Genomic DNA, 43101 nt, shown 5'->3' with positions numbered 1-43101 from the left:
ATAATCCATAAAAAAGGTGACGATAATCGTCACCTTTTTTATATTTAATTACCTTTAATCTAAAATAAACAGTAATTGTTCAGTATTATCTTGAACAAATTCAATGGTACTATTTATTTTATTATTAATTTCATCAAGTTGATGCTGTTCAAGAGAATATGGAAGATAAACAATAAGTTGCTTTATACCTTCTTGTTTAGCTAAATATAACAGTCGAGTTAAATTCTGTGTATCACTCGCATTGCTTGATAACACCTTTAATGCTTTTTCTTCTAATCGCTCAATACAAGATAAACGGTTTCTTGTTGTTTTTACCGTTATTTCAAGTGACGGGACTAAATACTTCAGAGCATCTATAAGTGACAAACGTTGCTGGCATGATTTAGACAGAAATTTTGTATAATCAAAAACAACAGCATTTTCTGCAACGTTATCAATTACTGTTTCCATAGCTATCCTTAGTCAGAAACATGATATTTATTCTATATACTACTTGCATTCGTTCGTTGAGCTAACGAATGCAAGTACTATACTTCTATATTAATTTTAATTGTACATGTTCCAATTAAAATATGTGATAGAAATCACGATCCAACTATAGATAGTTAATCAAAAAACACCAATAAAACAATAATTTAACACAAGACAAACAATTAATACCCTTTAACAAAGATATAATCTATAAAATCACTGATTGCTCGTAAAAAATAGTTAATGGGAATAATATATCTTAACTTCAGCTATCATACATTAAGCTGGCTTCTCTCCTTTCGCTAAGCGCTCATTAATTGTCTCAATAACGATAAATACATCCGCAACTGTATCAATCATATAATCAGGTTTAGAGCCACGAAATGCCGTTGTTGCTGTCTCACGCACTTTTATTTAGGTATTTAAATCTGCATGTTGATACTGATTGAATGTCATGCCAGCTTCATTACCTGACGTCAATACTGCAACAGTTCACACTCCTACATTTTTCCTTCAATAATTCCAGGAATAGAATCATCCGTCACAACAACATAATCAGGTCTAAAACCAGTTACGTGCCACCGCAGGCAGCCCGGCAATGTTTGTTGAACGGCTCAACTATGATCAATACGATAATATAATTGATTGTGATCTGCTATATTGGCGTCATGATGCTATTCGCATTGAGTCGCTATCCACGTTATCAACAGAAACTTCATTTTTGAACACATTGTCAGCATACTAAGCTGCCTATTTCACACGACTAAAATAATTAAACGGTATTTTATTCGTCAAATTTGCAATCAATTGTTCCAAATTAACGCTATTTAAGATATTGAATCAAATTAACCTCAAAAACGACTGGTAACTTACTGCTTACAAGTCTAAAATTGCCCCGTTTGGGGAGTAGTCACAATTGTTCGCCTGTCGTCATCTCGAAGCCACAAGCTTCCGGCAGCCGTGAATGGATTTGCTAATAGTCATCGTTGTCACCCATAGACAACACTACTAGCACCATTTTGACGAGACCAATGCCATTATCGTTTACATAAAAATGTAATCGAACCGACGTAATTTAATTACGTGGGTTTTTTTAATGCGCGGAAGGTTTTGTTTAGGCTCGCCTATGGCATACCTTTCGTATTTTATTCTGCGTAATAACTTTTTGTTATGAAACTTGTTTTTTATTTGTGATTTTATAAATATTCAAAATAAACAATAATCTTAATAACAATAAATTATCGCGTTAGATATTTATATAAAGAGAGAACTCTATGAGTATTTTTAGTTATGAAGGATTTGCTGTATTAACAGTATTAATGCTTGCACTCGATTTGTACCAAACACGCGGTGGTAAAATATCGATCAAAACAGCTGCACTTTGGAGTGTTTTTTGGGTCTGTTTAGCCTTTATTTTTATGGGCTTTATTTACCTATATTGGCCACAAATGGCACCTGAAAGCACATATACTAATAAACAAGCAGCAACATCGTTTATTACTGGTTACTTATTAGAAAAATCTCTCAGTGTTGATAACTTATTCGTGTTCGCACTTATTTTTGGTCAATTTGCCGTACCAGAAAGATTACGTCCACGTATTTTAATGCTAGGTATTGTAGGTGCGCTTATCTTACGTGCCGGCATGATTGGGGTTGGTGCGAAGCTCTTAGCTGACTACCACTGGATCCTTTATATCTTTGCTGTTTTCTTACTTTACACAGGCTTTAAGCTTTGGCGTGAAGGTGAAGAAGAACAAGAGGATTTCTCAAATTCAGCCCCTGTTCGTCTCGTTAAACGCTTCTTTAGAGTTGCAGACGATTACCATGACCATAAAATGTTTGTCAAAGATGGCAAAGGCTGGCTTGCAACACCATTATTAGTCGTTGTAGCAGTTATCGCCTTAACCGACGTAATGTTTGCACTTGACTCAATTCCAGCTATTTTCGCCGTTACTCAAGAAGCATTCTTAGTCTTTACAGCTAACGTATTTGCTCTACTTGGCTTACGTTCACTGTATTTCGTATTAGAAGGTATGCTAACCCGCTTCTGCTACTTACGTGTTGCTTTAGCCTTTATTCTAAGCTTCATTGGTATCAAAATGCTGCTTGTTGGCTCACCTTATGCGATTCCAACAGTGATTTCATTAGGTGTAATTATTCTTTCTATCACTATCGCTATCAGCGCTTCGTTATGGAAAACACGTAAAACAGAAACAACACAACAATAAACTAACGTCACCACACATTCACTAAAAAACGCCACTGTTAAAGCAGTGGCATTTTTATAGGCATTAACAGGCTCTTAAACCGTTATATTAGCCAATGTGCTGATTAATTATATCTAACAACTGTTGTGGCTGTTGCACGATGTATGTTGGCGTGTTCTGTGAAAGCTTATCATGATCACTAGCCTTACCAGTATCAACCCATACACTCGCAATGCCCGCGCCATTAGCTCCTGCAATATCTGCTGCCAATGAATCCCCCATATGAATAGCTTCATTAGGCTGACAACCCACTAACTCTAATGCTTTTTGAAAAATACTTAGTGCAGGTTTTTCTTCAGGTTCTTCTCCGCCCACAATAATATAATCAACATGATCTGCCATTGCTGTCGCAGCCAGTTTAGGACGCTGTGAAAAGACTGGACCATTGGTGATCACCACCAGCTTATACTGCTGACGTAAACAAGCTAACATCGCTTTTACGTGGGGAAAAAAATCAAATCCAGCCATACGGCCATCATCAAATGAGGCTTGAATAGTAACGGCCTGATCAAAAGTAATGGTCAGTTGTTGTTGAGCAAATAAAGTTTGGACTAACGTTTGTCTAAACAGGAGTTCATTATCTAATAATGCCACTAACTGTGGGAATTCATCATTGAGCTGTTTATAAACCCCTGCAATATAGCGTTGACAAAAAATATCTGCATTTAAGGTTGGAAACTGTGATTGGACATAATGTTTTAAAGTGGCCAACGCTTGTTTGTCAGCAACCGACGTTGCACATAAGGTTTCATCCATATCTAAAAAAATAGCTTTTAACATTACTTCCTCGTTGTGTCATACAATGACACTCTAACTGTATTGATTCCAAACAATAATTAAATTCTACCTTGCGCCACGATATTTAGCACACAAAAAAGCCAGCAATCTATGTGCTGGCTTTTATAAATATTATGCAGTCGGTAATTTTTTAACGCTTAACAAAATCTTTCATGGTAACGAATTTTGTTTTAATTGGCGTTGCTTGTGGTGAGTCATAACCATAAATATCATTACGCATTTGCAAGTGACCATTTTGATCAACCCACGCGGTTAAATAAACAAAATCAACATCAATTCGTTTTGAAAGACTGACAACTTTATTCTTTTGAGTATCAAGCATTGATTTAAAAGAATCAATATTATTGCGTTTTTGATAGTCAATCACATAATTAGCTAAATCATCAGCACGCTCAACACGCACACAACCAGAACTTAAATCACGTTTATTACGGTTAAACAAACCACGAGATGGTGTGTCATGTAAGAAAATAGCGTAATCATTTGGCATCAAGAATTTAACACGTCCTAATGAGTTATGTGGGCCTGGACCTTGCTGAAATTCATGCGGGAATGTTTTTGGATTCACTGTTTCCCAATCAATACTACTTGGTGGTACAACAGTACGATCTCGCCAGCTATTTAAAATCTGCATGTTATGAGCTTTCAGGTAATCACGAGAAAGTTTCACTTTTGGAATCACATCATGCTGCTTAATCGTAACAGGGACATTCCAATATGGATTAACAACCATTGTTGTTATCGCTGATGAGAATAGGTTTGTTGGACGCGTATCACGGCCGACAATTACCTTAGACTCAAACATTTTTTGACCGTTATCGTAAAGCTCTAGCTTATAGTTAGGAATATTTACCCAGATATGAGCACGAGTATCATTATGACGATTTAATGCTGACATACGTAAAGTGTTTAACGCTAATAAACGCGCAATATCACTGTATGGCATCGCTAATTGCTTAATTGTCGCAGAACCAACAATACCATCAGGCGTTAGCCCATGACGTTTTTGAAATAATTTAATACTTGCTAACAATGCACCAGCATTTTTCACTGTTGGTTGTACAGATAATGCATCATGATCCGCTTGGCTTAGATCACCTAAATGATAAAGCACCTGCACCACATCATGGCCATTAGGCAACACATCACCAGGACGATACACTGTTGACTTAAAGCTTGTACGGGTTAAATGATGAGGTGCCAATTGTTGGTACTTCTCAATCATTTTCATGGTTGATTCAAATGGAATATAAGTAGGACGATATGTTGTAAGCTTCGCGATTGTCATTGGGTATGCATCTTCATCGCTGCCATACTGAACCATTACTTGGCTCATATTTAGAGGCTCAGATAAAAATAACACATTACGGTTATGAGCAATATAATTTAAAAACGCGCGATAAACATAATAAGTATCAGTTGCTAAAAGGTCATAACCACGCAGATTACCTTGTTGCTCAAGTTTGTTCAGTTCACTTAAACGCTGGCTAATGCCTGGTAGCATTTTACTATCTGCGACCATTTGCAGCTGTGCCGTCAATTCTTTACGTAATGCAACAGTATTCCACAATGGGTAAAACTTATTTTGTGCATAAGCTTGTTCTATTTGTGGTGCAAAACATACGTTACTCGCGGTGTTACCACACAACATTTTAGTGCTAACTAAGTGTTGATTATTCAATGATGACCAATCAACACTGCCTGCTGTTAACGGTGCTTTTCGCGTACCTGCTGGAATCTGAGGTAGCACAGTATTTGGGCCGACAATTTGCGCTGTATTTGATGCAACTGCAACATTATGTGGAATAGCAGGGCTCGCTTCAGCAGCAAAAACACTACCGGGAACCATCAGCGATAAAACTAAAAGCTTGCTAACACGCTTAGCAACAACACGTTGAGGATTTAACATCGTCAAAGCGATCCTTACCTATATAATAGAACAAAATACACTATACCTAGCATTACAGCCTATCTTATTTGATATGCAATGACGGTAATTCATAAAAACTAACTATCTATATTTAGACAAATTTAGACAAATGATACAATTCAAAAAGTGGAACTTTAAAATTTAATTATGTCACATCACAATTATTTATCTTTAAAAGTAACAAAAAACACCTTCAATGCATTGATATTATTACAATTGAATGATATTTAAAACCTAAAAAAACATTCTTTTATTAAAAATAAAATCGATGTGAAAAAGAAGAAATATCTCACCATTGCGCTTTTAATTGCTCATTGATTATGCTTATTTAGCATTCCTAGCTACAACAACCACTTTACAATGATGAAAATAGTAATAGTGAATAATGCTATTTTGTTGTTACTAAATTACAAACTTAAGGCCTGTTTATTTAATATAATCTTGAAGATTGATTTACTTTGCGACTATTGTACACCGCATTTTTTTATATCACATAACTTTTAGCTGCATTAAACAATGGATTTCCATTTTGGAAAAATACCGTTCTGTATTTTTCACTTCTGGAAAAATATATTCTCCGTTAGATTAGCCGCACAAAACCTATGGATATAAGAAGAACATAGCAATGACACTACAAACAAAAATTAAAAATATCATTACTGATCCAACATTAAGTGCAAAGCAAAAAACATTGTTCCTGTCGTTGGAAGCAGAAGCTATTGTCGACTATATGCCAATTTCCACTGACGTTTCAGCAGCAAAAGATGCTGGTATTATTTGTGATATGTTTGAAGGTAATGCACCTTTTAAACCTCGTTATGTTCTTCCTGATTACGCTAAATTTTTACAACAAGGTTCTGAATACTTAGAGCTAGAGGCTGCAACTGATTTAGATGAAGCAATTAACCTACTGACGATCATTTATCATCACGTACCGTCAGTCACAAATATTCCAGTTTACCTTGGTCAACTTGACCAAATCTTACTGCCTTTTGTTACTAATATAAGTGACGATGTACTATACCGTAAGCTGAAAAATTTCTGGATCATGCTTGACCGCACCCTACCAGATGCCTTCATGCACGTTAATATTGGTCCAACAGATAACATCGTCTGTCGTATGATTTTAACCATTGATGCAGAACTTAAACAAGTTGCACCCAATTTGACATTTATGTATGACCCACAAATCACACCAGAAAGCTTATTACAACAAGCGTGTGACAATATTTGTGAGTGTAGCAAGCCACACATTGCTAACTATCCAATGTTTGCAGACGCATTTGGTGCGCCTGGTTTTGGTATCGTAAGTTGCTATAACTCATTACCTGTTGCTGGTGGTGCCAACACCTTAGTGCGTATGAACTTAAAAGAAGTCGCACTACGTAGTAATAGTGTTGAAGAGTTCCTAACCACCACCCTGCCACATTACAGTGGACTGATGTTTGAACTGATTGAAGCACGTTCAGCCTTCTTGCATGAAGAATCAAACTTCTTTAATGGTTTCTTGACCACAGAAGGCTTAATCAATGAAGACCGTTTTGCACCTATGTTTGGTATTTTCGGTATGGCTGAAGCCGTAAACATTCTGATGGAAAAATCAGGATCAACAGCTAAGTATGGTCACAACGAAGCAGCAAATGCTATCGCACTGAAAATCAGTGAAACATTAAATGAAATCGTCACCACAACACCAGTAAAATACGGTTTAAATGGCCGCGCTCTATTGCACTCACAAGGTGGTATTAGTTGTGACCACGAAGTCACGCCGGGTATTCGTATTCCTTATGGTACCGAACCTGATCCAGTGGTTCACATTAAAGCACTGGCTGCGCACCATCAATACTATACCTCAGGTATCAGTGAGATTTTGACTATCGAAGAAACGATTAAAAACAATCCACTGGCATTAATGCAACTATGCAAAGGCGCACTGGCTCTAGGATTCCGTGAATTTACTGCAAACGTTGCCAGCAATGATCTTGTTCGTATAACAGGTTACATGGTTAAGTTGTCTGATATTTCAAAATTCAAAGAGCAAGGATCACGTACGAACACCACCTGGTTGGGTACAGAAGCATCTGAAAATACACGTATTTTAGAGCGTCAACCTCGTGTTGTTAGTCGTGAAATGTCACCCGTTTATTCAGCTAAATAAAAAGATATCCATAGTATGATTTCTGCCACAGTCAGCAAAATATTGAACTACTCATGTGTTGATGGCCCAGGCAATCGTATGGTGCTGTTTTTGCAGGGGTGTAACTACCGCTGCAAAAACTGTCATAATCCACAAACAATTGATATCTGTAATCAATGTGGTGATTGCGTACCAAGTTGTCCAACGCAATCACTACAGCTTACAACCCAAAACAATAAACCGTTTGTGGCATGGAATATGTCGAATTGCACTGAGTGTGATGGTTGTTTAAGCGCATGTAATAAGCAATCGACCCCGAAAACACAACAATTAACAGTAGCGGATACTCTGGCTTTAATCAGAGATAATTTATTCTTTATTAATGGCATAACCGTAACGGGTGGTGAAGCGACGCTACAATTACCGTACATTATCGCATTATTTAAAGCCATAAAGTCCGATACTACTTTGCAGCATCTGAGCTGTATGATCGACAGTAATGGCAGTTTAAGCATTACTGGCTGGCAAATGGTCTTACCCTATCTTGATGGCGCAATGATTGATTTAAAGGCGTGGAATAACAGCACCCATCGCTGGTTAACTGGTCGTGATAATGATCGTGTTTTAGCCACTATTAATTGGTTAAGTCAGCATCAAAAACTATACGAAGTCCGTTTATTACAGATCCCCGAGATCACCGATTATGAACAATATATCGATGATGTTGCAGCTTATTTAATAGCGTTAGATAGCAGTGTACGTATTAAGCTCAATGCATTTCAGCATCATGGAGTTACTGGTGAGTCTCTCAACTGGACAACATGTAAAAAAGAGAACATCGAGGCATTAGCTGCATTACTGACTGAACGTAATGTTACTAATTTAATCTTACCTAGCGTGTATGTATAGCAGCATTAAAAACTATCGTCAGTAGTGATCACCAAATCAGTACTGACTTTTTTCGTTCAACATTGTCGCTATAATGTTTCTTTATTAACCTGACCGATTGTGTACCCTACAGTGATAATTTGTTTATACAACCATCGCAACGCAGGATCATTCATGCTGGGTTGATACCACACTAAACTGTAACCAACTTGCCCATAATTAAACGGCAATTCTTTCATGGTTAGTGATTGTGCTTGCGCTGCTACTTCGGCCCATTTCCTTGAGCAAGTAAACAATAACTCAGTATTTTTACACAGTGTTGCTGCAACACCAAAGTCAGCAACATTCACCATTACTTTGCGTTTACGGTGCTGTTGTGCAAGCTGCATTTCAAAAAATGGCACACTGAGATCATTATCGACAATACCAATATGCTCATAGTGTAAGTAGTCTTCAATCGTCAGTGATTGCGTTGCGAGTGGATGCTGATGTGACATTAAACACACCATTTCATCTGTAAATAAATTTTCCCACACTAAGTTATTATCAATATTCGGTGGTTGACTAAGATCATGTGGCAAAATAATAAAATCCAACACCCCTTTCGCTAACCCGCCAACACCAATATTATCTTTAGACCAAATATCTAAACGAATATTCGGCGCAAGTTTCAATACATGTTCACACAAAGGTGCAGCAATCAATTCAAAGGTACTTTCTCGCATCGACAGTGAAAAACTACCAGCATAATTAGCGACATCAAACTCTTCTTGAGTCATGATCTGATTCATATCGCTGATCATCTGATGTACTGTCGGCCCTAATCGACGCGCCAATGGTGTCGACACTAAACGATTACCATGACGATAAAACAGCTCATCATTTAGTGTATCTCGAAGCTGACTCAAGGTTTTACTGACCGATGATGGACTAACACAAAGCCGTTGCGCACAGTCTGTCACACTCAGAGTATCTAACATCACATGCAAGGTAATAAGGTGCTTCATGCTAATGCGAGAAAGCCTAATTAAATCCATCTATTGTCTCTTGAATATAAATAAAAAATGCCAGCCAATAATTTATTGGCAGGCATCTATAGAACATCAACTATGGTAGTGATTAACGCTTAACGAATACCATTAAAGAACTCAGCACGAGTCGCTGGATTACGTTTAAAAATACCACCTAATGCTGTTGTTGTGGTCACACTGGTTGCATCCATTACGCCACGAGATTTAACGCAGTAATGGGTTGCATCAATAGTAACGGCAACATCTTCACTTTCAAGTAGTGTTTGCAATGCCACTAATACTTGCTGAGTTAAACGTTCCTGCACCTGTGGGCGCTGAGAAAAGAAACGTACAATACGATTAATTTTAGATAAACCAATAATTTTTCCACGTGGAATATAGGCAATCGTTGCTTTACCATCAATCGTTACTAAATGGTGTTCACAGGTACTGGTTAAGGTTATGTCTTTTACTCGTACCATTTCATCACAGTTCATTTTATTTTCAATCACTGTGATTTTAGGAAAATTGGTGTAATCCAAACCTGAAAAAATTTCATCGACATACATCTTTGCAATACGGTGTGGTGTTTCAACCAAACTATCATCGGTAAGATCTAATGCTAATAGCGATAACACCTCACGCATATGGTATTCAATTTTTTCTTTCTTTTCTTCGCGACTGATTACATCAGCTGTCATCGGGGTTTCTAGACCACGGGCGGCTAAGGCGTCACGTACTTGTATTGCAGATACACTTAATGCTGTCATCTCTTCCTCCAGCTGACCTAGGTAGAATAAAAAAGACATACCCTTCTGACCTTGCCAGCGCTAAAATCCTTAGCAGAATACCCCCAAATGAGAATAATTTCACCACCAAATTTCTTATGGTTACGTACTTCAAGTGTATTTTAGTATATTCAATCTCTTACCGAGGTAACCAATAAAGGGTAAACTATCTATTAACTAGCGTTCTGAACAATACTTAGTAAAAATCTGTAGCAAGATAACTTCAACTGAGAATTTTTCAGATCTGCTCACATCATTATCATTACTAAATAAATGGATTCGATTATGGGATGCTGCGACGTACCAGGTTTAATGACCGTTGAAACTGCGTTAAATAACATTATGACTCAGGTTTCACCATTAACAACAATCACCACGGTAGCATTAGCTGATGCAATGGGTATGGTGCTTGCTGAAGATATTCTTTCTCCTATTAATGTGCCGCCATTTGCTAATTCGGCAATGGATGGTTACGCTCTTCGTGCTGCTGATCTTGAACTTACCAATACCTTAACTATGGTTGGTAAATCATTTGCTGGTATTCCTTTTACGGGGACATGTGAAGCTGGGCAATGTGTTCGCATTATGACTGGTGCTGAAATTCCAGTCGGCGCTGATGTTGTTATCATGCAAGAAGAAACTCAAGTTGAAGGCAATAACATTCAGTTCAACATCAAGCCTAAAGCCAATGATAACATTCGCCCTATTGGCGACGATGTTCATTGCGGTGAAACTGTATTAGTTAAAGGTACTCGTTTAACAGCCCGTGAAATGCCATTACTTGCATCATTAGGTATTGCGACTTTTGCAGTGTACCGCCGTCCTAAAGTCGCCTTTTTCTCAACTGGCGATGAATTACGCCCTGTCGGTGAAACACTTGCAGCTGGTCAAATTTACGATAGCAACCGTTATGGTATCAAAGCATTATTAGAAAAATTTGGCTGTGATGTGTTAGATCTCGGTATTATTCCAGATTGCCCAGAAAAACTTCGCCAAGCATTCCTTACCGCATCAACAGATGCTGATGTTGTGATCACATCTGGCGGCGTAAGTGTCGGTGAGGCTGACTACACCAAAGACATTTTAGATCAAGAAGGTCAAATCGGTTTTTGGAAAATAGCCATGAAACCGGGTAAACCATTTGCCTTTGGTACGATCAATAATGCATGGTTCTGTGGTCTTCCTGGTAACCCAGTCTCTGCAATGCTAACCCTGTACCAATTAGTTCAACCGATGTTAGCTAAACTAGCAGGTCATAGCCAATACCAACCACCAGTGCGTTTACAAGCCAAAGCAACCTCAATGTTTAAGAAACGCCCTGGCCGTACTGACTTCCAACGTGGTATCTATAGCATTAACTGTGATGGCCAATTTGAAGTTGCAACAACAGGCAATCAAGGCTCTGGTGCATTCAGCTCAATGCACCACGCTAACTGCTTTGTGGTATTAGAACAAGATCGTGGCCGTGTTGAAGCTGGTGAATTAGTAACCATTGAAATGTTTAACCACACCATGTACTAATTTTTAGCGGTGCATTAACTTACTATCTATTAAATAGCGGTTAATGCATCACCAGCTAGATGCAATCTCAAATACGAATGCTCAAATAACGAATGCTCAAATAAATAGGTAATAACGGTAATTTCACTTATGACAATAGAACAACATGCCAATGCTGAATTATCAGATCAAGAAATGCTGCGCTATAATCGTCAAATTATTCTGCGCCAATTTGATTTCGAAGGCCAAGAAGCATTAAAAGCCTCATCGATGTTAATTTTAGGTGCTGGTGGTTTAGGCTGTGCTTCATCACAATACCTTGCCGCCGCCGGCGTGGGAAAAATCACACTTATTGATGATGATAAGGTTGAAGTTTCTAACTTACAACGTCAGATATTACATACTGATGCGACTGTTGGCATGCTCAAGGTTGAATCAGCTAAACAAGCATTAACGGCTATAAACCCCTATTTAACTGTTGAAACCATCGCTAAACGCTTAACCGATGACGAGTTATTACCACTGATTAAACAACATAGTTTGGTGTTGGATTGTTGTGATAACGTTGATACACGTAACCAACTTAACCGATTATGCTTTGCCACTAAAACCCCGCTTATTTCTGGGGCCGCTATTCGTATGGAAGGTCAAATAAGTGTTTATAGCTATCGCGATAGTGAACCTTGCTACCAATGTTTAAGCGCCCTCTTTGGACAACAGACATTAACCTGTGTTGAAGCTGGTATTATGTCGCCTGTTGTCGGTATTGTAGGTGCAGTACAAGCAATGGAAGCGATTAAAGTGGCAACCAATGTCGGTACTCCATTAACAGGTAAGATCTTAATGTTAGATGCAATGAGCATGAACTGGCGTGAAATGAAATTGATGCAGCAACCAAACTGTTCGGTGTGTAGTAAATAGCGTAGCGAATTAATTATTATGAAACGTATTACTCTGTTTACTCAAAAAAACTGTGGTCATTGTAAAGATGCTCAACAGTACATGAAAACCAAAAAATATCCTTTTCGTTTAGTCGATGTAGCAACACCACAAGGTAGAAAAGAATTAAGTCGCACCGGCGCCCGTTCTGTTCCTGTTATAAAAATTGGAGATAGCGTACTAATGGGTTGGAATATGGCTAAATTCGAACAACTACTCCACCAAAAAGAGTAATAACCCACAGTAAATATTCATAAAAAACCGACATCTTTAACTATTTCTAGTGGTATGTCGGTTTTTTATTGTCTTCACTAATAGCAATCAATGCCAGTGATGATTAATCGTTGTCGTTAAGACGGATTCCGTCTTTCTCGATCACAATTAAGCCTTTCTTATACAGACCACCAATGGTCTTTTTAAACGTAGCTTTACTCGTACGGAAAACACGGAAGATCTCATCAGGGCTTGATTTATCACTTACCGGAATAAAACCACCTTTGATTTCTAGCGATGTCAGGATCTTATCCGCCAAATCATCAACTTTACCTAAACCTACTTTTTGTAGTGATAGGTTAATTTTGCCATCTGGACGAATTTCTTGAACGTAGGCTTTTAGTTGTTTACCAATAAACAACTTACCAAATGCTTCTGTTTTAAAGAATAAGCCCCAATGTTCACCATTGATCACCGCTTTATAACCAAGCTCGGTAGTTTCTGCGATGATAACTTGTACTTCTTGACCTACTTTGTAGTTTGCAGGTGTTTTATCAAGGAAACGGTTAAACTTAGTTGAGCCAACAATACGACCAGATGCGCGATCCGTGTAAACACGAACCATCACTTCTTCGCCTTCTTCTAAGCGACGACGTTGCTCACTAAATGGAATAAGAAGATCTTTACGTAAACCCCAGTCAGCAAATGCACCAATCGTAGTGGCACCAACAATACGCAATTTAGCAAAACCACCCACTTCAACTAATGGTTCATCAGTGGTTGCAATCACTTCATCTTCAGAATCGAAGTAAATGAAAACTTTAAGCTTGTCGCCGAGCTTAGTACCTGCAGGCACAGTGTTCTTTGGTAACAAGATATTACCGAAGTCATCACCGCCATTAAGAAACACGCCAAAATCTACCAGCTTGATAACTTCTAGTGTGTTGTATTGTCCAATTTTAATCATGTATCAGGTACTCTCTATATAGGCAACAACACGCTTATAGTGCAGTTGGTTCAATATCTTTATCAATCAATTTTTTAGCGGTAATTATTAATATCTACCGCTGACTAGGCAATGCGCTATAATGCACGGGTTGCGCTTATGATGTCGATATTATACGTGATGTTGTTAGCCTTCGCCCAACCTATCTGCAATTATTTGATGTTTTTTCATCCTATTAGCATTAATAAGTTGTGATTTATAAATAATGGACAAAAACTTATTCTCGTATAACCTCAAGAGAAACCACTTTATGCCATTTAGCATTATCCGTTGGAGGGAAAATAAAAAGTGATTACTGTCGATAAAAAAGATGGGCATAAACTTAAAATATCTCATGTAATTCATGAAACAACTAATCGACAGCTTGATATGTACATTTTTATCCCTGGTGAACTTGGGTTAAATGCCAATATCATCTCTGAAGAAGAGTTTTATCATAATGCCATTCATGGCAAACGTACTTATTTCAGTGATATAAACCATCTGCCTTTAGTACATAGTCGCCTTGCAAGCCGAGGTAAACTCTCTATCGAGCAGTACCGTTTAAGTTTAAGTCTCTATGCCTATCAATATGCGTTAGCCTTGGAAAAAACAACGCAGCAATTGTTAGGAGATAGCAGTGAATCTAAACAAGAAGAAATAGAAGAAGCAGCACAGTTAGCTGTTCGTATTCTAAAAAGGTTACGCCGTAACATACCAACCGATAAAAAGTTACTTAAGTATTATGAAAATATTGATAACTATTTATCATGGTTTACAGAGCAACGTTTTCTGCAACTTATCGCTCACTTACCCCGTGGCGCAGAGTACAATGAAATCAAACCTCTACTATTAGAAATTTGCCAAAAAGAAGCCCAGCACCGTATAGATAATAATTATAACTCAGCAAGAGCGATGCAAGATCCAACGCGTATGTCAAATAAGATGCGCTTATTGCGGCGTCTGATTGAATACCCTGTAACGATGAAAGAGAAAACCGTGGAGTTGGGTAAAAATACTCGCAAAATTGTTACTGGTGCAGCGGCGGGTATTGTGATGATCTTTGTTACCTTAATGCTTATTAAAGCACGCGGTATGTTAGGTGATATCACTGCCTCTTTTATTTTGGTTTTATCGGTTATTTATGCCGCTCGTGAAGTGTTTAAAGACGACTTAAAAACCATGCTATGGCGCTGGATGCGTAAAGGAAAAGCACGCTGGCGCAAACAATTTTTTGATGCAAATACGGGTCATGTTATTGGACGTCAACTGGAGTGGTTAGAGTTTGTTAATTACGATAGCTTAGTCGATGTTATTCGTAAAACACGTAAGCATAATGTTTCTCACCGTGAAGAAACCATTTTGCATTATAAAAGCACTACCAGAATGTCACCAACCAAGTTCTTAAGTGGTTATGAACAAACACGTGAATCAATCATTCTTGATCTTAGATCGGTCGCGACCTTGATGGAAAAAGGTTCACAACGGTTATACCAACTTAATGATGGCCAAGTAACCAAAGAATCGGTTGAAAAACGACATCTAATTAACTTGATCACTCAAGAAACAGATGAAGATAAAACAGTTCGTATTCAGCGCTGGAAAATTATAATGAGTCGTTCAAAAATCGTTGATATTGAACCAATTATTACGCCAGAACCGAAAAAATCAAAGCATAAAAAAGCCATTACTGTTGATAATTCATAGTTAATTATTTACGTAAATATTACCCATATAACAATGCCCTCATTACAAGGGCATTGTTATTTTAAACAAATGGTTTAATCGCGTAACCGCTAGTTAGAACGCACACATAAAGGCAACTCTGCACCTTTCTTGGTTAAACCAAATTGCCATACGTTTAAATCGCGGCAACGAAAGGCACCGGCGCATGACAATAAGTAATAACGCCACATACGATAGAATTTTTCACCGTATTTCTCTGAAATTTGTGGCCAGTTTTGTTCAAATTTATCATTCCATGCCATTAATGTTTTATCATAATCTGGGCCGATATTTTGCACATCTTCGATATTGAAATAATCTTCTGCCGCAGATCCAATCTGTGTCATTGATGGCACGACACCATTAGGGAAGATATATTTATTAATCCACGCATCTGTCTCTGTTTTAGAATCTGGACTACCAATAGTATGTAATAAGAAGATACCATCATCAGCGAGATAACTATAAGCAGATTTAAAATATTGTTCATAGTTCTCGGGACCAACATGCTCCATCATACCGATAGACACTACACGATCATAAGGCTGTTCTGGCTCATGCAAACGGTAATCTTTTAGAATAAATTTCACTGGCAGATTAAGATCATCAGCACGTTGCTGACCAAGAGCAGACTGTTCTTTTGATAACGTTAGGCCATCACAAATTACGCCATAATTTTCTGCGGCATAAATCATAAAGCTACCCCAACCACAACCGATATCAAGTAGACGCATACCAGGTTTTAGTCCCATTTTACGACAAACTAAATCAAGTTTTGCATCTTGAGCACTATCAAGATCTGTTGCATTTTTCCAGTAGCCACAAGTATATGTCATACGTTTATCAAGCATTGATTCAAATAAATCATTACCTAAATCATAATGGAAAGGTACATCTTTCGTTACTCGATCAATACTTTGACGATTAAAAAGGTGTTTTACTTTTGATGCACCAATTTTTAAACCAACAGCTAATTTAGCGGATAAATCAAGTTTTTCATCAATACGAGCATGTAATACACGATTGATCATTTCATCAACCGCATCACAACTCCACCAGCCATCCATGTAGCTTTCACCAAAGCCTAATGAACCGTCTTTTAATACTCGATTATATAAACGCTCATCATGAACTTGAATATCCCAAGGTCGTGAGCCATTAATAGTTACGTCAGCATGTGATAATAGATTTTGGAAAAAAACTTCATTTGTCATCGTTATCATTCCTTATATGACCAATTTGTATGACAAATTGCCCCTAAATAAAGAAAACGACAATGTTAATTGTTGAAAAATAAGATTTAACAAATTATTGCATGCATATTTTAAATCTAAAGTTACAGAAAAAAGATATTTAAATATAAATTAGAAACTAATCAGATTAAATAACACCCGAAAATTTAATCTCTATTAATATTTAGTTATAAATCATCAACAATGAATAGTTTATGAATAAGCGACATTTTATTTATCCGCATTAATTCACATTTTCTCCTAACTCACTATTTGTCAGTCGCTAAAAATCATTGGTAGCCAATAACCCTACTTTTCATCCCTTGTTTATTTACCGTAACTCGATAAGCTTAAAAAGCCCTCTTTCTTTAGCTATAGGTATCTCCATGAAAACACTTTCGACGCTGATGTTTGCTAATAGCTATAGCGAGCTTGCCACATCACTCAGTATGTCAGTTATACCGCAACCTTTAGATCAACCTTATTTGGTACATTTTAATCCACTGGTCGCTGAAAAACTTGAGCTCGATCCCGCTGTTGCACTCGATACACGTTTTATCGAGATATTCAGTGGCAACAAAATATTAGCTAACATGTCTCCACTGGCGATGAAATATAGTGGTCATCAATTTGGACAATATAATCCAGACCTTGGAGACGGCAGAGGGCTATTACTAGGAGAAGTTATTACCAGTACCGGTAAAAAATGGGACTTACACTTAAAAGGCTCAGGAAAAACGCCTTATTCTAGAATGGGTGATGGCCGTGCTGTATTGCGATCCTCTATTCGTGAATACCTTGCAAGCGCAGCCATGGCAGGACTTAGCATACCAACAACCCACGCATTAGCAATCATTGGTAGTCAAACATCAGTGATACGAGAAAACGTTGAAACCGCAGCAACGCTTGTTCGTGTAGCTGAAAGTCATCTTCGTTTTGGCCATTTTGAGTATCTTTTTTACACTGGGCAACATCAAGAATTACAACAACTCGCTGACTATGTTATTGAGCACCATTTTCCAGAGTTGGCCTCAGCCCCATCTCCTTATGCCTCACTGTTTAAGCAAATATGTCAACGTACAGCTGCCATGATAGCTGCTTGGCAAGCGGTAGGATTTGCACATGGCGTTATGAATACTGATAACATGTCAATTTTAGGGCTAACATTTGATTATGGCCCGTTTGGATTTATTGATGATTATGAACCGAGTTATATTTGTAATCATTCAGATTACTCAGGCCGTTATGCCTTTGACCAACAACCTGCAATTGGGTTGTGGAACTTATCTGCTTTTGGCTACGCTTTGACACCATTACTCAATAAAACTGAGATTGATGATGGCTTAGAACATTACCAACACCAATTACAGCAGCAATATAGTCATAACATGCGTCAAAAATTAGGGTTAACCATTGCAGATGAGTCTGATACTCAATTATTTTCTGAACTGTTGCAGTTATTAAAACAATATAAGGTTGATTACACGTTGTTCTTTAGAACATTATCCCAAGTTCGCATTGATGAACTTCCACACGGTGAACATCACTTTAACGCACTGTTCCAATGCACTTTAGCTCTAAAAACATGGTTAGCTTGCTATCAACAACGGTTACAACTTGAGCCAGATACTCGCCAACGTCTAACGACAATGCGACAGCATAACCCGAAATATATTCTCCGTAATTATCTTGCCCAGCAAGCCATTGAAGAAGCTGAACAAGGAAATTATCAACTTATTGAGCAATTAATGACTGTTCTAGCGCACCCTTTTGATGAACATGAAGATGTAGAAAAGCTAGCACAACTACCACCGCATTGGGGTAAACATCTTGAAATCAGCTGCTCATCATGAATTTTCGTTTTAGATATATACAAAAAAACCTCACTTATAATAAGTGAGGTTTTATCTTTGACATTAACTCTTAAGTACTTATGTACTCTTATAAATAATAATATTTTATGGCTTTCATATTGCTGTCTAATTCATAGACTAGCGGTACTCCAGTAGGAATCTCCACCTGAGTTATCTCATCATCAGCAATATCACTGAGATGTTTCATTAAGGCGCGTAAACTATTACCATGTGCCGCGATAAGAATATCTGCACCACTATTGATTTTAGGTACAATAACATCGTTCCAAAATGGAATTACACGCTCATAAGTATCTTTTAATGACTCACCAATAGGTAGCTCATCAACGGTTAAATCAGCGTAACGTGGATCATTACCTGGGTAATAGAGGCTTGTTTTATCAACAGCTGGTGGCGGTGTGTCGTAGCTTCTACGCCAAATGAACACTTGCTCATCACCAAACTTTTCTGCTGTTTCTGCTTTATTTAAGCCTTGTAAGTTACCATAATGGCGTTCATTTAACTGCCAGCAATGATCAACTGGTAACCAGAGTAAATCAAGTTCTTCAAGTACGATAGATAAAGTATTAATGGCACGATTCAACATTGATGTATAACAAAAATTAAATTTGAAATTATTTTCTTTTAATTTTTGACCTGCTGACTGTGCTTCTGATTTACCTTGTTCAGTTAATGGTACATTGGCCCAACCAGTAAAACGGTTCTCTTTATTCCACTGGCTTTGACCATGACGAATTAAAACAATGCGAGTTGTTTTCATAGCAACCTCTATATTCTTATTAGTATTAATAACGGTGCTAATTATTTTCATGGAAATATATAAACCCACTCATAATAAACTTATTAATAAGCATTTAAATTTAATAATCCATTAAGCTTTAAAACTCAATAATAAAAATAAAATGGTTATTTATTAGTTTTAATCATGTATATACTTCAATAAAAATATCGTTGTCATTGGCATATTTATCAAACACCGAAACCTTATTGGTAATTATTCTCATCTATGGCAATTAAGATATCACCCACTCATTTCGATGGCAACAGCGACTGAAAAAATAAAATAAGACACAAAATACACAAATACAGACAAAACAACACTTGAAATTTAAGCATGTCTTTGAAAGTTATTTTTAACCAATTGATTTTAAATAGTTTTAATATTTTAAGACGTAATCAAACCAACTTATCGTAAAGAAATATTTACAGCTATTATTGCAATAGCTAAAATCAATCAATGATACGTCTTAGCATGTTGGTGCTAAGACGTTAATAGGATTAAGCGATACGTTCTAGGCCTTTGGCGAGATCATTTAGTAAATCATCACTGTCCTCTAAACCAATATGAACTCTTACTAATGTACCGTTAAAATCAACCTTACCAGCCGGACGAATACGGTTAAGTTCTTCAGGTTGGTTAGTTAAAATCAGCGACTCATATCCTCCCCATGAATACGCCATACTAAAATGGGTAAAATTATCAAGGAAATTGGCAATCTGTTGACTATCAAGACGCTTTTTAAGCACGAATGAAAACAGTCCACAACTACCACTAAAGTCACGCATAAAAAACTCATGCCCTTTGCAACTAGGTAAAGCAGGATGATTGACACGTTCAACTTGTGGATGCTGCGCTAACCATTCAGCAATTTTGATACTACTTTCATGATGTTGTTTTAAGCGTACCCCCATCGTCCGTAGACCACGGGCTGCAACGTAGGCTGTATCCGCATCAACCATTTGTCCCATTAAATAAGACCGCTCTCGCAACTGCTCCCAACAACGGCTATTGGCAACAGCAGTACCTAACATTGCATCTGAATGACCAACGATATATTTAGTCCCCGCTTGAACCGAAATATCAACACCATGATCTAAAGCTTTAAATAACACCCCCGCAGCCCATGTATTATCAACAATGATCACGATTTCAGGATTTATCGCTCGAACAGCTTTTACAATGGCAGGTATATCTTGCACTTCCATAGTGATTGAACTAGGAGATTCTAAAAACACGACTTTAGTATTGGGTTGAATTTTATCCGCAATATCAGCACCAACTGATGGATCATAATACGTCGTATCGACATTAAGCCCTTTTAACACTACATTGCAAAAATCTTGAGTTGGTTCATAGGCAGCCCCCGTCATTAGAAGGTGATCACCTGCAGCCACAAACGCTAAAATAGTATTAGCAACTGCTGCTGCACCACAAGGATAGAGATAACATCCAGCCCCACCCTCGATTTCAACCATCGCTTGTTGAAGTGAAAAATGGGTTAAAGTACCACGACGACCATAAAACAATTCACCATTAGCACGATTAGCTGTGGCTTGTTTTTTATCTGCAACTGAATCGAACACTAATGACGATGCACGTTGAATAACACTATTTACAGCCCCTTGACCAAATTTCTTTGATCGTCCAGCAGTAACCAATTGAGTATTAATATTCTGGCTAGACATATCACTCCCTTAATATTTCACTGTATGTTATTGAATATTCATTGTATAGCACGAATAGAGGCATCAAACTAGCACCCAAAAGTTATTGGTTATTCCTCATCGTCGATCACAAGCCGTTGCTTATACTGTATATTATCTATACTTCCTATAAGAGTGATCACCCAATGAAAAAGATATGCATTACAATTTTGACGTTATTGCTATTTTCTAGCAATGCCTTTGCTGACACTAATATTTGGCTAAATAGTAACCATAAAAATATCACTCCCAATGCAGTAATAAAAAACAACCAAATATGGTTAGCTAATAATCGCACTCAAACACCTAATTTCATAATCTTGCATCAAATGGATCAAACGAAAATCACCCAAGCATTAACCAACAACCAGGCTGTTATTGTGATTAAAAACAATACTATATGGATCAACGAAATAAGCGACCAGCCACCTTTTGCAATATTAAAAAACAATAATCAGATTTGGCTACAAGATAATCATGGTACTGTCGCCAATGCGATTATTAAATCAAATGGTACTTTATGGTTATCAACCAACACTTCTTCTATTGCTGATGCTTATATAGGTGGTAATAACCAACGTCAGGATGGATTCATTATTGCTGCATTAATTTTATCTCAGCAATTAGGCTAGTGTAATTTACAAATATTCCTTAAAATAGAAAATCGCACCAAGTCATCACTCAAAGAGTACAGCAATGATTAATAATGAATTAAGTGTTATCGATAGCCTTGAAGAACTAGAAGCTTTTCTACTTTCCGTTGAAAATGGTGGCCTTGGGCTACAAAGTGTAGAAGGTGTTGGCATGGCAACGAACAATGCTGATGGTCGTCATTTTGTTGCCGTTTTTAACGATAAGCAGCAACTGATTTATGGACGCTGGGTTACCAATGATGTGTTTGAAAACGGCAAAGAATTAGTCAGTAAAGGTCCACGCCACACACATTAATTAACGCGTTTATATACCTTTTTTACTAAAACGCCGATAATCAAGATTGGCGTTTTTTTATGTTATAACAAACCAATAGACAAGGTTTGCTATCTTATTTGTTGATGTACTACTATCAATCAATAATATACAAGATTCACAATCTATAAATAAAGTTATCAGTTCTAATATTCACCGATTATTTTTATCAATACGGCAAGATAACGCTAATAACATCACTTATATAAATATTAAGGACATTATCATGCCAATATATTATCGCTCATTTCCTCTGGTTATCATTTTAAGTTCATTAATAATAACTACTAATGCTAATGCTAATGCTAATGCTACGTCAGAAAAGTGCAGTCAATTAAGTACAGCAGTAGATAAAGCTATCTGTACTTCATCTGAATTAACCAAGCTCAACCATCAACTTGAACAACAATATCAACAAATAAAAAAAGCCCATAGTGCAGTTGATCAGGTAGTTATCTCAAATACCCAACAGCAATGGCGCCAACAAATTGAAAAACAATGTACAAGACAAGAATACATGGAAGGCTGTATTCGTCTTAACTTAAAACGTCAGCTTTACGAACTAAAACATGAGTCTGCGGCACTAACAACCGTCAGTAAAAAGTGGCGCCGATTAGATAGTTCTCTACGACAGTATGCTAATACCATCAAAAGCAACCATAAGCAGTGTCCAAATATTTCTCGCACACCGCCTAAAAATATAAAGCAATTAATTCCAAGCCAATATCTTTATGTGAAATCTTTAGTCAATCCACAATGTGACACTGTGATTCGTACCTTTGCAGGATGCGGTACATTGAAAAATAACCGCTGCAATAGCTGGCAGTTAAAACTGGTGGCTTCTGATGCTAATAATCAACATCCTTATGTAGTCGGTACGTTAGCAACAACCCATAGAACAGGCAATAGCGGTGCGATTTTTGTACCTTATAAGTTTAGTCCTAATGGCAAAAACATCATCTTAAAAGCTATGATGGGTCCACCAGGTGCTGGCGGGGGCAATATTAACTACGGCTATGATGTTATTATTCATAATAGTCAACAACAACTTTCAACGTCAACCCAGCATTACCTTGCGCCAGCTAATGCTCATTTTTATGCTAATAATACTCGAGTGGCTTATTTAGAAAATTCTCCATTACTGCCTAATTACCCACAACCTGGTGGTGGTTCAAATAACGGCAAATTAGTGATTAAGAACATCAATACCGATGAAGTCTTAATGACCAAAGAGTATACAGATACAAGCTATGCCATTAAAAAAATAAACCTAGCAGACCACACGATGACAATAGCAACAACTGTACATCGATTTGGTGGTAAATGCCCAAGGAAGGAGGACTCGCTTGGTTGCAGCTCTCGTACAACCACAGAACAAAAAATCACCCTTCCCTAATTTAGTGGTGTAGGTTTTAATAAGAGACAACAGTATTAGCCCTCATTAGTTATATAAAGTAATCTTGAGGGCTAGACTTATTGCTTATCTATATCGACTTTTTGTGCTTTATCTTGTAGTGATTTTACTCGGTAAGTGCCATATGACCATAACCAATTGTTGTAGCGGTTATAAAACTAAAATAAATTGCAGCAAAATTAGATACTAACTCACTAACCCCACCCGTTGCTTTATATAACACAGCAAAGCCTAAACACACTTCAATATAATTAATAACAAGCATTAAATAAGATCGTTTCCTAGATATCGGTGGACTATAAATATCAGAAAGAAATATCACATCCAGTAAATATAGTAATGTTTCAAGTAGAAGATAACTAATAAGGATAATTGCAAAGGTTGAATCTTCCAAGTTACATCTACATATTATTATTGGTGTGATTAATTTAAATAAACGTTCAATACCAAAGGTATTCTCTTTCTCCTCATTCCAAACGGCTTTTAGGTATAGAAAAGATGTAAGACATAACATGCAAACTTAATGAAGCATGCATATTATGTCCTACATCAATATTTTTGTTGTATATCTCAACCATATATTTTAAATCATGATATTTATGAACGCGATGCTTGATAAATAGGTTCAATAGTTTTTTCTAATGCTGCATCAAAATCAGCTTGTGCTTGATCAGCAAATAGATCATCCGTTAATACACGAGAGAAGCTTGCAATAATACCATTATTTGCTGCGAGTTTTTCACACGCCTGCATGAGCGGAAAACCACCTGACAGTGCAACAACTTTAACCATGTTTTTATGAACGATTAAGCCACTGTATAAATTTGCTTGTTCCGGCAATGTGAGTTTAAGCATAACAAGCTGATCATCGTTAAGTTGATCAAGTTGTGCTGATAGTTCACGATTTAGAATCTCTTCTGCTTGCGCTTTTTCAGGACTATCAATGCTAACTTCAGGCTCAATAATAGGTACTAGACCACCAGCTATAATTGTTTTAGCAACTTCAATTTGTTGCGCGACAACCGCTTTAATACCTGCTTCATTTGCATCCCAAATTACAGAGCGCATCTTGGTGCCAAATACATCTTTACTTTTTGCTTTTGCGACAAGTGCTTCAAGATAAACAATTGGTTCCATAAGTTGAACACCATTCGCCTTATCTTCAAGACCTTGGTCTACTTTAAGGAAAGGTAATACCCCTTTATCTTCCCAAAGGTAAAGTGAAGACGGTTTTCCTTCAATTTCACGATCTAGTGTGTTTTCAAATAAGATTGCACCAATAACTTTCTCGCCACTAAACGCAGGGCTAGTAATAATACGAGAACGCATCGCATGTACTAAATCAAACATTTGCTCATCATTACTATAGGCACTTTCTTCAATACCATAAGTTTTTAAAGCTTTGGGAGTACTACCACCACTTTGATCTAGTGCAGCAATAAAACCTTCTTGAGTGCGCATTTTTTCTAGTTGCTGTGTGTTGAATGTAGTCATAAGTTATCCCTCTGCGATTTTAGTTAATCCTGCATACTCGTTTAAACCAAAGTAGTACTAATTAATAAAAAAATTAAAGTTTTCAATATTTAGCCTAGTTTTTGATTTCATTCCCTTGACTTGCTATCTACTATATCGACAATTTTATTAACTTAATATAGCTCTTTTGACAATTAATAATTAAAAACAGCCATACAGAGCTTAATAAAATAATATTTTCAATCAGAAAAAAATAACGCATTGTTTATACGAAAAAAACCGTATACCTTATAAGATATACGGTTTTTAAATATATAGATTGAAACAACAGTTAAAAATAACTTTGCTAACTTATCTGTTTATGCTTGTAGAGCAGCATATTGGTCAAGGTCAGCAACAGTAACAGCGGTAATAAACTCACCATCTAGGTAAAAATTCACAGCATCACCTGCTTTCTCTCCACGCAGTAATGTTGTAGTGCCATTACGGTGAGATACTTTCATTTCTAACGTGTTGTCATCAAGCTGCTTAAATGCTGCCGCTTCAATATCACTATTCTGTACACTTGCTAATGGTACTGTCGTTAAAGAGCGATCCAACATATTGTTGATCTTCAAATATGTGTTTAACTTCATGTCTGCAACTGCTGGTGACTTACCAGTAATTGGGTTTTTCCCTGTCCAGAACTCAATTGAATTGAAGATAAATAAATCCGCAGTTGCAGCAATGCCATATATAGGGCTCAATAACACATACAATCCTGCACGGCCATAGCGGTTATCGACAGCTGACAAATTAGCTTTAGTCACAACTTTAGAAACCCCCATTTGACCAATACAGCCTGTTAGTGAAGTGGTTAATAACGCAATTGCTACAGCTTTAAGTGCAAATTTTTTCATTTAAAATTAACTCCGAACATATGATCTGACTAGACCAAAAACGTGCGGATTATAATTTTTTTCATTTTCATTACGAGCAAATAAGTAATAACAAATGTTTCATTTGAAACAGTACAGTCACACATAGTGAAATAAATAATAACTATGCCTTCTTATAGACTAAAAATCATACTTATAATCTAAAGAAAACGCATACGAACACCATAAAAAACCACATTATACGACTAATCATTCAATTTTTAATTTTAAATAAAAAGCTTTTATTCTTCATAACCACCCAAATAACATACCAAAATGGAATTGCTTTATGCTTTTTACTCATGTCGTATTTTTAATACAAATGCATCTGTTTTTGATTATTTTATTTAAAAAAAACATAACCCTATTGTAGAATACTCAAACGATCTTCCTAGCCATAATCTTTATATGAATATAAAAATACTTAGACTTCGGTATTCATTACAACTATCACAGAACGATATGGCTCTGATTTTAGGAATATCTAGAAGTACATTAGTGAGAATTGAACGAGGTAAGATTTCTCCCAAAGCAGATATTATAAAAAAATTATCTTTATTGTCAGGTAAAGAAATTAGTTATTTTTATAATTCTGAGGATAATTTTATAAAAAGAATAAAAGAAATCATTAACGACAATAACCTTAGCATCGATGATGATATTTTATTACTATTAATAAACAAAATCGAACTTGATATCATTGGCGATAATTTATGAAAAAAACACATTATAGAAAAACATTAATATCTATAAAAGTAATGCGCGATTTTATAAAACAAAAAATATTAAACAACGATTTATCAGATATCAACCTACTCCTTGATATATATGATTCAAAAATCACAGAACTCTCGGTAATAATTAATTTAAAAACTGGAGGTGACATTTAAAATTTATGCATAACAACATAAAAAAAGCCCGTTCTGAGTTAAATATATCACAATTAGAAATGTCTCATTTATTGAATGTATCAAGACAGTCCTATATTGATATTGAAAATGGAACAAGAATTCCACGCGCTGACTTGTTATTAAATATTTCACTCATTACCAATAAAGAAATTTCTTTTTTCTATAACGAACATAACTCAAGTAAGTTAGACCATATAGCTTTTTTATTAAGGAATAAAACAGTTCAAGAAAAAAACAATTACCTCGAAATATTAGAATCTCTAATACAAAAAAACAAAAACAATCATTTATCTTAATGGTATATTATGAACAGCATTGAAATTACAAAAAAACAAATAACCGATGCCATTTTTACAGGAAAAATACAACCATTTATTCAGCCTATAGTAAATAAAAACAAAGTGTTAGTCGGATATGAAGTCCTAGCTCGATGGATCGTATCTGAACATGAAATTCGGTTACCTTTAACGTTCATACCGATAGTCAAAGATGACCAACAACTTTCTGAATGCTTAACAAATGCTCTCTTGTTACAGCTAATCAGTCATTTTAAATTCCATAATAATATTGGGCTATTTATCTCTATAAACATATATAGCCATAGTTTAACTACACCAATCATTAATTTACTAATAACATTAAATCAATCGATTAACGTGGTTATTGAAATACTAGAAAATGATGACATCATCAACATTGAACATTTTAGAACAACCTTAGATTTTTTAAAAATTGAAGGGATAAAACTGGCTATAGATGACTTTGGATGTGGTAACAATGTCAATAAACGACTGTTTGACTATCCTTTTGATTATGTGAAAATTGATAGATTTTTTGTTAAAGATATTGATATTGATGTATCTAAGTTCAAATCACTGCAGGTAATAGTAGCACTAATACACCATTTCGATTTACCTATTATTGCAGAAGGTCTAGAAACCGAAACTATTTTTAAATTATTAACTGGCCTAAATATAGAAATGTATCAAGGGTACTTATTTTCAAAACCTATTCCTTTAGATGCTAAGTTATCTTTATCTCGCGACACTGCTCTAAACCATTGCGTATAAAGCAACCAAATATCCACCAATAATTAACATTTAACCAACAATGGTGCTTAGATATAAAACTTGATATCAAAGCACCCAAAACGCCACAAAAAAATAGCACTCATTAAATCATACCAAAAGAGTATGCCTTTCGGCTTTTTTTGGTACCTTTTATCGCCGTATCAGCGGTACGCCTTTAAAATTATGCATAAAGTATAAATAAAATAATTAATTGCCATAATGATAAATAATACATTTCATTTGCATTCTACATCTTGCATTTGATAACTAACAAAGCACTATTGTTTCATACAGCAAATTAAAGAGTCTTAAGTAATTCTTAAGTTACATCACAGATAATCTGAGTATTGATTGATTAATTAAAGAATAACAATGCGCAAAATTTTTCACTTAAAGATGACCAGTTTTATTGTATGGATGTCGCTCTATTTCACTCTTTGCTTTAATTTCCCGACCATAGCAAAGATCTTTTCGTTAAGTAATACGGTATCAAACCCGTTTTTTCCCTATACAGCACCTATTGTCTTAATTGCTGCTTTTATAATCATTTTCAGTTGTTTGTGTTGGCCATATATTTTTAAAGCCATCATGATCTTTTTAGTCATCACATCATCCATGGCATTATTTGCTGAAGTGAATTACCACACTTTATTTGATAATGCGGTTATTGAAAGTATCTTCCAAACACGCTCTGATGAAGCATTATCGTATGTTAATTTACATTCTATAACATATATTATCGTCTTTGGTTTAATACCAAGCATTTGGATTGCTTGCATTAAAATCACTAAGCGTGAAACATTTATTAAAGAAATTATCGCGCGCATTATACTTATCGGCATCGCTACAACTGCACTACTTATCATCGCGTTAACGAACTACAAAAGTTATGCCGCAGTTGGTCGTAATAACCACTATTTAAACCGTATGATCATTCCTGGCCATGTATACGCCGGTGGTAAATACTTATATAAGGAATTTATTTACAAACCGCTGCCATACAAAAAACAAGGCTTAGATGCCAAACTATTACCAACCAAAAACCACAAGCCGACATTATTTGTCATGGTTCTTGGTGAAACCGCACGTACTTATGATTATGCCTATAATGGTTATAAACGCGACACTAACCCTTACACTAAAAATGAAGGGATCATTTCATTTAGAAATGTACAATCATGTGGTACTTACACCGCATTATCCGTACCGTGTATGTTCTCTAACCTAACCCGTGCTCACTACAATCAAGATCGTGCTTATACTCAAGATAACGCCATTGATATTATTCACCGCGCTGGTGCTGAAGTGTTATGGATCGATAATGATGGCGGTTCAAAAGGTGTTGCAGCCAGAATGCCTTATGTTGCAACTGATACATCAAAACATAATCAATATTGTGACGGTACCAGTTGTTATGATGGCGTAATGCTAAGTAAAGCTGCAGCCTTTATAAACAAAGATGATAAAAATAAATTACTTGTTTTACATCTTATTGGCAGCCATGGTCCAACATATTTCCAACGTTATCCAAAACAATTCGACCGTTTTAAGCCTTCTTGTAACCGTAGCGATATTGAAAATTGCACCGACCAAGAAATTAAAAATGTCTATGATAATACTATTCTCTACACTGACTATGTCGATGAGCAAGTAATTAAGTTATTGAAGAAAAATGAGAAAAAATACAATGTTGCGATGTTATACATGTCTGATCATGGTGAATCGCTAGGTGAAAATGGCTTTTATCTTCATGGTGCGCCTTACCCTATAGCACCGAAAGAACAAAAACATGTGCCGTGGTTATTATGGATTCCAGTTCAATATGCGCAGCAAAAAGGTATTAATCTTAGCTGTTTAAAAGCGAAAGAAAACATTGGCCATTTATCACAAGATAATTTATTCCATAGTTTATTAGGCCTTTATGGTGTGCAGTCTAAGATTATCAACCCTGCACTTGATATTAGCGCGAGCTGTAGAGTAAAAGCATAAACAATTAAGGTAACACTATGATTTAATGTATACTTATACATTCTGTATGAGTATACATTTTTGCGTTGAGTTTATAATGAAACTATTGATTATTGAAGATTCCTCACCGTTGCGCCGTAGTTTAGTTGTTGGATTCAATAACTTAGGGTTCACAACTGATGAAGCAAGTAATGGTACTGACGGACTCAGCTTAGCACTTAATAACCCCTACGATATTATCATTCTAGATCTCATGTTGCCGGGTATCGACGGTATGGAAATACTTAAACTATTAAGGAAATCAGCACTACAAACACGGGTTATTATCCTTTCTGCTAACAGCCAACACCAAGACCGTATAAACGGGTTGCTGCAAGGCGCAGACGATTACCTTACTAAACCATTTTCTTTTGATGAACTACACGCTAGAGTTATTGCTATTTCTCGACGCGGTATTATTAATAATTTTAGCAACACCATAACGATTAATGGCTTTACTTTAGATTCAAACACCATGAGTTTGCATTATGAAGCGATCAATATTAATCTGACACCTAATGAATTTAAAATTATTGAGTACCTCTTTAACCATCCAAATCAAGTGATGAGTACAGCAATGATCAGCGATAATATTGCCAATAATTTTGATTATATTTCTAAAAATACTATTGAAGCGCATATTTCCACTATACGAAAAAAAATTAAATCTCATTCAATTACAGCGACTTTTCCACTTAAAAATAAACGTGGTTTTGGCTACTATATTGAGAATTAATAATGATTAAAACACGTTCGATAAAAAGAAACTTAATCAATGCAATTTCCGCAATCTTTGGATTATTTATCATTATTGTGTATACATTTATTGATACAAGCATTGATGATTGGGCTCAACAACAGTTCAAAACTGGACTCAAAGAGCAAATGGAGCAGATAAAAATCCTGATCAATGATCATTCATCTCCCATTGTTGATAACAAAAATAGCCATTATTTTTACCAAATATGGAAAAACAATCAAACGATCAAACGGTCATTAAATCTTCGTCCCTATCCTGAACTAGACCTGCACCACACTAAAATTGCAACTAATTCAAATCAGCTAGTTCAAGTAACTATGCCAAATAATACACCAGGGCAAGCGCTTTTATCATCATATGTTCATCGCAACAAAGATGGTTCAAGCGACTATATGTATATCACCGTCGCAACCTCAACCAAAAGCCTTACTCGTATAACAGGACTATTAGATATTTTGCTAATTGGCAGCTTTTTATTATCAATGATCATTATTCGAATTGTGACGAAAAAAATTGTTAACCAAGGATTGCAGCCTTTAGACTCATTAAACCAACAAATTAAAACCTTCAATAATAATAATGACGATTCAAATAAGCATTTTATTTTTGATGGCGAAAAAAATTACTCTGAAATTGACTTAATAATTAATGAATTAAATAATTTTTTAATCATTAATCGTAATAGCATTGAAAATGAAAAACGCATCACATCAGATATTGCACACGAAATAAAAACGCCTATCGCCGAACTAATTACACTCACAGAAGTCCACCAGCGTTTTCCTGATGATAAACGTTTAGCTGAAACATTTACTGATGATATTTTACATATTTCAAATAGAATGCGAATAATCGTAGAGAACTTATTATTACTTCAACGGACATCATCAGCAATTGAACTATATAAACAACCATTAGATCTGAAGGTACTATGTGATGCTATTGAACAAGAATTAACCTTTAAATACCCTGATATCAGCACCAGAATAACCCAAAATATTCCACTTGATACCACTATAATTGCTGATACATTTAGCTTAAAAACAATTCTAACCAATTTGGTTGATAATGCGCTGTTTTATAGTTTACCCACTACCAATATCCAAATAAACGTTGTCGATAAAACGTCAAACTTCATTATTGAAGTCATTAACACCACGACTGTTCACTATTCAGAAACTGAACTCGAAAAATTAGTTCAACCGCTTTATCAGCATGATCGTTCAAGATCAAACGATAGTCGCTATGGCTTAGGACTATCGATTGTTAATAATATTTGTAAAGTCAATCAGTACCAATTAACGATTTCACAAACAATAAATAGCGATTTTAGCGTAATGATATATATTCCTAAATAACAAATCATCATATTATTATGGGATTTTTTGATCTATCTCTACCATACTTTGAATCCCCGCAGTCATTATTTCCATAAATAATCGCAGTCTTTTTGAGTAATAATTTGAGTAGGGATATACCAAATAAATCGGTAATGGATCAGCTTGCCATCCTTCAGCAATATGTACAAGTTGACCTGTTAGTAAGTAAGGTTCAACTAACCATGAAGAGACGGTACTTATCCCTACGCCATCCTTGACACATTCAACAGCAGAATAAAGATTATCTGTCGATAGAATAGGATCTAATTCTAATATAGAAGTTGTACTACAAACAGTATTCTTTAACGTTAGCTCATGATTATAAAAACTACTGATCGCAATCCATGGCCATTGCTGTAATTCAGTAATATTATTCATTTTCCCGTATTTTTCGATCAGTGAAGGAGCTGCAACCACAATACGAGGAACATGCGCGATGAGTTTTGCAACTACATTTGGAGTGGTAACAGCACCGACATGAATTGCGCAATCAATATTATCAGCAAGAAAATCAGGCAAAGTATCATTTAATAGCCAATCAACACGCATTTCTGGGTATGTTGTAAGGTATTTAATTAGTGGCTTAACTAACTGTTTCTGACCAAAAGCATGAGGTACTCTTACTCTCAATCGCCCCTTAATTGTAGCAGTCTCATTAACTACCGAGTCTTCTAATATTGACCACTGCGCTAATAATTGTTTAGCTTGTTGATAACAATTGTCCCCTTCATCGGTTAATTTTAATTGATGCGTTGTACGCAACATTAACTTGCAATTAAGAATTTGTTCCAATGATTTCAAGCGTCGACTGATCGTCGGTTGAGTCGTACTCAATTGTTTAGCAGCAGTACTTAAACTTCCAGCTTCAACAATTCTTACCCATGTTTTAAGTAATAATATTCGGTCGAGGTTTTTTAGAGTCTGTATGTTCATACGTTGAGTGTATAACAGTATTACGATTATGCCATCTATAAAATTAGTATTCGTTCAGGCATATTCTCGTCAATACTTTTTCCGTAAACGGACACACGATGACTCTCATAGCTCAACCGCTGACTAAGCAGCAAACATTACCTCTTAAACAACTCTTTGGCTTATCTGTAGGTGCTGGATTTAGTGTCTCTGCCATTTATTATAACCAACCTATTATCGGTTTATTATCAAATGCCTTTCAAATAAAAATCAGCGAAGCAGGACTCATTGCGATGCTCACTCAAATCGGTTACGCATTAGGAATATTTTTTCTCGTGCCGTTAGGAGATATGGTTAATCGTAAAAAGCTGATCATTTCTAAATTAGTTCTTCTTTGTGCTGCCCTGTGGCTCTGTAGCTTTTCTTCTACTTTTCCAATCTTATTAATTACGAGTTTGTGTGTCGGCATTTTAGCTACATCGGCACAAGATATTGTCCTTGCTAGTACCGTAATATCACCGCCAAATCAAAGAGGAAAATCAGTCGGTATTGTAATGACCGGATTATTATCAGGAATACTCTTATCACGTGTGTTTAGCGGTATTATTGGTCAATTTTGGGGTTGGGCGATAATATTCCAACTTGCCGCTTCAATTATCATGGCATTGATTATCTATTTTTGGTTTTCATTACCTACAATGCCATCCCAAAACACACTTACTTATAAACAAATAATGGCCTCGTTAAAGCCACTATGGCAACAGTTTCCACAGTTAAGACAATCTGTTATTGCTCAATGTTTCGTATCAATTGCCTTTAGTGCCTTTTGGACAACTCTAGCACTGTTTTTGTCTCATAATTATGGATTAGGTAGCGCGACGGCTGGAACTTTTGGATTAGCTGGTGCAGCAGGTGCTATCTCGGCACCGTTAATTGGTGGATTGTCAGATCGCATTGGTGCACATAAAATACTATTAGTCAGTATTAGTATCGTCATTTTATCATTTATCGCGATGCTATTTATTCCATTCTTCGCTATACACCTGCAAATAGGATGGCTGGTTTTATGTGTGATACTTTTTGACTTTGGTATCAACGCAACATTAGTGTCACATCAAACGATTGTTTATAGTTTACAACCTGAAGCAAGAGGACGCCTTAATTCAATCTTATTCACGTTTATGTTTATTGGCATGGCAATAGGATCTGCTGCGGGGAGCTATCTTTATCAACATGTAGGCTGGAATGGCGTTTTAATGCTTACTATCGTCGCGCCGATGATCGCATTAATAATAAGAATGAAACCAGTAACAACAACAGATTTAGCTTAACGGTATTAATATTTTGATATTCGTATAAAGAATGCGATTATGCACGTAATTTATAGCGTCATCTTTAAGCGAACGATCAAATGCAAACTAAAGTACATAATGTGATGGCATGGCGTCAGGATATTTTTGCTGGATTATCCGTCGCTGCCATTGCCTTACCTGCTCAAATGGCAACAGCACATTTAGCAGGATTTCCCGTTATTTACGGTTTATACGTTTTTGTTGTATCCAGTATTGGTTTTTTCCTTTTTGGCAGCAATCGTTATTTATCATGTGGTGCCGATTCTACTATCGCACCTATTTTTGCCGTGAGTCTTGCAGGTTATGCTGCATTATTCAGTGCACAATATATGGCACTTGCTGCTTTATTAGCATTACTGGTTGGTGGCATTTTACTCGCGGTATATGTATTTAAATTAGGTTGGGTTGCTAATTTACTGTCTTATCCGGTGACATTAGGTTTTTTAGCTGGCGTATCAATTCATATTATTGTGAGTCAACTGCCAGCAATTTTAGGCTTACCACATGATATTGCATCACCGTTCCCGGCTATTTATCATTTAATACTGAACATAGAACAGTTTAATATTATTACTACCTTAATTGGTGGCGGTGTATTTGGTTTTATCTTTTGGTTTAGTCGTCAATATAAACGCTTCCCTGCTGCACTGGTTGCTTTAGGCGTTAGTATTACAATTGAAATAGGGTTAAATGCCAATAATATTCATATTCCAACCTTATCTAATCCTGCTGGGTTTGAGCTTCATTGGGCAATTGTTGGCTTACCATGGCAACAAGCATTAACGATTTTTCCATTAGCGTTATTGATCGCAATGATTTGTATTGTGCAAACATCTGCGGTATCTAATACCATTAAAGATCGTAATACCACGCCTAACTTTAACCGCGACTTTGCTGGTATCGGCTTGGGCTCGGTGTTATCGGGTTTAATTGGTGGTTTTCCTGGAAATGCGAGCCCACCACGAAGCATGTTAATTCAACAAGGCGGTGCGCACTCAAAATGGGCGGCTTTATTTTCAGCTGCGGTGATCTGTTTAGTGTTGATCTATGCGCAAAACGTGTTTCATTTAATACCTAAAGCAACCTTAGCGGGGATCTTAATGTATGTCGGCTTGAGTATTTTCAAATGGACTGAGATTAAGCGAATCTACCAACAGAATCGACAAGAGTTCTATCTGTGTCTCGCAACCATATTAATGATAGTCACTTTTAGAATAGATATTGGGGTAATGTTTGGAGTGTTATTATCATTGCTACACAGCGTGTTTATTATCACTCGTCCAAACTGTGAGGAATTATTTCGTGAGCCTCACTGCGATCATTGGGGACACCGCTCACGTTTAAACCCTGAAGATAATTTATCGACTGAAGAAGATGTTGCCGTACTTCACTTTTCAGCACCGTTATATTTTACGACTTTTTCATACTTTGAAGAGCGTATTTTACAACTCGCCAATACTCGTCCACTGCTGGATTTGATCATTATTGATGCCAGTAGTATCAGTGATATGGATTTAACCGCAGTAGATAAAATTGAAGTATTAAGTCAAAAGCTGACCCATCGCAACATCACATTACTTTTTGTTAATATTGAACATCCACGATTTCGTCATTTAGTTGAAACCACTAACCTATTGACGGTTTTAGGCCAAAAAACTGAATACAGCAGTATTGAAATTGCTATTAGTGCCCATCGCTAATTAAAGCTGACTAATTTCAATCATAAAAAGATATGTGCCACATCACGGCACATATCTCATTATTGTTATGCTAAATGCTTGGCTTGTTGTTGTAATTCTTTTTCCGCTTTCACTAAATCCTCAAAAGTCCAACCTACAGCTTCTGTTTTAGCCATAAGGTCGCAGATATCAGCGATCTGGAAGACATCTTCTGAACTATCACTGTAAGCCACGACTAACTGTTGATCTTTCATATCCCAAGCCTCTGGATCTTTATCACCAATAAGCCCATCTAAATAATCGCCTAAACAGCAATGTACGATTAAAAAATGTTGCATTTGCAATTCTGAAACACCAAAAAGATTAGCGGCTTCAACATAATCATACATATAGCTTGCAGATTCAGTATCAATAAAAAATTTAGTGACTTCAGCATCCCAATACTCAAAATCAACAACGTTAGACGCTACATAAGATTCAATTGCACTTACAACCACACAATAATCATTAACCATTGACTCATATTTGTTAGACATAACCACCCTTTAAATGCTGCTTATATACACCATGTTGAACTAACACAGGCACACGGTTTAATTTTGTCGCGATTATACTCAATACTAAGCCTATTTATAACAATAGACGCATAATAGTCCGTTATTATTTTATGGGTATGTGGCTCTATTTATGAATATATAAATCAATGGAATAAATATAGATTTACGTTCAATAACTTAGCAATTGATATTTGTCATACAATTCAACTAATGGTTCAATTATATTAGTTGTGATTTATATCATTATCTAAAGAATCATTATCATGAAAAATAATAAACTAGGCCTGCTGTACAGTAGTATTACACTTTTATTCTGGGGGATATTACCCATTGCATTAAAACTTTCGGAACAATTCATTGATGCAACATCACTAAGTTGGTTCCGTTTTTTCATTGCATTTATTATTATATTTTTAATTCAATTATCTGCTAAAAAGTTACGTCAGTTTCGAGAAATAACATTAATAGACACCATTAAGCTTTTATTTGCAGGTGTTTTTTTAACCCTTAACTATGTCACTTTTGTATTAACTTTAAAATATTTATCACCAGGAGAAGCTCAGCTCAACTTTCAAGTCGCCCCTTTTTTTCTTGCCTTTGGTAGCTTATTATTTTTTAAAGAACGCTTAACTCCAATTCAGCTTTCTTGCTTATTCACTTTGGCTATTGGCATTATTCTTTTCTTCCACCCTAATATTAGTGGTCATATTAATACTGGCAGTAAAGTCCTTATCGGGGTTGGTATTATTGAGTTTTCAGCACTCTCTTGGGCATGCTATACCCTGCTACAAAAATCACTGTTGGCTAAATTATCCACCTCAAATGTATTACTGTGTGTGTTTGGTGTAGGTATGGTTTTACTAACACCATTAACTGATTTTACTCGCTTAACAACATTAACAGGGTTTGATTGGAGTATTGCTCTTTTTTGCGCTTTTAATACCTTAATCGCCTATAGCGCATTGGCAAAAGCGTTAGTATTTTGGCCTGCGGCTCAAGTCAGTGCAGTTGTTGCCGTAGCACCTGTGATAAGCTTTATATCAACAGCATTGGTCGTCACAATGGGATGGTGGCCTGATATGATTAAATCACACCACTTAAGTACATTATCAATCGTCGGCATTATCGTTATTGTTGGTTCTGTTGCTACTATGCAATTATTACCCCATTTATTGACAAAAAATAAACAACGCCAACAAGTGAGTTAAAGCTTTCTCTTCTTTAAAGGGCTATCACACAGCCCTTTTTAAACCCATTCACTTGTATCTCAGCCAAAATACTACTTTATAAGACCAATCTTATCGATATTATGTGCTTAGAGGCTTTTTACCATTATTTAATAAACTGATTCGCCTTAGCCCAACGTTTAATTGCATCTTTCGCAACTGGAGCTGGACCAAAGAATCGTTCATGTTGAGAAATATCAGCAACAAAACGGCCTTTTTTAAAGAATAAGAACATTTGCAACATGTCGTAACCCAACTCACTAAAAAGTTTAATTGGACGTACAAATAGCGAAAATACAAACCAAGGGATCGTCCACGTTGATAGTTTTTTACCAGTGACCTCTGTGATCATTTGTATTAACTCAGCTTGGCTTTTTGCGCCATCTTGCCAACCCACATCAATCGATTGATTGTTAATATCATCACCAGCATACGCCGCAGCTTGTGCTAAATAATCGGCTAAATCATCAGTCAAAATATATGACCACTTGGTTGTTGTATCACCGATAGCATAAAAACGACCAGCTTTAAAACCATCAGCAATATAGTCTGATGTTTGATCTAAAAATGCTGGAGCACGAACAAAAACATAAGGGATCCCTGTGCGCTTAATCACATCCTCAGCCACTTTCTTAGCGTGAAAATGTGGCACACTTTCAGCCTCATCACTGTTAACAATACTTAAGAACACAAACCGCTCGACGTTTGCTCTTGCCGCAGCCTCAGCTAGATTTTTATTTCCTTGAAAATCAGCATCAAGACTTTCTTTCATATATCCATTAGCAGAGCTAATTACAATATCAACATTCTGCATAGCCAAATCTAAAGACTCAGCATCTAGCATATCGGCCTTAACCCACTCTAGCGCTGCAAACTCATTATCACTTGGTGCACCTTTACGTGACATCGCCTTAATATCAATATGTGGGTACTGCATTAACTTACGTAAAATTTTACGACCTAAAAAACCAGTCGCACCGACAACAAGTACTTTCTTCTTTTGAGTTTGCATAATCATCTCTTTTCCGTCTTCATTTAATAAAGCCATGTTATACAATTCCACTAATGACTTAAATACTATAAAATGGAAATGATTGGTTCATAAATGGGATAATAATGAAATTACTTGATGATATGGCACTATTTGTAGAAGTAGCAAAAGTGATGAGTTTTCGTCAGGCGGCTGAAGTAACTGGCGTGCCTAACTCAACCCTATCGCGAAGAGTTAGCGCCTTAGAAAAAGCAATTGGACTACGATTGTTTCATCGCACCACGCGAAAAATAGAACTAACAGAAGCTGGCCAGCTTTATTATCAACGCTGTCGTCGTATTGTAGACGAAGCTAAACTTGCCCATGAACAATTAGGTGAACTAGTAACTCATCCAACAGGAACTGTGCGTATCTCTGCACCGATTGATTTTGCGACTATTTATATCGCGCCTTTACTGCCAGAGTTCAGTCAGCGCTACCCTGATATTCGATTAGAATTTGATTTAAGCTCTCGCCGTGTTGATATGACATCAGAATCATTTGATGTTGCTATTCGTGCTGGAGAAAGCGAAAACTCAAGCTTAATTGCCCGTAAAATTGCCCACTTTCATCATTATGTGTATGCCAGCCCTAATTACTTAGCCCAATACGGCGAACCACAAACTCCTAACGATTTAGTTAATCATCAATGCTTTAGTATTGTAAAATCCGCCCACTGGGTGCTATATAACCAAGATAGCTGCGCTGATATAAAAGTAACCAACAAGTTATTTGTTAATAGTATCGGAATGATCAAACAGCTAGCGATATTAAATATGGGGCTAATTCTAATGCCGAAAGAGATTGTGGCTCAAGAATTAGAACAAGGTAAGTTAACTCATGTACTTCCCGATTGGAAAAGTGCCGCAGTACCCATTTATGCCATCACAGAAACGCGATTATTACCGGCAAAAACCCGCTGCTTTATTAATTTTTTACAGCAACAATTAGAGATGAAAATAATCAAAAAATAACGCGAAATAAAACACAAGGCAGCCATTCAGCTTTCTCGCAATAGTTCTAATATAAGTTATGGGTGTCCTGTGTTTTCTATGTCTATTTACACATCCTCTATCAAGCCTTGCTTCTTTAATTCAGATGTAATTGCTCCTTTTGTTCGTCCATGCATCTCTGAGAGCTCATTAATTAACGCACCATTATTAAAAGCAGCAATTAATTCTTGTCTTTCATCATTAGTCCAAGCTAATCCCGCATTTTGAGGTAGTCCTTTAGCAATATTTAGCTTTTGTTTTTTTTCAATTGAAATTTTTCCTTTTTCAGGCATTTTAACTAATGCCATTATCATAAATAATGAACGAACAATCTCAGGGTCATTATATGGTGAGTATTGTGGCAATGTTTCACCAGTTATTGGATCGACGCCATTCGCTAATGCTTCAACATTTTTAAACGCTGTAATAATATCCATATATCCTCTGCTTTTAATTATCTCTAACAAATTCTCTAGATGCATTTTTACAATATAAAAAACACCTTAACTTAGAAATTGTTTATATTTCATACTCGATAGACATCACAAAAACATGAAAAAAAATAAAAAGAAAACATAGATAAATGTAAGACAGCCAAAAAAATCAAGAGGTGAGAGGTTAAGAGATAAGAGATAGGACAGCCATACCTTGTTCAAGGTTATAATTTATGGCTGTCCTATTTTTCTTTTTTGTTTGGTTAAGCGAATCAGCAATGTGTATTTTCTAAATCAGCTACTTTGACCATTCAATGCCAATTTAATACGTTGATTCGTTCGGTAGTTTGGAATCGAAATAAATTGATTCTGAATCGGTTGAGCTCGCGGATTATCATAACCGTAAATATCATGGCGCACCTCTAACTGACCATCGGGTGTTACCCAAGCAGTTAAGTAAGCCACATCAACATTAACACGCGTGTTCAAGCCAATCTCACGGTGGTTATTGGTATTAATCATATCGTCAACCGATGGCAAATTCGGCATATTTTGATAAGACAATATCAATGTTGCCATCTGACGTGGGTGTTGAACACGCATACAACCAGAACTTAAATCACGGTGGTAGCGGTTAAACAATGGATACTCTGATTGCTCCTCGTCATGCATATAAACAGAGAACGAATCAGGCATCAAGAATGCCACCCGTCCTAACGCATTTTCAGGACCTGTATCTTGACGAAATTGATGGGTAAATGTCTTTGGATTTACCGTTGCCCAGTCAATTGATTCTGGTGGCACAACAGAATGATCTGTCCAGCTATTAATCACATCAATATGGCTATTCTTTAAAAAGTTAGGATTAGCTTTAGCCGCTGGAATAATATTCTGAACTTTAATCGTTTCAGGTACATACCAATAAGGGTTAATCACAACCGTATTAATGTATGACTGAAACAAATTGGTTGGCCGTTTTGGCATACCATCGATAATTTTCGATTCAAATACGGATTTTTTATTGTCATATAGCGTCATTTTGAAATCAGGAATATTAACAATAATTTGTGGACCATTTCCCTGCAATTGCGCAAAACGCTCACGTTGTAAGTTCAATGCTGTAATACGTGCCAAACTAGAATAAGGGCGTATTAATTGACTAACAACATCTGACCCAATAATACCGTCTATCTTCAAACCATAATTGCTTTGAAAGCTTTTTATTGCCTGGCTCATCACTCCGGTATTAGTAATCGTTTTTTGAGCAGTAATTTGTTGGTATTGAGGCTGAGTTAAATAGCCCAAATTCCAAAGCACAGTCGCCACTTTAGCGCCATAAGGAATGGTATCTCCGAGGTGAACTACGCCATCAAAGTGAACGTTACTCGAATCAAGCGGGTTAGCCGGTAGCGATAATAAGTGGCTAATAACATCCATTGTTGGCACAAACAGCGAAGAAGGAATAAGAGAGTTGATCTTTTGAACCGTTAATGGGAAATAATTCTGCGCCATTTTCAATGTCAACGGCGTCAATGTCACAGGCTGTGAATTGTATAATGGTCGAGGATCTTGCATTAATTGATGCACGTAATCGGCGTAAATCAAATAGGTATCAGTTAATAGCAGATCAAACCCACGCTCATCTGGCAATGCTTGTAGTTGCTTCAACTCTTTTAGACGTTGCGTCATACCAGGGAGTGTTTTGGAATCTGCCAACGCTTGTAATTGCGGCATAATCGCATTGACAAGCACTGGGTTAAACCAATATGGCATATAGTTATTTTCGGCATACAGCGCATTTAGAATATCACCGTTGCACACTTTTACAGTTGAATTGGCACACAAAGACGCAGTGCTATTTACTGTAGCACCATCTAAGACCTGCCAATCTAGCTTATTGCTCGCCACATTATCAGCCGCCAAAGCCGAACCACAGGCTAACAATGCTGACACGGTTATTACCGAACGAATCAATGTCGTTATTTTTTTGCAATTAAATTTCATCAACGTTCCTTAACTAAAAAAGGAAGAATATGCTTTTTTAGCGTTAAAATCATTCACCATTAAAAGTGACAAAGATTTCAAGAATGAAGAGTTGGCATAATTTATATTAAAAAGAAATAGATGCAGAATATTGATAGCTAAATATTTCAAGAAAAAGCGTATAACGGAGGCTATAAATTGCCATTTTGATACTAAATAACGCGCAATTGGTGGCCTATTTAGTGCTGATTTGAGTCTAAAAACACCACTAAAAGAATCTTTATATAGCCCTGTGATGATTCTTGCTATGGCCCAATTACAATTTGATGGAGAATATAAGTCGGGATCTCAATTTTGTCGTCAAGATTTACACCTCTCGATTCAGCATTAGCGCCAACAATTTCATTGAGCTGCTCATAACTAACACCAACAACTCGAGACGCTGCCATAAGCCCATTAATAAATGATTTCTTGTCGCGTTTTTGCTGTATTTCATCTAATGGTATTGCACAATATTCACGGTACTGTTGAGTTAGCAAAGCCAATAACTCAGCTTGTTTCGATTCCATATAAACTCCTTTTATTTGAAATATCGCAAATTATCAATAATTTAACGATAAGCTATTACTAATATATTACTCATCAGGTTCTGCAAGGTAAACATCCAACAACCATTAATAGTTATAGTCGTGCACTGTGTCGCATTACTTAACTTCACAACGCGTGGACAATAGATTCCCTATCGCCCTCGCGGGCATTCACTGTAGGGAATGACGGGATTGAGGCTTGGTAATTACT

General features: G+C 36.4%; 40 protein-coding genes and 1 pseudogene. 23 read left to right on the top strand and 18 right to left on the bottom strand.

The features are described 5' to 3' along the window. Positions 1-54: 54 nt before the first annotated feature. Positions 55-450: a hypothetical protein gene (locus BTN98_RS04950; protein ID WP_061000248.1), complete on the bottom strand. Its 396-nt coding sequence runs from the start codon at positions 448-450 to the stop codon at positions 55-57. A gap of 592 nt (positions 451-1042) precedes the next feature. Between BTN98_RS04950 and BTN98_RS20170 the strand changes: the two are divergent. Both BTN98_RS20170 and BTN98_RS04945 read left to right on the top strand, forming a co-directional pair. Next, a pseudogene (locus tag BTN98_RS20170) lies at positions 1043-1216 on the top strand (UTRA domain-containing protein); the annotation flags it as partial. Between the two features lie 529 nt (positions 1217-1745). Next, on the top strand, positions 1746-2699 hold the full coding sequence (locus BTN98_RS04945; protein WP_061000250.1) for a TerC family protein: 954 nt from the start codon (positions 1746-1748) through the stop codon (positions 2697-2699). Between the two features lie 87 nt (positions 2700-2786). Here the strand turns inward: BTN98_RS04945 and BTN98_RS04940 are convergent, their stop codons facing one another. Both BTN98_RS04940 and BTN98_RS04935 read right to left on the bottom strand, forming a co-directional pair. Further along, positions 2787-3518, bottom strand: coding sequence for an HAD family hydrolase (locus BTN98_RS04940; protein WP_061000252.1), 732 nt, complete (start codon positions 3516-3518; stop codon positions 2787-2789). Positions 3519-3666: 148 nt separating this feature from the next. Beyond that, positions 3667-5445 (bottom strand): L,D-transpeptidase family protein, encoded by a 1779-nt coding sequence (locus BTN98_RS04935; protein ID WP_061000255.1) that lies wholly within the window; start codon positions 5443-5445, stop codon positions 3667-3669. Positions 5446-6091: 646 nt separating this feature from the next. Between BTN98_RS04935 and BTN98_RS04930 the strand changes: the two genes are divergently transcribed. After that, entirely contained in the window at positions 6092-7624 is a 1533-nt protein-coding gene (locus BTN98_RS04930; protein WP_061000259.1) for a YjjI family glycine radical enzyme, read from the top strand. Positions 7625-7639: 15 nt separating this feature from the next. Next, positions 7640-8512, top strand: a complete 873-nt coding sequence (locus tag BTN98_RS04925) for a YjjW family glycine radical enzyme activase (protein ID WP_061000262.1) — start codon at positions 7640-7642, stop codon at positions 8510-8512. A gap of 68 nt (positions 8513-8580) precedes the next feature. Here BTN98_RS04925 and BTN98_RS04920 read toward each other — a convergent pair whose 3' ends face one another. Continuing rightward, positions 8581-9528 (bottom strand): LysR family transcriptional regulator, encoded by a 948-nt coding sequence (locus BTN98_RS04920; RefSeq protein WP_061000264.1) that lies wholly within the window; start codon positions 9526-9528, stop codon positions 8581-8583. 89 nt (positions 9529-9617) lie between these two features. Continuing rightward, entirely contained in the window at positions 9618-10271 is a 654-nt protein-coding gene (gene folE, locus BTN98_RS04915; protein ID WP_061000266.1) for a GTP cyclohydrolase I FolE, read from the bottom strand. A 303-nt stretch (positions 10272-10574) separates the two neighbouring features. On the opposite strand from folE, the gene moeA reads away from it, so the two are divergent. The 3 genes from moeA (at position 10575) to BTN98_RS04900 (ending at position 12962) form a co-directional block, all read left to right on the top strand. Further along, on the top strand, positions 10575-11810 hold the full coding sequence (gene moeA / locus BTN98_RS04910) for a molybdopterin molybdotransferase MoeA (RefSeq protein WP_061000269.1): 1236 nt from the start codon (positions 10575-10577) through the stop codon (positions 11808-11810). A 129-nt stretch (positions 11811-11939) separates the two neighbouring features. Next, complete coding sequence (gene moeB / locus BTN98_RS04905; RefSeq protein ID WP_061000271.1) at positions 11940-12710, top strand: molybdopterin-synthase adenylyltransferase MoeB; 771 nt, start codon at positions 11940-11942, stop codon at positions 12708-12710. 18 nt (positions 12711-12728) lie between these two features. Further along, positions 12729-12962, top strand: a complete 234-nt coding sequence (locus BTN98_RS04900; RefSeq protein WP_061000273.1) for a glutaredoxin family protein — start codon at positions 12729-12731, stop codon at positions 12960-12962. Positions 12963-13065: 103 nt separating this feature from the next. Here the strand turns inward: BTN98_RS04900 and BTN98_RS04895 are convergent, their stop codons facing one another. After that, positions 13066-13908, bottom strand: coding sequence for a CvfB family protein (locus tag BTN98_RS04895; protein ID WP_061000275.1), 843 nt, complete (start codon positions 13906-13908; stop codon positions 13066-13068). Positions 13909-14235: 327 nt separating this feature from the next. On the opposite strand from BTN98_RS04895, the gene BTN98_RS04890 reads away from it, so the two are divergent. Next, complete coding sequence (locus BTN98_RS04890; protein ID WP_061000277.1) at positions 14236-15633, top strand: hypothetical protein; 1398 nt, start codon at positions 14236-14238, stop codon at positions 15631-15633. An 89-nt stretch (positions 15634-15722) separates the two neighbouring features. Here BTN98_RS04890 and cfa read toward each other — a convergent pair whose 3' ends face one another. Further along, complete coding sequence (gene cfa, locus BTN98_RS04885; protein WP_061000279.1) at positions 15723-16865, bottom strand: cyclopropane fatty acyl phospholipid synthase; 1143 nt, start codon at positions 16863-16865, stop codon at positions 15723-15725. 404 nt (positions 16866-17269) lie between these two features. On the opposite strand from cfa, the gene BTN98_RS04880 reads away from it, so the two are divergent. Further along, on the top strand, positions 17270-18736 hold the full coding sequence (locus BTN98_RS04880) for a protein adenylyltransferase SelO (RefSeq protein ID WP_061000281.1): 1467 nt from the start codon (positions 17270-17272) through the stop codon (positions 18734-18736). A gap of 88 nt (positions 18737-18824) precedes the next feature. On the opposite strand, the gene gpmA is transcribed toward BTN98_RS04880, so the two are convergent. Continuing rightward, positions 18825-19517, bottom strand: a complete 693-nt coding sequence (gpmA, locus tag BTN98_RS04875; RefSeq protein ID WP_061000283.1) for a 2,3-diphosphoglycerate-dependent phosphoglycerate mutase — start codon at positions 19515-19517, stop codon at positions 18825-18827. A 518-nt stretch (positions 19518-20035) separates the two neighbouring features. Next, positions 20036-21223, bottom strand: coding sequence for a cystathionine beta-lyase (gene metC, locus BTN98_RS04870; protein ID WP_061000286.1), 1188 nt, complete (start codon positions 21221-21223; stop codon positions 20036-20038). Positions 21224-21387: 164 nt separating this feature from the next. Here metC and BTN98_RS04865 point away from each other — a divergent pair, with 164 nt between their 5' ends. From BTN98_RS04865 to BTN98_RS04855, 3 genes are all read left to right on the top strand, one after another. Next, positions 21388-21873, top strand: coding sequence for a hypothetical protein (locus BTN98_RS04865; RefSeq protein ID WP_061000288.1), 486 nt, complete (start codon positions 21388-21390; stop codon positions 21871-21873). Positions 21874-21940: 67 nt separating this feature from the next. After that, positions 21941-22189 (top strand): hypothetical protein, encoded by a 249-nt coding sequence (locus BTN98_RS04860; RefSeq protein WP_061000322.1) that lies wholly within the window; start codon positions 21941-21943, stop codon positions 22187-22189. A gap of 244 nt (positions 22190-22433) precedes the next feature. Further along, complete coding sequence (locus tag BTN98_RS04855) at positions 22434-23603, top strand: lysozyme inhibitor LprI family protein (protein ID WP_061000290.1); 1170 nt, start codon at positions 22434-22436, stop codon at positions 23601-23603. A 124-nt stretch (positions 23604-23727) separates the two neighbouring features. Here BTN98_RS04855 and BTN98_RS04850 read toward each other — a convergent pair whose 3' ends face one another. From BTN98_RS04850 to BTN98_RS04840, 3 genes are all read right to left on the bottom strand, one after another. After that, positions 23728-24015, bottom strand: a complete 288-nt coding sequence (locus BTN98_RS04850; protein ID WP_231730731.1) for an ion channel — start codon at positions 24013-24015, stop codon at positions 23728-23730. Between the two features lie 203 nt (positions 24016-24218). Next, entirely contained in the window at positions 24219-25115 is an 897-nt protein-coding gene (locus tag BTN98_RS04845) for a fructose bisphosphate aldolase (protein ID WP_061000292.1), read from the bottom strand. Between the two features lie 338 nt (positions 25116-25453). Further along, positions 25454-25993 carry a DUF3332 domain-containing protein gene (locus BTN98_RS04840; RefSeq protein ID WP_061000295.1) on the bottom strand — a complete coding sequence of 180 codons (540 nt, stop codon included), beginning with the start codon at positions 25991-25993 and terminating at the stop codon, positions 25454-25456. A 426-nt stretch (positions 25994-26419) separates the two neighbouring features. Here BTN98_RS04840 and BTN98_RS04835 point away from each other — a divergent pair, with 426 nt between their 5' ends. From BTN98_RS04835 to BTN98_RS04810, 7 genes are all read left to right on the top strand, one after another. After that, a complete protein-coding gene (locus BTN98_RS04835; RefSeq protein WP_061000296.1) occupies positions 26420-26728 on the top strand; it encodes a helix-turn-helix transcriptional regulator in 309 nt (102 codons plus the stop codon). Then, positions 26725-26901 carry a hypothetical protein gene (locus tag BTN98_RS20265; protein WP_156451845.1) on the top strand — a complete coding sequence of 59 codons (177 nt, stop codon included), beginning with the start codon at positions 26725-26727 and terminating at the stop codon, positions 26899-26901. The genes BTN98_RS04835 and BTN98_RS20265 overlap by 4 nt, the downstream gene beginning before the upstream one ends. A gap of 5 nt (positions 26902-26906) precedes the next feature. Then, positions 26907-27218 (top strand): helix-turn-helix transcriptional regulator, encoded by a 312-nt coding sequence (locus tag BTN98_RS04830; RefSeq protein WP_061000298.1) that lies wholly within the window; start codon positions 26907-26909, stop codon positions 27216-27218. Between the two features lie 9 nt (positions 27219-27227). Then, positions 27228-27992, top strand: coding sequence for an EAL domain-containing protein (locus BTN98_RS04825; RefSeq protein ID WP_061000300.1), 765 nt, complete (start codon positions 27228-27230; stop codon positions 27990-27992). A 372-nt stretch (positions 27993-28364) separates the two neighbouring features. Next, entirely contained in the window at positions 28365-29981 is a 1617-nt protein-coding gene (locus BTN98_RS04820; RefSeq protein ID WP_065190206.1) for a phosphoethanolamine transferase, read from the top strand. A gap of 76 nt (positions 29982-30057) precedes the next feature. After that, positions 30058-30735 (top strand): response regulator transcription factor, encoded by a 678-nt coding sequence (locus BTN98_RS04815; protein WP_061000302.1) that lies wholly within the window; start codon positions 30058-30060, stop codon positions 30733-30735. 2 nt (positions 30736-30737) lie between these two features. After that, on the top strand, positions 30738-32117 hold the full coding sequence (locus tag BTN98_RS04810) for a sensor histidine kinase (RefSeq protein ID WP_061000304.1): 1380 nt from the start codon (positions 30738-30740) through the stop codon (positions 32115-32117). Between the two features lie 15 nt (positions 32118-32132). Here the strand turns inward: BTN98_RS04810 and BTN98_RS04805 are convergent, their stop codons facing one another. Then, positions 32133-33071, bottom strand: coding sequence for a LysR family transcriptional regulator (locus BTN98_RS04805; protein WP_061000306.1), 939 nt, complete (start codon positions 33069-33071; stop codon positions 32133-32135). Positions 33072-33169: 98 nt separating this feature from the next. Here BTN98_RS04805 and BTN98_RS04800 point away from each other — a divergent pair, with 98 nt between their 5' ends. Together BTN98_RS04800 and BTN98_RS04795 are read left to right on the top strand one after the other, a co-directional pair. Beyond that, positions 33170-34381, top strand: a complete 1212-nt coding sequence (locus BTN98_RS04800; RefSeq protein WP_061000308.1) for an MFS transporter — start codon at positions 33170-33172, stop codon at positions 34379-34381. 80 nt (positions 34382-34461) lie between these two features. Next, entirely contained in the window at positions 34462-36102 is a 1641-nt protein-coding gene (locus tag BTN98_RS04795) for a SulP family inorganic anion transporter (protein WP_061000310.1), read from the top strand. A gap of 65 nt (positions 36103-36167) precedes the next feature. On the opposite strand, the gene BTN98_RS04790 is transcribed toward BTN98_RS04795, so the two are convergent. Further along, positions 36168-36617: a hypothetical protein gene (locus BTN98_RS04790; RefSeq protein WP_061000311.1), complete on the bottom strand. Its 450-nt coding sequence runs from the start codon at positions 36615-36617 to the stop codon at positions 36168-36170. A 284-nt stretch (positions 36618-36901) separates the two neighbouring features. Here BTN98_RS04790 and BTN98_RS04785 point away from each other — a divergent pair, with 284 nt between their 5' ends. After that, positions 36902-37846: a DMT family transporter gene (locus tag BTN98_RS04785; protein ID WP_061000313.1), complete on the top strand. Its 945-nt coding sequence runs from the start codon at positions 36902-36904 to the stop codon at positions 37844-37846. A 124-nt stretch (positions 37847-37970) separates the two neighbouring features. Here the strand turns inward: BTN98_RS04785 and BTN98_RS04780 are convergent, their stop codons facing one another. Beyond that, the gene (locus BTN98_RS04780) at positions 37971-38912 is read right to left on the bottom strand and encodes an SDR family oxidoreductase (RefSeq protein ID WP_162840647.1); all 942 of its coding nucleotides are present in this window, start codon (positions 38910-38912) and stop codon (positions 37971-37973) included. 68 nt (positions 38913-38980) lie between these two features. Between BTN98_RS04780 and BTN98_RS04775 the strand changes: the two genes are divergently transcribed. Beyond that, positions 38981-39868, top strand: a complete 888-nt coding sequence (locus tag BTN98_RS04775) for a LysR family transcriptional regulator (RefSeq protein WP_061000315.1) — start codon at positions 38981-38983, stop codon at positions 39866-39868. 86 nt (positions 39869-39954) lie between these two features. Here BTN98_RS04775 and BTN98_RS04770 read toward each other — a convergent pair whose 3' ends face one another. The 3 genes from BTN98_RS04770 to BTN98_RS04760 all read right to left on the bottom strand — a co-directional run bounded on the left by BTN98_RS04770 (position 39955) and on the right by BTN98_RS04760 (position 42872). After that, positions 39955-40323, bottom strand: a complete 369-nt coding sequence (locus tag BTN98_RS04770) for a hypothetical protein (protein WP_061000317.1) — start codon at positions 40321-40323, stop codon at positions 39955-39957. 291 nt (positions 40324-40614) lie between these two features. Continuing rightward, the gene (locus BTN98_RS04765) at positions 40615-42324 is read right to left on the bottom strand and encodes a L,D-transpeptidase family protein (RefSeq protein WP_061000319.1); all 1710 of its coding nucleotides are present in this window, start codon (positions 42322-42324) and stop codon (positions 40615-40617) included. Positions 42325-42608: 284 nt separating this feature from the next. Further along, complete coding sequence (locus BTN98_RS04760) at positions 42609-42872, bottom strand: hypothetical protein (RefSeq protein WP_061000321.1); 264 nt, start codon at positions 42870-42872, stop codon at positions 42609-42611. Positions 42873-43101: the final 229 nt, after the last annotated feature.

This window comes from Photobacterium aquimaris, from assembly GCF_002954455.1.
Classification (GTDB): domain Bacteria; phylum Pseudomonadota; class Gammaproteobacteria; order Enterobacterales; family Vibrionaceae; genus Photobacterium; species Photobacterium aquimaris.
Note: the sequence above shows the minus strand (reverse complement) of the source record. Positions and strands in the feature narration are given on the sequence as shown.

Coding starts and splice junctions, on each gene's coding strand:
- BTN98_RS04950 (WP_061000248.1), bottom strand. CDS start 450: ATGGAAACAGTAATTGATAACGTTGCAGAAAATGCTGTTGTTTTTGAT.
- BTN98_RS04945 (WP_061000250.1), top strand. CDS start 1,746: ATGAGTATTTTTAGTTATGAAGGATTTGCTGTATTAACAGTATTAATG.
- BTN98_RS04940 (WP_061000252.1), bottom strand. CDS start 3,518: ATGTTAAAAGCTATTTTTTTAGATATGGATGAAACCTTATGTGCAACG.
- BTN98_RS04935 (WP_061000255.1), bottom strand. CDS start 5,445: ATGTTAAATCCTCAACGTGTTGTTGCTAAGCGTGTTAGCAAGCTTTTA.
- BTN98_RS04930 (WP_061000259.1), top strand. CDS start 6,092: ATGACACTACAAACAAAAATTAAAAATATCATTACTGATCCAACATTA.
- BTN98_RS04925 (WP_061000262.1), top strand. CDS start 7,640: ATGATTTCTGCCACAGTCAGCAAAATATTGAACTACTCATGTGTTGAT.
- BTN98_RS04920 (WP_061000264.1), bottom strand. CDS start 9,528: ATGGATTTAATTAGGCTTTCTCGCATTAGCATGAAGCACCTTATTACC.
- folE (WP_061000266.1), bottom strand. CDS start 10,271: ATGACAGCATTAAGTGTATCTGCAATACAAGTACGTGACGCCTTAGCC.
- moeA (WP_061000269.1), top strand. CDS start 10,575: ATGGGATGCTGCGACGTACCAGGTTTAATGACCGTTGAAACTGCGTTA.
- moeB (WP_061000271.1), top strand. CDS start 11,940: ATGACAATAGAACAACATGCCAATGCTGAATTATCAGATCAAGAAATG.
- BTN98_RS04900 (WP_061000273.1), top strand. CDS start 12,729: ATGAAACGTATTACTCTGTTTACTCAAAAAAACTGTGGTCATTGTAAA.
- BTN98_RS04895 (WP_061000275.1), bottom strand. CDS start 13,908: ATGATTAAAATTGGACAATACAACACACTAGAAGTTATCAAGCTGGTA.
- cfa (WP_061000279.1), bottom strand. CDS start 16,865: ATGACAAATGAAGTTTTTTTCCAAAATCTATTATCACATGCTGACGTA.
- BTN98_RS04880 (WP_061000281.1), top strand. CDS start 17,270: ATGAAAACACTTTCGACGCTGATGTTTGCTAATAGCTATAGCGAGCTT.
- gpmA (WP_061000283.1), bottom strand. CDS start 19,517: ATGAAAACAACTCGCATTGTTTTAATTCGTCATGGTCAAAGCCAGTGG.
- metC (WP_061000286.1), bottom strand. CDS start 21,223: ATGTCTAGCCAGAATATTAATACTCAATTGGTTACTGCTGGACGATCA.
- BTN98_RS04865 (WP_061000288.1), top strand. CDS start 21,388: ATGAAAAAGATATGCATTACAATTTTGACGTTATTGCTATTTTCTAGC.
- BTN98_RS04855 (WP_061000290.1), top strand. CDS start 22,434: ATGCCAATATATTATCGCTCATTTCCTCTGGTTATCATTTTAAGTTCA.
- BTN98_RS04845 (WP_061000292.1), bottom strand. CDS start 25,115: ATGACTACATTCAACACACAGCAACTAGAAAAAATGCGCACTCAAGAA.
- BTN98_RS04840 (WP_061000295.1), bottom strand. CDS start 25,993: ATGAAAAAATTTGCACTTAAAGCTGTAGCAATTGCGTTATTAACCACT.
- BTN98_RS04835 (WP_061000296.1), top strand. CDS start 26,420: ATGAATATAAAAATACTTAGACTTCGGTATTCATTACAACTATCACAG.
- BTN98_RS20265 (WP_156451845.1), top strand. CDS start 26,725: ATGAAAAAAACACATTATAGAAAAACATTAATATCTATAAAAGTAATG.
- BTN98_RS04830 (WP_061000298.1), top strand. CDS start 26,907: ATGCATAACAACATAAAAAAAGCCCGTTCTGAGTTAAATATATCACAA.
- BTN98_RS04825 (WP_061000300.1), top strand. CDS start 27,228: ATGAACAGCATTGAAATTACAAAAAAACAAATAACCGATGCCATTTTT.
- BTN98_RS04820 (WP_065190206.1), top strand. CDS start 28,365: ATGCGCAAAATTTTTCACTTAAAGATGACCAGTTTTATTGTATGGATG.
- BTN98_RS04815 (WP_061000302.1), top strand. CDS start 30,058: ATGAAACTATTGATTATTGAAGATTCCTCACCGTTGCGCCGTAGTTTA.
- BTN98_RS04810 (WP_061000304.1), top strand. CDS start 30,738: ATGATTAAAACACGTTCGATAAAAAGAAACTTAATCAATGCAATTTCC.
- BTN98_RS04805 (WP_061000306.1), bottom strand. CDS start 33,071: ATGAACATACAGACTCTAAAAAACCTCGACCGAATATTATTACTTAAA.
- BTN98_RS04800 (WP_061000308.1), top strand. CDS start 33,170: ATGACTCTCATAGCTCAACCGCTGACTAAGCAGCAAACATTACCTCTT.
- BTN98_RS04795 (WP_061000310.1), top strand. CDS start 34,462: ATGCAAACTAAAGTACATAATGTGATGGCATGGCGTCAGGATATTTTT.
- BTN98_RS04790 (WP_061000311.1), bottom strand. CDS start 36,617: ATGTCTAACAAATATGAGTCAATGGTTAATGATTATTGTGTGGTTGTA.
- BTN98_RS04785 (WP_061000313.1), top strand. CDS start 36,902: ATGAAAAATAATAAACTAGGCCTGCTGTACAGTAGTATTACACTTTTA.
- BTN98_RS04780 (WP_162840647.1), bottom strand. CDS start 38,912: ATGGCTTTATTAAATGAAGACGGAAAAGAGATGATTATGCAAACTCAA.
- BTN98_RS04775 (WP_061000315.1), top strand. CDS start 38,981: ATGAAATTACTTGATGATATGGCACTATTTGTAGAAGTAGCAAAAGTG.
- BTN98_RS04770 (WP_061000317.1), bottom strand. CDS start 40,323: ATGGATATTATTACAGCGTTTAAAAATGTTGAAGCATTAGCGAATGGC.
- BTN98_RS04765 (WP_061000319.1), bottom strand. CDS start 42,324: ATGAAATTTAATTGCAAAAAAATAACGACATTGATTCGTTCGGTAATA.
- BTN98_RS04760 (WP_061000321.1), bottom strand. CDS start 42,872: ATGGAATCGAAACAAGCTGAGTTATTGGCTTTGCTAACTCAACAGTAC.